The following is a 57,671-nucleotide window of genomic DNA, read 5'->3' as shown; positions in this document are numbered from 1 at the left end:
ACCGCACCGACCAGAAACAGCAGGCCGACGATGACCAGCGTCGTGACGATCTTGCGTGTCGCGTGCCAGGCAATACCGCCGACGATCATCAGCATCAGCCACCACGGCGCCATGCGCAGCAGGCCTTCGAGGTTGACGATGGCCCATAGCAGGGTGTCGGAAATGTGCCGGAACACATCGCCGTACTGCGTGACCAGTGAGTCGACGCCATCGTTGACCCAGTTGGCGATCGAGAAAGTGAAGCTTTCAGGAAACATAAGCGGCTCTCAAATGAGGTGTGTCGGGTCAACGACGGGGCTGTCGAACCGTTCAGTCCGACAGCCCGGTCGTTTACAACGAAGCGTCCACCTTCTTCGCGGCGTCTTCGCTGACCCATTTGTGCCAGACTTCGGGGTGCTCTTTCAGGAAAATCTTCGCCAGCTTCGGCGATTCGATGCGTTCCTTGGCCATGCGCCCCAGGTTCTGGTTGAGCAGGTCGATAGGCAGGTTGACCTTTTCCAGGATGGCGACCAGTTCAGGAGCCTCATCGTGGAACACTTTGGACACGCCGACCTTGATATCGATCGTCTTGTTGACCCCGGCTTTCTCTTCCAGACGCACCAGGTCTACCTGACCCATGAGCGGCGTGGGTGACCAATAGTAGGCCAGGATCGGTTCGCCACGTTTGTAGCTGGAGAGAATCGCCGCATCCAGCGCCGGGCCGGTGCCCGGGCGGAAGTTGGTGTATTTGCTTTCCAGGCCGTAGCTCTTGAGCATTTCGCTGTTTTCCAATTCACAGGTCCAACCCGCCGGGCAGTTGTAGAAACGCCCTTTGGATGGCTCTTCCTGATCCTTGAACACGGCTGAATACTGGGCCAGATCGCTGATGGATTTCAGGTTGGGTGCCTTGGCTTCCAGCTTGCGTTTGGCATCGCCTTCGATCACATAGCGCGGCACGTACCAGCCTTCCACTGCGCCGACGATCGGCGCGCCGACACCAACCACTTTCCCGGCAGCGGCGGCCTTGTTCCAGACCTCGCTGCGACCGACCCATTCTTCGGCAAAGATCTGGATATCGTTGGTGCCCAAGGCGTTTTCCATGGCGATGGAATTGCCGGGCAGGGCGTCAACCGTGCAGCCGTAACCCTTGTCCAGAACGACCTGCAGAATGTCGGTCAGCAGCATCGCGCTTTCCCAGTTAAGACCGGCGAATTTCACCGGCTTGCCTGATTCGCACCAGCCGGCAGCCTGACTTGCGCCTGCGCTGGCGAGCAGGCCAGCGGATACCAGGGTGGTCAGCAGGGCCTTTTTCATATTCATTGTCGATGCTCCTAAGCCTGAAATGGATGACGGCAGCTTCAAGTAGGCATCCGGCCCGTGGGCATGCTCATGCCCGTCCCCGACGTGTGCCGGCCTGATGGCCGGCAACGTTGTCAACGTCCGATCATTGGCAGGTTCAAGCCCTGCTCTTTGGCACAATCGATAGCGATGTCGTAACCGGCATCGGCATGACGCATCACCCCGGTGGCCGGGTCGTTGTGCAATACGCGGGCGATACGCTCGGCGGCTTCATCCGTACCGTCGCAGACGATCACCATGCCGGAATGCTGCGAGAAGCCCATGCCGACGCCGCCACCGTGGTGCAGCGAGACCCAGGTCGCACCGCTGGCGGTATTGAGCAGGGCATTGAGCAGCGGCCAGTCGGAGACGGCATCGGAGCCATCGCGCATGGATTCGGTTTCGCGGTTGGGGCTGGCGACCGAGCCGGAGTCCAGGTGGTCGCGGCCGATTACCACCGGTGCCGACAACTCGCCACTGCGGACCATTTCGTTGAAGGCCAGGCCCAGCTTGGCGCGCTGGCCCAGACCGACCCAGCAGATACGCGCTGGCAAGCCCTGAAAGCTGATGCGCTCGCGGGCCATGTCCAGCCAGTTGTGCAGGTGCTCGTCATCCGGGATCAGCTCTTTGACCTTGGCGTCGGTCTTGTAGATGTCCTGCGGATCGCCCGACAGCGCGGCCCAGCGGAACGGCCCGATGCCACGGCAGAACAGCGGACGGATGTAGGCGGGCACGAAACCCGGGAAATCGAAGGCATTGGTGACGCCGACTTCCTTGGCCATCTGGCGAATGTTGTTGCCATAGTCGAAGGTCGGAATGCCGGCTTGCTGGAAGGCGAGCATGGCTTCGACGTGTTCGGCCATCGATTGCTTGGCCGCCTTGACCACACTGGCCGGCTCGCTGACCGAGCGGGCACGGTACTCGTCCCAGGTCCAGCCTTTGGGCAGGTAGCCATTGAGCGGGTCGTGGGCGCTGGTCTGGTCGGTGACCATGTCCGGGCGCACACCGCGACGGACCATTTCCGGCAGGACGTCCGCCGCGTTGCCACACAGGGCGATGGAGATGGCTTTGCCTTCGGCCGTGTATTTCGCGATACGCGCCAGTGCGTCATCGAGATCAGCGGCCTGTTCGTCGACGTAGCGGGTCTTGATACGGAAATCGATGCGGCTCTGCTGGCATTCGATGTTCAGCGAGCAGGCCCCGGCCAATGTCGCGGCCAGCGGCTGCGCGCCACCCATGCCGCCCAAACCTGCGGTCAACACCCAGCGGCCCTTGAGGTTGCCGTCATAGTGCTGGCGACCGGCTTCGACGAAGGTTTCGTAAGTGCCTTGCACGATGCCTTGGCTGCCGATGTAGATCCAACTGCCGGCGGTCATCTGGCCATACATGGCCAGGCCCTTGGCATCCAGTTCGTTGAAGTGCTCCCAGCTGGCCCAGTGCGGCACCAGGTTGGAGTTGGCGATCAGTACGCGCGGGGCGTTGCTGTGGGTCTTGAACACGCCGACCGGCTTGCCGGACTGCACCAGCAGGGTTTCATCATCGTTGAGCTGAGTGAGGCTTTCGACGATCTTGTCGTAGCACTCCCAGTTGCGTGCGGCACGACCGATGCCACCGTAAACCACCAGTTCATTGGGGTTTTCGGCGACTTCCGGGTCGAGGTTGTTCATCAACATGCGCAGCGGTGCTTCGGTCAGCCAGCTCTTGGCGGTCAGTTGAGTACCGCGTGCAGCCCGTACGACGCCTTCGCGATGGCGGGTCCAGTCCTGCTTAAGGTCTTGATTATTCTCGGTCACAAAAAAATCCTCGGCGATCAATTCGAACCAGCCCGATGAAGGGCGAGCAGCGCCTGGCGAAGCAGGCCTATTCAGTTGGGTAGAAGACAGAGTGTTCAGCCTGTCTCTACTTGTACATACAAGCATATGCAATCAAAAGACCAACTTTGTGCTGTCGCTGTTTTTTGCCCATCGAATCTATCTGCAGGGCTTTATTTATGAGGGCCTGGTGCTTTTGATCAGCAAAGGGGCGTTTCTCCGAAAAGGGCTGGACGTTGTTACCTGAATGACTTTTTGCGCAGTTTTGGGGCGGCAGGTAACAGATTGGTGCGGGGGATGTGTGCGCCGCGTTCGGGCCGGGAATGAACTGCCGCTGGGTGTTTGCAAGCAGCGCATTTGGCGGGCTGCAAATGGCCTCTTCAGCATGGGAACGAACCCGATCAAGCATGCGTCATACCCAGGCCTGAGCCAGCATTCACCGGCCTGCGATTAGGTCTCGCGGGTGTTTTCGTGTTTAAATTGAACGCTCGTTCAAGTTAAACCGGTGGTTCGCTGCCCGCTCACAACAGGAGGCTTACCCTTGCCGTATCCGCTTTTTGCAGTTGGTTTTATCAGTCCGGAGGCACTCAACCGATGAGTTCTGCGAGTTCCTCTTCAAGCGGCATGGTTCGCATGAATGCTCCAGTGTTCTATTTCGCTGCGAGTTTTATTCTGATTTTCGGCATCGTCGTGATCGCGTTCCCGCAAGCCAGCGGCGAATGGCTGCTGGCGGCGCAAAACTGGGCGGCCAACACGGTCGGCTGGTACTACATGATGGTCATGACCCTGTACCTGGTCTTCGTGGTGGTCACCGCCTTGTCGGGCTTCGGCAAGATCAAGCTCGGTGCCGACCACGACGAACCCGAGTTCAGTTACCTGTCATGGGCCGGGATGCTGTTTGCCGCCGGCATCAGCATCACGCTGTTCTTTTTCTGCGTTTCAGAACCCCTGACGCACCTGCTGCAACCGCCGCAGGGCGAGGGTGGTAGCGCAGAAGCAGCACGCCAGGGCATGCAGTTGCTGTTTCTGCACTGGGGGCTGCATGGCTGGGGCGTGTTTGCCTTCGTCGGGATGGCGCTGGCCTATTTCGCCTATCGGCACAACCTGCCGCTGGCCCTGCGTTCGGCGCTGTATCCGCTGATCGGCAAACGCATCAACGGCCCTATCGGCTATGCGGTCGATGGTTTCGGCATCATTGCGACGATCTTCGGCCTCGGCGCAGACATGGGCTTCGGGGTGCTGCACCTCAACTCCGGTCTGGATTACCTGTTTGGCGTGGCGCACACCCACTGGATTCAGGTCGGACTGATCACCCTGATGATGGGCGCGGCGATTCTGGTGGCGATCGCAGGTGTCGACAAAGGCGTGCGCGTCATGTCCGACATCAACATGCTGCTGGCCTGTGCGTTGCTGTTGTTCGTGCTGTTCGCCGGCCCGACTCAGCACTTGCTCAACACGCTGGTGCAGAACATCGGTGACTATCTGGGTGCACTGCCGAGCAAGAGTTTCGACGTGTATGCCTACAACGAGCCGAGTGACTGGCTGGGCGGCTGGACGGTGTTCTATTGGGCGTGGTGGATTGCCTGGGCGCCGTTCGTGGGCCTGTTCATTGCGCGCATCTCGCGTGGCCGGACCATCCGTGAGTTCGTCTTCGGTGTGTTGCTGATCCCGCTGGGCTTCACCCTGGCGTGGATGTCGATCTTCGGTAACAGCGCCATCGATCAAGTGCTCAACCATGGCATGACTGCGCTGGGTCAATCGGCTATCGACGATCCGTCGATGACCCTGTACCTGCTGCTGGAAACCTATCCGTGGAGCAAGACGGTCATTGCGGTCACGGTGTTCATCAGCTTTGTGTTCTTCGTGACGTCGGCCGATTCGGGCACTGTGGTGCTGTCGACGCTGTCAGCCAAAGGCGGCAACCCTGACGAAGACGGTCCGAAATGGCTGCGGGTGTTCTGGGGTGTGGCCACGGCGCTGATCACCAGTGGCCTGTTGTTCTCGGGCAGTATCGATGCGCTGAAGTCGGCTGTGGTACTGACCTCGCTGCCGTTCTCGCTGATTCTGCTGCTGATGATGTGGGGCCTGCACAAAGCGTTCGTCATGGAATCCCAGCGCCAGATTGCGCAACTGTATTCGTTGGCGCCAGTGTCCGGTTCAAGGCGCGGCGGGTGGCGTCAGCGCCTGAGCCAAGCTGTGCATTACCCGTCGCGAGACGAGGTGTACCGTTTCCTCGATCAGACCGTGCGTCCGGCGATTGAAGAAGTGACGGCGGTGTTCGTCGAAAAGGGTTTGAACGTGGTCAACGTGCCCGACCCGTCCAACGACTCGGTGACCCTGGAAATCGGTCACGGCGAAGAACGTCCGTTCATCTACCAAGTGCAGATGAAAGGCTTCTTCACCCCTTCGTTCGCCCGTGGCGGCATGGGTTCCAAACAGCTGAACAACCGTCGCTACTACCGCGCCGAAGTTCACTTGAGCGAGGGCAGTCAGGACTACGACCTGGTGGGCTACACCAAGGAACAGGTCATCAACGACGTGCTCGACCAGTACGAACGGCATATGCAGTTTCTGCATCTGGTGCGGTGATCGGGGCGTGGGGGGCGGTTATAACTATCGTCCCTCACGCTCTGCGCCGCGCCACATAATCAGGAGAGGACGCGGAGCGTCGCACGATGGTTACAGGGTCATCGTTCCTCACGCTCCCGCTTAGGCTCGAGAGTGCGGCAGGCTCACGTACTCTCCCGCTCTACCAATCTGCATTCCAGCAGATTCAGGCGTTGTATCTCTCCCTCTACCGGTAACACTCCGAGGCTTTCAAGCACCCGCGTGGCGGCCATTACGCCGATCTGCAGTGCGGGCGGTTTGATGGTGGTCAGGCTGGGCAGCATCATTTCTGCGAAGGCGTAGTCGCCAAAACCCATCACGGCGCAATCCTGCGGAATGCTCAGGCCTGCGCGCTGGCTGGCGAGCAGGGCGCCGGCTGCCAGGTTGTCGTTGGCGAAGAAGATCGCGTCAGGGCGGGGCTCTTGGTTCATCAGGGTGTCCATCGCCTGTTTGCCTGCCTCGAATGGCGCTCGGTCCGCGTCCGGGACGAAGACCCACGGCGTGATACCGAGCCCTTCCAGAGTCGCAGCGTAGCCGTCGCGGCGCTCCAGTGCGCTGAAGTCGCCCGCGATGCTGTTCTGTACGAACGCGATTCGCCGGTAGCCCTTGTCATGCAGATAACGGGCTGCCATGACGCCGACGTCGTAGTGCGAAAAGCCGATCTGGATCGGACTGCGGTCGGGTTGATGGTCCCAGGTTTCGATCACCGGGACATCGGTCTGCTCGATCATTTTCTCGGTAGCAGGGCTGTGAAAGCGACTGGTCAGCACCAGTGCCGCCGGTGACCAGCCCAGAAATGCCCGTACCGCGCTTTCTTCCTGCTCGGCGGAAAAGTAGCTGGAGGCCAGCAGCAACTGAAAACCGTGCCGGCTCAGGGTGTCACTGAAGCCCTGAATGGTATTGGCAAAGATCGGCCCGGAAATGTTGGGAATCACCATCGCCACCACCCGGCTGCGTGCTGACGCCAGGCCGCCAGCAACCAGATTGGGCACGTAACCCAGTGCATTGACCGTGCTCGCAATCCGCTCGCGCAGTTCGGGCGATACCTGTTCCGGCTGATTGAAATAGCGCGATACGGTAATGGCCGACACCCCCGCCTGACGCGCCACGGCAGTGATCGTCACCCGGCCTGCGCCTCGGCGTTTACGTGTCAGGGGTTTCTCGTCGGCCATGCTCGATCACTTCGCATAAAAGTAAAAAGAATATAAAACTAATTTTTCAGTATTGGACGGTCTATCTAGCATTTCCCGATACTGGCGATGTTAGCGCTAACAAAGATGGTTGTCTGCTACTCGCCACCGCGAATGCCCGGACCCGGTTTAGTCAGCACGTATAGGCGCCAGTGCGCATCGCACTGTCGGATCAGGGCATATTTCAGGTAGGCACGCAGATGCACACAACAGCTGGGGATGGCGTCAGACACACGCTTCTGGCGCAGGCGATCGATCAGGCTCATGCGGCGCGGGGGCGTCGTTGTGGGTGGTTACTGATGGGGCTGACGGCATTGCCGTGTGTTCCGGCCATGGCAGAGACAGCGGCAGGGCAGAATACAGAAACGGTAGCGCTGGAATCGGTGACCGTGACCGCCACACGCCGTGAAGAATCGCTGCAAAAAGTACCGGTTGCCGTGTCCGTGATCGAGGGCGAACAACTGGAGCGCGATAACCGTAATGGCGTGGCCAGTATTGTGCAGCAGGTGCCGTCGTTGAATTTCCGCACCGGGGCTTCCAACAAGGACACTTCGCTGTTCGTTCGCGGTGTCGGCACCATTTCCACCTCGCCAGGCGTCGAACCGACCGTGGCAACCGTGATCGACGGCGTGGTGTATGCCCGTCCGGGTCAGGCCACGCTGGACTTGCTCGACCTGGAACGCATCGAAGTGCTGCGCGGCCCGCAAGGTACGCTGTTCGGCAAGAACGCTTCGGCGGGCGTGCTGAACGTCACCACCAAGGCACCGACCGAAGAGACTCACGGTTACATCGATCAGTCGTATTACAGCGGCAACGAAAGCCGCACCCGTTTCGGTATTGGCGGCAGCCTGATTCCGCAGACCCTCAAAGGCTCGATCACGACGTTGTTCGGCAGCTATGACGGCAATGTCGATAACAAGCTCAATGGTCAGGAAGTCAACGGTTACAACCGCAAGGGTGCACGCGGCAAACTGGAATTCACGCCCAATGACGACATCACCTTCACCCTCGCAGCGGACTACATGCAGTCCCATGACGACGCGCCCAACGGCGTGGTAACCAAGGCGCTGACCCCGTCCTTCGCCAGTGCCCTGGCGCCGGTACGTGCCGACAGCGATAACCGCAATGTCGTCAGCGATTACCGCAGCCATGTCGAGGACGTCAACAAAGGCCTGTCCGGTCAGCTCGACTGGCAACTGGGTGACTACACCGTGACCTCCATCACCGCCTGGCGCGGTTGGGACAACACGCAGTATCAGGACGGCGATCGGCTTGGCACCATCACCGCCGCGTTCCCCGGCACTGAAGACAAGGGCGATCTTGAGTTCAACCAGTATTCACAGGAGCTGCGTCTGGCGTCGCCGAAAGGCCAGTTCGTCGAATACGTGGGCGGGCTGTTTTACATGCACGGCAAGAGCGACGAGACCTATCAGCGCACGCTGATCACACCGACGACTCAGGATCGCGGCATCGCCGACTACAGCACCACCACCGACAGTTATTCGGTGTTCGGCGAAACCACGTTCAATTTCACGCCGGACTTCCGTGCGATTGCCGGGGCACGCTGGACCCACGACGATCTGGAATACGATCATCGCCGCGTCTCGACATCGGCTACGACCGTCAGCGGCATTCAGCCAGCGACCAGCAGTTCCGGGTCGGTGGACGAAGACGGCAAGTCCGGGCGTCTCGGTTTGCAATACGACCTGAGCGACAGTGTGATGACCTACATCACCTATTCGCGCGGCTACAAAGGCCCGGCCTACAACGTGTTCTTCAACATGCAGCCGCGTGACACCGAGGCCCTCAAGCCGGAAACCTCGAACACCTGGGAGGTCGGCCTCAAGGCCACCACCTGGAATAATCGCCTGACCACCAACCTGGCGGTGTTCCACAGCGAATACGACAACTATCAGGCGAACTTCTTCGACAGTGTTGCCGGACAGGTCGTGACGCGCCTGATCAACGCCGGCAGTGTCAGCACCGAAGGCGTCGAGCTGGATTACGCCCTGCAAGCCACGCGAAACCTGAAACTCTCCGGCGCGCTGTCCTACACCAGAGCACGCATCGACAGCTTTGCCTGCCCGGCCGGTGCGGCGGCGTCCTGCAACGTCGACGGCAAAACCCTGCCGTACAGCCCGGACTGGAAAAGCTACGTGCGCGCCGACTACACCCTCCCGCTGGACAACGGCCTGGATATCGAACTGGGCACCGATTACAGCTGGCAGAGCGAAGTGCAGTACGACATCAGCCAGAACCCGGACACCAAACAGGGCGCTTACGGCATCTGGAACGCCAGCGTGGCACTGGCTGATTACAACAGTGGCTGGCGTGTGGCATTGCTGGGCAAGAACCTGGCTGACAAGTCCTATTCGCCAATGCTGGCGACCGGGGGCAACTACGTTTACCGATCCGTGCCGCGTGATGATGAACGTTATTTCGGTGTGCAGTTACGCAAGGATTTTTGAGCCGAGACCCCAGGCAAAACGTAAGGAGTGAGGTATGAGCACGACTGCTCGACAGATGAAGCTGGGCGCTTTCCTGATGGCCACCGGGCATCATGTCGCTGCCTGGCGGCACCCGGATGTGCCTGCGGATGCAGGGCTGGATTTCAAGCATTACCGGCACGTGGCCAGGGTTGCGGAGGCGGCAAAATTCGATGCACTGTTCGTCGCCGACAGCGTGGCTGCCGCGACCGGTGATATCGCCAGCCGCATGGCACGCTCCGATCATTTCGAACCGCTGACCCTGCTCTCGGCACTCAGTGCGGTGACTGAGCATATCGGTCTGATCGCGACGGCAACCACCACCTACAACGAGCCGTATCACGTAGCCCGCAAGTTCGCCTCGCTGGATCATCTCTCCGGTGGGCGAGCGGGCTGGAATCTGGTGACCTCGGATGCCGCCGCCGAAGCGCAGAACTTCGGTCGCGCCGAGCATGTGGGGCATGCCGAGCGCTATAGCCGCGCACGAGAGTTTCACCAGGTGGTGACCGGCCTTTGGGACAGCTGGGCAGACGATGCCTTCACCCGCGACAAGGCCAGCGGCGAGTATTACAACCCGGCCAGGCTGCATGTGCTCGATCACCAGGGCGAGCACTTCAGCGTCAAAGGCCCGCTGAACGTGGCACGTTCGCCGCAAGGACAACCGGTGGTGGTGCAGGCTGGTTCCTCGGAAGTCGGGCGTGAACTGGCGGCGCAGACGGCGGAAGTGGTGTTCACCGCGCAGACCTCGCTGGCCAGCGCCCAGGCGTTTTATGCGGACATCAAAGGCCGTCTGAGTGCTTACGGGCGTGACGTCGATTCGCTGAAAATCATGCCCGGTGTGTTCATCGTCGTGGCCGAAACCGAAGCCTTGGCGAAAGCTAAATTCGAGTCGTTTCAGGCACTGGTCGAGCCTCAGGTCGGGGTCGCTCTGCTGGGCCGCATGCTGGGCAATTTCGACCTGTCGGGTTACCCGCTGGATGGCCCGTTGCCAGAGCTGCCACTGACCGACAGCGGCCAGCGCAGCCGGCAGAAACTGCTCACCGAACTGGCCGATCAGGAAAACCTGACCCTGGCGCAACTGGGGCGGCGGATTGCCGGCGGGCGAGGGCACTACAGCCTGATCGGTACGCCTGAGCAGATTGCCGATGAGCTGCAACGCTGGTTCGAGCAAGGCGCGGCGGATGGCTTCAATGTGCTGGTGCCGCATCTGCCGGGTGGTCTGGAAGATGTCGCGCAGTTGCTGGTGCCCGAGTTGCAGCGGCGCGGGATGTTTCGTACCGAGTATGAGGGCACGACCTTGCGTGAAAACCTGGGCTTGCAACGGCCTGCTTACAGATTTTGATCGTTGCCGCATGCAAGGCCTGATGAGCGCAGAAAGCGGGCTTCGGCCAGAATCAGAGACAGATTTTTATACAGAATTAAGGGATCACCCATGAAACCATTCACGTTTATCGCCGCCATTCTGGCTTTCAGTGGCCTGTTCGGGACAGCTGCTGCCGTCGAGCCCGACACCCTCCGCATCGGCTACCAGAAGGGCTCTGTCACGCTGGTGCTGGCCAAGGAACACGGCTTGCTGGAAAAGCGTTTTCCCGAGAAACAAATCAAATGGATCGAGTTTCCGGCCGGGCCGCAGATGCTGGAGGCGCTGAACATTGGCAGCCTGGACATCGCCTCCACCGGCGACATTCCGCCGATTTTCGCCCAGGTCGCAGGTGCCGACCTGGTCTACATTGGTGCCGAGCCACCCAAGCCGCAGGTGGAAACCCTGTTGGTGCGCAACGAAAGCCCGGTGCACAGCGTCGCAGAATTGAAAGGCCGCAAGGTCGCGCTGCAGAAAGGCTCCAGCTCGCATAACGTGGTGCTGCGTTTGCTCAACAAAGCAGGCCTGACCTTCAAGGATATTCAGCCAATCTATCTGACCCCTGCCGATGCCCGTGCAGCCTTTGAAAACGGCAGTGTCGATGCCTGGGCGATCTGGGACCCTTACTACTCCATCGCTATGAGCGAAGGCCACACTCGCCTGCTGGCCAACGGCGAGGGACTTGGATTGTCCGGGCCGTTCTATACCGCACGGCGGGCGTTTGCCGAGGAAAATGCAGCGCTCGTGCAGCAGGTGCTCGACGAACTGACAGTTGCCGATGGGCTGTCGCGCTCGCAGCGTGCCGAGAGTATTCAGATACTGGCGCGCAGCATGGGCTTGTCCGAAGCGGTCATGACTCAGTATCTTGACCATCGGCCTGTATCACCCAGCCTGCCGATCACGCCGGAGATCGTAAGTGCGCAGCAGGCGACCGCTGATCTGTTTTACGACAACCACTTGATACCTAAGCGGGTCGACATTCAGCAGGTTGTCTGGCAAAAGCCATGATTCCGGCGTTGCGAACAGGCGTCGCCTGTTCGCAAACGCAATCAAGACGCCTCGAATATCCCCCAGACAAGAGAGGATTCAATGACCTACATCGCTGCCGAAAATCGTTACGAAGACATGCCTTATCGCCGTACCGGCCGCAGCGGGCTGGTGCTTCCGGCACTGTCTTTGGGCTTGTGGCACAACTTCGGTGACAGCACGCCGATCGACACCCAGCGCGCCATGCTGCGCACGGCGTTCGATCTGGGCATCAACCATTTCGACCTGGCCAACAACTATGGCCCGCCGTACGGCAGCGCCGAGATCAACTTCGGCCGTCTGCTGCGCGAAGACTTCAAGCACTACCGTGATGAACTGATCATCTCCAGCAAGGCTGGTTGGGACATGTGGCCGGGCCCATACGGACAGGGCGGTGGTTCACGTAAATACGTGCTCGCCAGCCTCGACCAGAGCCTGCAGCGCATGGGGCTCGATTACGTCGACATCTTCTATTCCCACCGTTTCGACCCGGACACTCCGCTGGAAGAAACCGCCAGCGCGCTGGCCACCGCGGTTCAGCAGGGCAAGGCGCTGTATATCGGTATCTCATCCTATTCCGGGGCCAAGACCCGTGAGATCGCGGCGTTGCTCAAAGAGTGGAAAGTGCCGTTGCTGATCCACCAGCCGGCCTACAACCTGCTCAATCGCTGGGTCGAGAAAGACTTGCTCGACGCGACCGAAGAGCTGGGCGCGGGCGTGATCGCCTTTACCGCGTTGGCCCAGGGGCTGCTGTCGGACAAATACCTGAACGGCGTGCCCAAGGATGCGCGGGTCAATCGTCCGGGTGGCGGCTCGCTGCAGGCTTCGCACCTGTCCGAGCAGAACATCGCCCACGTGCGTGCGCTCAACGAAATCGCCCAGCGTCGCGGTCAGAGCCTGGCACAAATGGCCCTGGCCTGGACGCTGCGCGATCCGCGCGTGACCTCCGCGTTGATCGGTGCGAGCCGTCCGGAGCAGATTGTCGAGAACGTCGGCGCGCTGAAGAACCTCGCGTTCAGTCCCGAAGAACTGACCGAGATCGACAGCTTTGCGGTGGAAGGCGGAATCAACCTGTGGGAAAAACCATCACTGGCTGAGTGATGCGGTGCTGAGCTGAGCTGCGCGTTACACGCAATTCCTGAGATGACTATCGTTCCCACGCTCCGCGTGGGAATGCAGTTCTGGACGCTCTGCGTCCTGCCTTGAATAGTAGGCGCGGCACAGAGTGTTTCGAAATGCATGCCAATGCGGAGCATTGGCACTAATGACCATCATATAACCACTCAGCCCTCATCGGCCTCGTCGTCATCCCCGCCATCGATCTTCATGCCCAGTTCCTTGATCTTGCGGGTCAGGGTGTTGCGGCCCCAGCCCAGCAGTACGGCGGCGTCGCGGCGGCGACCGGCGGTGTGCTTGAGGGCGGTTTCGATCATGATCCGCTCGAAGGTCGGCACGGCGCTGTCCAGCAGGCTGGACTGACCACGAGACAAGGCCTGATCGGCCCACTGGCGCAGCGCCTGTTCCCAGTTGGTGACCGGCGCAGCGTCCTGCGGCAGGCTCAGCAGTTCCGGTGGCAGGTCGCTGATGTGCACTTCACGACCCGACGCCATGACCGTGATCCAGCGGCAGGTGTTTTCCAGCTGACGCACGTTGCCAGGCCACGGCAGATGCTTGAGGTATTCCTCGGTCTCGGCCTTGAGCAGCTTGGGTTCGACCGCCAGTTCCTGAGCCGCGCGGCTGAGGAAGTGCTTGGCCAGGGTCGGGATGTCTTCACGACGGTCCGACATGCGCGGAATGTGGATACGGATCACGTTCAGGCGGTGGAACAAGTCCTCGCGGAACTTGCCGGCCTGTACCAGGGTTTCCAGGTTCTGGTGTGTCGCGGCAATGATGCGCACGTCGACCTTGACCGGCGTGTGCCCGCCTACCCGGTAGAACTCGCCATCGGCCAGTACACGCAACAGACGGGTCTGGGTGTCGGCCGGCATGTCACCGATTTCATCGAGAAACAGCGTGCCGCCGTCGGCCTGTTCGAAGCGTCCACGACGTAGGTTGGCCGCGCCGGTGAACGCGCCTTTTTCATGCCCGAACAGTTCGGACTCCATCAGGTCCTTGGGGATCGCCGCCATGTTCAGCGCAATGAACGGCGAGGCCGAACGCGGGCTGTGGCGATGCAATGCATGAGCGACCAATTCCTTGCCGGTTCCCGACTCACCGTTGATCAACACCGTGATGTTGGAGTGACTCAGACGGCCGATGGCGCGAAACACTTCCTGCATCGCTGGCGCTTCGCCAATGATTTCAGGGGTGCGGGTCAGTGTCGGTGCAACGTCCAGGCCCTGTTGTTCCTGAGCGTGCTGATTGGCGCGCTTGACCAGCGAGACGGCTTCATCGACGTCGAATGGCTTGGGCAGGTACTCGAACGCACCACCCTGATAAGACGCCACGGCACTGTCCAGGTCCGAATGGGCGGTCATGATGATCACCGGCAGACGCGGATGCTGCTCGCGAATCCGCGCCAGCAGGTCCAGGCCACTGGCACCCGGCATGCGGATGTCGGAAATGATCACGTCGGGTTGCTGACGGGCCAGACGGCTCATCACCCCGTCGGCGCTGTCGAAGCTTTGCGTGGTCATGCCTTCCTGTTGCAAGGCCTTTTCCAGTACCCAGCGGATAGAACGATCGTCGTCTACGATCCAGACAGTTTCACTACGGCTCATGTCGAAGCTGCTCCTTGTTCCAGCGGCAGGAAGATCGAGAATGTGGTGTGGCCGGGATGGCTGTCACACTCGATCAGACCCTGGTGCTGGCTGATGATGTTCTGGGTAATGGCAAGACCTAATCCCGTACCGTCCGGGCGGCCACTGACCATGGGGTAGAAAATGGTTTCCTGAAGTTCGGCCGGAATACCGGGGCCGTTGTCGATGATTTCGATCTTGCTGACCAGTCGATGGCGAACGTGGCCGATGGTGAACTGGCGCATGGCGCGGGTGCGCAGGGTGATCCGGCCAAGGCGCAATTCGTTCTGGCCGCTGATGGCCTGCATGGCATTGCGCACGATATTGAGCACGGCCTGGATCATTTGCTCGCGGTCGATCAACACGTCGGGAATGCTCGGGTCATAGTCGCGCACCAAGGTGATGCAGCCCTGGCTTTCGGCCTCGACCAGGCTGCACACACGCTCCAGCACTTCATGCACATTGGTCATGGCCAGCGATGGCAGCTTGTTGGAGCCGAGCATGCGGTCGACCAGATTACGCAGGCGGTCGGCCTCTTCGATAATGACGTTGGTGTAGTCCTTGAGGCTTTCTTCAGGCAGCTCGCGAGCCAGCAATTGTGCGGCCCCGCGAATGCCGCCCAGCGGATTCTTGATCTCGTGAGCCAGGCCACGCACCAGCATCTTGGTGGTTTCCTGCTTGGACAGCTGGGCCTCTTCCTTGGTAATGCGCAACAACCGGTCACGCGGGTGTACTTCAAGCAACAGCAGGGTATCGCCCTTGCTGAGGATAGGCGTCACCGCATAGTCGACAGTCAGGGTCTGACCGGTCAGTGCAGTGAGCATCGCTTCGCGCTTGGTGAAAGGATGAGCCTGTTCGACTGCCTGACGCAGGGAACTCAATGCTTCGGCCGACTCGGTGAACAGCTCGCTGATGAATTGCCCATGGCTACGCTGCCCGCTGATGGCCAGCAGCATTTCCGCTGCCGGGTTCATGTACTCAAGTCGCAGGTCGGCGTTGAGCAGAATGGTGGCAGTGGTCAGGTTATCCAGTAACAGTCTGTGCAGCGCATCGCTGATAGTCATGAATCGTGTTGACCTCTTTTGGCACATTGCAGTCGCGCCATGCTGGTGCTGGCTGGTCTGCGCCAGCAGGAGCAAAGCCACCAATACGGTGCTGTGTCAGTGAAGTTGCAAAAAACAAACCAAGGCTCCGAAAAGAAGCGTTTTATCTGCAAAGTCGGGCCGTTTTTGCAAAGCGTGCCCGCATACGGCGCTACCCGGCCGGGCTTCTTGAACCAGATTGGGCTGTATTGTTGCGCAGGCAGTCATTGAGCGCACCAAAAAGGTGCTGGCGTTTTGGCGAGATCAGAAGAAGGGCAGGATGCTGCTTTTGGGCTCGGGCTTGTCCTTGAGCGGACACTCCGGCCGCACACCGTAGTCATCCTCCTTGCAGGGGTGAGTCGCGCGCTTTTGCGCCAGGGAAATGCGCTGCACGTGAAAGGGCTGGTTCGGTGTTTTTTCCAGCACACGGCCAAGTTCGTCGAAAATCTCTACCGACAGTTGATGCGTGCCACGATCGACATTGCTCAACGGGAACACCGGGCTGCGGCCGGTCTGGCCGACGGCAACACCATCCAGTAGCAATCGATAGCTGTGCCCCTCCTGTAACACCGGTTCGCTGGTGACGGTAACGATCAGGTCGCCACTGGGATTGACCAGGGTGGCGTCCGGTTCGGGCACCAGAATTCTCAGCAATTGGTAATGAAACATCGGCTTTATTGCAGGTTTGGCAGGGTGGGCCTTCAAGGTCCGGGTCGGCGGCGTGCCGGTCATGTTGTTGCTGGGCGCGATGTCGACGCGGGTGGCGTTCTTGCGCGGCTGGTCGGTAAACACCCGATTACCCTGCGCGTCGATATAGGTATAGACGTCGGCCGCTGCGGGCAGCGTCAACAGCAGCAACAGGCAGGTCAGCAGACGGCGCATCGTGTGTCTGCTCATGGCTTGCCGAGGTGTACGCGCTGTACGGTCAGGGTGATGGTTTCACTCTGCTGAATGATCCGATCGCCGTCTTTCACGACCACCGCGAAGCTGTGTTCGCCGCGATCTACGTTGACCACTTGAAAGCGCGGCAGGTTGGAGGGCTGCCCGTACAGGTTGCCGTCCAGCAGCAGTTGCAGGCTGTGAGTCGGTTGCAGACGCGGCTGGATCTTCACGCCGATGATGAACGTGCCATTGTTGGCGCGTAACGCTTCGTCGGTGGGCAGGTCGGTGAGTTCCAGTACGTCATAGGCCGTTTGCGGCTGCGAGGGTGGTGCGACAGGGGCTGGTTGCGGCGCACTGTTGACGACCGGTCTGGAAGGCGTCTGCGTTTCTATGCTGTTGAGTGGCGGCAACTCGACCACTTCGGTCTTGGCCCCGTTGGGCGGCTGGTTGCTGAACGCGTTGTTACCGTTCGCATCGGTGTACTTATAGATCTGCGCCAGCGCGGGCAGGCTGATCAACAGCAGCAGGCAAATCAGACTTTGACGCATGAGACTCTCGACAGCAGGGCAAGATTGGCCGTCAGCATAGAACACATCGCCCTATGCTGCGCTATCTGCCTGATGTGTCAGAGTTTCGCAGGGCAAAGGTCGGCAGTGGCCAGTACCAGCGCCTGATCGTGAATCGGGTTGGTCTGATAACGCTTCAGCGCCGCATCCAGTTGCATCTGGCAGGTTTCCGCCTTGCGCAGTGGCTGGAAGTCCGCGTAGGCCTGGAGCAGTTGGGTCTGCAGGCGATCCAGCTTAGGGCGGATGTCATCGACCAGGCTGAGTCTGACCGTGTCGGGCGCTTTGCCTGCCGCGTGCCACTGGGCGAGCAGGGCGTTCTGCACCTGTTTATTGGCTTCGATCTGGGCGCGGAACAGACGTTGAACATCATCGGGGTTGAGCTTGAACTCGGCAGCGCGGGCCTGGGCGGCGCTGATCACTTGCTGTTCGCGTGGCGGGTCCTCGACCGCCTTGCCGCTGTCCCATTTGCTCAGGGCAACCTGATCCGCGATGGTCAGGCGCTCGCTGATCGCTTGCAGCAGGGGTTCAAGTGCAGAAGGCTTCTGCTCGGCAGTGAAGGCGAAGCAGGAAGACATGAACGTCATTGTCAGCAGGGAAGTGGCCAGGATAAGGCGCATGGCAGTTCCATCTCGGTTCGGTGGGGAGATGCAGATTTAACTCCAGGCGACCGGGCAGAGCCAGCGTTGCGGGGTGAACAAAAGTTCACGCGGTAAACTCCGGGCAAAAAAAGACCTCCCGAAGGAGGTCTCCTGTTACGCCATCAACGCTGGCGTGGCTGGATCAGCAGCTGTAGTACAGCTCGTATTCCAGTGGGTGTACGAAGGTGCGAACCTTGATTTCTTCTTCGCTTTTCAGCTCGATGTAGGCATCGATGAAGTCGTCGCTGAAAACGCCGCCCTTGGTCAGGAACGCGCGGCCCTTGTCCAGTTCTTCCAGGGCTTCTTTCAGGCTGCCGCAAACTTGTGGGATCTCTTTGGCCTCTTCAGGCGGCAGGTCATACAGGTTTTTGTCAGCTGCGTCGCCAGGGTGGATCTTGTTCTGGATGCCGTCCAGGCCAGCCATCAACAGAGCCGCGAATGCCAGGTACGGGTTGGCCGCTGGATCCGGGAAGCGTGCTTCGATACGACGGCCGCGCGGGCTGGAGACGTAAGGAATACGGATCGACGCGGAACGGTTACGGGCCGAGTAGGCCAGCATGACCGGTGCTTCGAAGCCCGGGACCAGACGCTTGTAGGAGTTGGTCGACGGGTTGGTGAAGCCGTTCAGAGCCTTACCGTGCTTGATGATGCCGCCGATGAAGTACAGGGCGGTATCGGACAGACCGGCATAGCCTTCGCCTGCGAAGGTGTTCTTGCCATCCTTGGATATGGACATGTGTACGTGCATACCCGAACCGTTGTCACCGTACAGTGGCTTGGGCATGAAAGTAGCGGTACGGCCGTAAGCGTCGGCAACGTTGTGTACGCAGTACTTGAGGGTCTGAACTTCGTCAGCCTTCTTGACCAGCGTGTTGAATTTCACGCCGATTTCGTTCTGGCCGGCAGTTGCCACTTCGTGGTGGTGAACTTCCACGACCTGGCCCATTTCTTCCAGAGCGTTGCACATTGCGGTGCGGATTTCGTGGTCGTGGTCGACCGGTGGCAGCGGGAAGTAACCACCTTTGACGCCCGGACGGTGGCCCTTGTTGCCGCCATCGACGTCGCCGTCGGTCATCCAGGAAGCCTGTTCGGAGAAGATCTTGAACATGGAACCGGAGATGTCGGACTTGAACTTCACTTCGTCGAAGATGAAGAACTCTGGCTCCGGACCTACGAATACGGTGTCGCCGATACCGGTGGACTTCAGGTATTCCTCGGCACGGTGGGCAATGGCGCGCGGGTCGCGGTCGTAGCCTTGCATGGTCGAAGGTTCGATGACGTCGCACACCAGAACCAGGGTTGGCTCTTCGGTGAACGGGTCGAGCAGGGCGGTTTCGTCATCCGGCAGGAGAATCATGTCGGACGCTTCGATGCCTTTCCAGCCAGCGATGGAGGAACCGTCGAACATTTTGCCGACTTCGAAGAAATCGTCTTCCAGTGCATCGCGCGCAGGCATGGTGACGTGCTGCTGCTTGCCCTTGGTGTCTGTGAAGCGCAGATCAATCCATTTAACGTCATGATCTTTGATGAGTTGAACCGACTTCGACATGGTGTCCTCCGGGTGGCTAGAGACCGACTTGATAGAGTTGTGGTCCCTTGAATTTGGGTGATGCCGGCGCAAATACTCTGCCAAGGCAACCTGCCTCACAAGGGAGCAATTTGCATGCCAGTGCCCCGTGTTGGGTTTTTTGCCTCAAACGCTGGTTTTCAGGGGGCGAAAACGCACCGCGCAGGAAAAACACGCACCTTTATGGCGCTGCAATTTGGTGCGTCGACTCTTTTTGGTGCATCAGTGATTGCGTGTACGATAACTGGTTAAACCTTGAGCAATTTCCGCTATAATCCGCGCCCCCCTTTTTTGGTCGGCACCTCACGCTCCGTTTCCATGAAACTAATCGTTAAAGTTTTCCCAGAAATCACCATCAAAAGCCCGCCGGTGCGCAAGAAGTTCATCCGGCAACTGGGCAAGAACATTCGTACCGTGCTCCGTGAACTGGACGCGGACATTGTCGTGGGTGGCGTATGGGACAACCTTGAGGTCGAAACCCGGCTGACCGACCCCAAAGTGCTGCAGGGCATCAGGGAGCGGCTGAGCTGCATGCCAGGCATCGCCAACTTTCTGCAGGTCGCCGAGTACCCGCTGGGCGATCTGGATGACGTGGTTGCGAAGTGCAAACTGCACTACGCCGACCTGTTGCCTGGCAAGATGTTTTCAGTGCGCTGCAAGCGCGCCGGCCGACACGACTTCAGCTCCATGGACGTCGAGAAATACGTCGGCAGCAAGTTGCGCATGCAGTGCGGCGCGGCCGGAATCGAGCTGAAAAAGCCCGATCTGGTGGTGCGCATGGAAATTCGCGACCAACGGTTGTTTGTCGTTCATGACCAACATCAGGGCATGGGCGGTTACCCGCTGGGCGCGCTGGAGCAGACCCTGGTATTGATGTCCGGCGGGTTCGATTCGACCGTTGCGGCCTACCAGATCATGCGCCGCGGGCTGATGGCGCACTTCTGCTTCTTCAATCTGGGCGGAAGAGCCCATGAACTGGGCGTGATGGAAGTCGCGCACTTCATCTGGAAGAAGTACGGCAGTTCTCAGCGCGTGCTGTTCGTCAGCGTACCGTTCGAGGAAGTTCTCGGAGAAATTCTGCAGAAAGTCGATAACAGTCATATGGGTGTAGTTTTGAAGCGTATGATGTTACGCGCTGCATCCGCCGTGGCCGATCGTCTTGAAATCGATGTGCTGGTCACTGGCGAAGCGATTTCCCAGGTTGCCAGCCAGACGCTGCCCAACCTGTCGCTGATTGACGCGGCGACCGACAAGCTGGTCCTGCGGCCGCTGGTTGCCACCCACAAGCAGGACATCGTGGACCTGGCGACTGAAATCGGTACTGCTGATTTCGCCCGGCACATGCCTGAATATTGCGGGGTGATTTCGGTCAACCCCAAGACCAACGCCAAGCGAAATCGCGTTGAGTACGAAGAAAAACAGTTCGACATGGCGATTCTCGAGCAGGCGCTCGAACGCGCGAAGCTGGTTTCGATCGATCGGGTCATCGACGATCTGAGCCGCAATGTCGATATAGAAGAAGTCAGCCAGGCGCTGGCCGGTCAGGTGATCCTCGACATCCGTCACCCGGATGCCCAGGAAGACCAGCCGTTGCAGGTGCCTGGCGTGGAGATACAGACGTTGCCGTTCTACGCATTGAACAGCCGTTTCAAGGCACTGGATGACACGCGCCAGTACCTGCTGTATTGCGACAAAGGCGTCATGAGTCGCCTGCATGCCCACCATTTGCTCAGTGAGGGACATGCCAATGTGCGCGTATATCGACCGAGCTAAGTGCCCGGGGCTGTTTGCCTGTGGCTTGCGTCACCGGCCCCCCGACACCAGTCGTCATGCCGTAACGGCTTTTGCCGACTCGAAATAGTTAATCGCTGCCTTTAAACAGTCAGCAGACCGAATCCTCTGATCGAGATACACAAGTGATCGAAAATCTACGCAACATCGCCATCATCGCCCACGTTGACCATGGTAAGACCACCCTGGTAGACAAACTCCTGCGCCAGTCCGGCACCCTTGAGCGCAACGAGCTCAACGACGAGCGCGTGATGGACTCCAACGACCAGGAAAAAGAGCGCGGTATTACCATTCTCGCGAAGAACACCGCGATCAACTGGAATGGCTACCACATCAACATCGTGGACACCCCGGGCCACGCCGACTTCGGTGGTGAAGTAGAGCGCGTGATGTCGATGGTCGACTCCGTACTGCTGCTGGTCGACGCCCAGGACGGCCCTATGCCGCAAACCCGTTTCGTGACCAAGAAGGCATTCGAAGCCGGCCTGCGTCCAATCGTGGTCATCAACAAGGTTGACCGTCCAGGCGCGCGCCCGGACTGGGTTCTGGACCAGATCTTCGACCTGTTCGACAACCTGGGTGCCACCGAAGAACAGCTGGACTTCAAAGTCGTCTACGCCTCGGCCCTGAACGGCATTGCCGGTCTGGAACACACCGATATGGCTGAAGACATGACTCCGCTGTACCAGTCGATCGTCGATCACGTTCCTGCGCCAAAAGTTGACCGTGACGGTCCTTTCCAGATGCAGATTTCGGCTCTGGACTACAACAGCTTCCTGGGCGTCATCGGTGTTGGCCGTATCGCTCGCGGTCGCGTCAAGCCAAACACTCCGGTTGTTGCCATCGATGCCGAAGGCAAGAAGCGTAACGGCCGTATCCTGAAGCTGATGGGTCACCACGGTCTGCACCGTGTGGACGTTGAAGAAGCAGCTGCCGGCGACATCGTCTGCATCAGCGGCTTCGACCAGCTGTTCATCTCCGACACCCTGTGCGACCCACTGAATGTCGAAGCGATGAAGCCGCTGACCGTTGACGAACCTACCGTTTCGATGACCTTCCAGGTTAACGATTCGCCGTTCTGCGGTAAGGAAGGCAAGTTCGTCACCAGCCGTAACATCAAGGAACGTCTGGACAAGGAACTGCTGTACAACGTTGCTCTGCGCGTTGAAGAAGGCGACACCGCCGACAAGTTCAAGGTCTCCGGCCGTGGTGAGCTGCACCTCTCGGTACTGATCGAAACCATGCGTCGCGAAGGCTTCGAAATGGGTGTTGGTCGTCCGGAAGTGATCATCCGTCGCGTAGGCGACGTGAAGCACGAACCGTACGAAAACGTGACCATCGACCTGCCGGAAGAATCCCAGGGCGCGATCATGGAGCAAATGGGTCTGCGTAAAGGCGACCTGACCAACATGGTTCCGGATGGCAAGGGCCGTGTTCGCCTCGAGTACAACATCCCGGCCCGTGGCCTGATCGGTTTCCGTAACGAGTTCCTGACCCTCACTTCCGGTGCAGGCATCCTGACCTCGATCTTCGACCGTTACGACGTGATGAAGTCCGGCGACATGTCCGGCCGTCAGAACGGCGTTCTGGTTTCGGTTGAAACCGGCAAGGCACTGACCTACTCCCTGGAAACCCTGCAGGCGCGCGGCAAGCTGTTCGTCGAGCACGGTCAGGAAATCTACGGTGGTCAGATCGTTGGTCTGAACAGCCGCGACAACGACCTGGGTGTGAACCCTACCAAAGGCAAGAAGCTCGACAACATGCGTGCTTCGGGCAAAGACGAAACCATCGCCCTGGTTCCACCTGTCAAGTTCACCCTTGAGCAGGCTCTGGAATTCATCCAGGACGACGAGCTGTGCGAAGTAACGCCGAAGTCCATCCGTCTTCGCAAGAAGATCCTGGACGAAAGCGAGCGTACCCGCGCTGCCAAGAAAGCCAAGGCTTGATACTTAGCCCGCGCTGAATAAAAAACCCCGGTCGAGAGACCGGGGTTTTTTTTGACCTGCTGATCATCGCAATGAGGTTCAGGACTTGATATCGAGGGCCTGACGTTTGCCCGCCACGGGTGCCAGCAACAGTTCGATACGCTGCTTGCGAATCCCGTCGGCAGCCGCTTCGGCCAGGGCTGCGTCGGTGATGATGGTGTCGAACTGCTCGAGCCCGGCCACCTTGTACATGCCGAAGGTGCCGTATTTGGAGCTGGTGGCGATCAGCACGGTTTGCGAGGCGGACTGCATGGCGGCCTGCTTGACCTCGACCTTCAGCGCCGACGGTGTGGTGGTGCCGCGTTGCAGGTCCCACGAGCTGGTGGACATGAAGGCCACATCGGTCGCCAGCTGGCGCAAGGTCGCCGCTGCCAGGCCGCCGACGCTGGAGCGGTTCGGATGATCGAGCAGCCCGCCGGTATGAATCACATCCACATGCGCAGCATCGGCCAGCGCGTTGACCACGCCGAAATCATTGGTGACCACAGTCATGCCCGACAGCGCGATGATATGCGGGACGATTTCGAGTGTGCTGGTGCCTGCGTCCAGATAGATCGTCATGTCCGGGTGCAACAAGCCCGCTGCGAGCCGCGCCATACCCTGCTTGTGCGGCAACTCCACCACGGCCTTGGACTGGTGGCTGGGCTCGCTGTGGACCTGGCTGGCGATACGCACGCCCCCGGTAACCGAGTAGGCGCGACCTTCCTGCTCCAGCTGGGCGATGTCGCGGCGGATGGTCATGTGCGAGCAATCGAACATCTCCATCAACTGATGCACGCTGAGCACTTGATGCTTGCGCAACTGACGCAGCATCAGCTCCCGGCGCTGGTCAGGGATCATAGGTGTACCGCCGGAAATGGCGATCTCCTCTTCAGTGGACATTCGTACTCCTGTACATCAATGAGCCGCCTCAGGCAGCAGGCGGTCCGCGCATCTTAGCCAATCGCTTCGGCAATGGAAGCAGTTGCAGGCTTTTTTGCGCGGTTCGGCTCATCTTTACTCCCGTCGCACTTCAACTCATCCAGTTGCCACCGTCGACGTTATAGGTCTGGGCTACGACGTATTCGCTGTCCGCTGAAGCCAGGAAAATGGCCATGCCGGTCAAATCGTCCGCTGTGCCCATGCGCCCGAAAGGCACTTGTTCGCCCACCAGCCTTTTCTTCTCGCCCAACGGCCGGTTTTCATAGCGGGCGAACATCGCATCCACGCCGTCCCAGTGTTCGCCATCGACCACACCCGGCGCGATGGCATTGACATTGATGCCGTGCCTGATGAGGTCCAGCCCGGCCGATTGGGTCAGGCTGATCACCGCAGCCTTGGTCGCGCAATACACCGCCACCAGCGCCTCGCCCCGCCGACCGGCCTGGCTGGCCATGTTGATGATCTTGCCGCCGTGCCCCTGGGCAATCATTTGCCTGGCTGCTGCCTGCAAAGTGAACAGGGTGCCCGCGACGTTGATCGAAAACAGCCGTTCGTAACTGTCGCGGGTGATATCGACAATTGGTGCCAGATCAAACAGCGCGGCGTTGTTGATCAGGATATCCAGCTTGCCGGTCTGTGCGACCACAGCGGCGATGGCCTGATCGATGGACGACTGATCCGTGACGTCCATCCGCACCGCATAAGCGTTGGGGCCCAGCTCGGTCGCTGTCGCCTGTGCGCGCTGCAGATCGATATCGGCAATCGCCACGCGCGCACCTTCGTGAATGTACGCCTGCGCAAACGCCCGCCCGATGCCTCGCGCCGATCCGGTGATCAGCGCGCTTTTACCTTCAAGTCGTTTCATGGGTTCATCGTCCGTTCAATACAGTTGAGGGCTGGCGCTCTACTTCGGGTAGCCGGCACGTTTCATCTCGCGCTCGGTCACCGCCTGCGCGGCTGTGAGCGCCTGTTCAGTGGTGGTTTGCCCGGTCACGGCGGCAGAGAACAGCTTGCCGACCGAGGTGCCGATGGCCTGAAACTCGGGAATGGTCACGTACTGGATACCAACGTAGGGCACAGGCTTGGCCGAGGGGTGCGCCGGGTCGGCGTGTTGCATCATTTGCAGCGTGACCTTGGCGAACGGTGCAGCTTTCAGGTAAGCCTCGCTGTAGGTGGAGGCGCGGGTGCCAGGCGGCACGTTACTGATGCCGTCCGTCTCGGCGACCAGCTGGATATACGCCTTGGACGTCGCCCAGGTGATGAACGCCTTGGCCGCATCCTTGTGCTTGGAGGTGGTCGGTATCGCCAGCGACCAGGCGTAAAGCCATGATGAGCCCTTGTCAGTCACTTCAACCGGCGCAGGTGCAAAGCCGACGCTGTCGACCACCTTGCTCTGTTCCTTGTCCGTCGTGAAGGAGCCGGCCACGCTGGCGTCGACCCACAAGGCGCATTTGCCGCTGTTGAACAGCGCGAGGGTTTCGTTGAAGCCGTTGCTCGACACGCCCGGCGGGCCATAGTTTTTCAGGGTGTTGACGTAGAAATTCGCAGCCTTGCTCCATTCCGGGCTGGTCAATTGCGGTTTCCATTGCTCATCGAACCAGCGCGCGCCGAATGCATTGGCCATGGTACTGAGCAAAGCGATGTTCTCGCCCCAACCGGCCTTGCCGCGCAGGCACATGCCGTAAACGCCCTTGTCGGGCTGATACAGCTTCGCGGCGAAGTCGCCCAGCTGCGTCCAGGTCGGGTGTTCGGGCATGCTCAAGCCTGCCTGCTTGAACAAATCGGTGCGGTAATAAGTGATGGTGCTTTCGCCATAAAAGGGCAGGGCATAGAGCGTGTCCTTGACTGACAAGCCTTGGCGCACGGAGGGAAAGATATCCTCCAGATCGTAGTCCGGCGCAAGATCGGTGATTGGCTCCAGCCACTGTTTGGCGCCCCATAACGGAGTCTCGTAGGTGCCGATGGTCAAAACGTCGAACTGGCCGCCCTGCGTGGCGATGTCGGTGGTCAGGCGTTGGCGCAAAACATTTTCTTCGAGCACTACCCAGTTGAGCTTGATGTCGGGATGCTGCTGCTCAAAGGTTTTCGACAGGCGCTGCATGCGGATCATGTCGCCGTTGTTCACCGTGGCGATGGTCACGGTTTCGGCAGCCTGGACGGTCAGGTTGAAAAGGGCGGCGGACACGCCTGCGGACAGGAAAAGCGTTTTCCGAATGTTCATCGTAGTGCTCTCCACCCCGCGCCTTGTCTGGCGGGAGTCATTGTTTTTGTTGTTGGCCACGGTTGAGTCACCCTGGTGGACGGCTTGATTACAGCAGCCCTCAGGGGGCTGAACAAACGCAGCGCGGATGATCGACTGATACTTTTTTAACCGGCCGCGCTCCGGCTGTCCGAAAGCAAAAAAGTATCAGTGCCGGTTTGAACGCGAGCTAGCGCTGGCTGGACGCGAGGGGGTATGTTCAAGCGTCAACAGCGCATTCATAACGATAAAAAGGGGCATCCCGTGCCTGACAGCCGAGCCGCCTTGCTCGAGCAGCGCCCTGCCGAGCTTGAGGTTATTCTCCCGCAGCCCGACCACTGCTTTCGCTGGTACGAGCATGACTATCCCTACGCACTGGCGCGCTGGAACCATCATCCGGAATTCGAAATTCATCTGATCCGCCAGGGCAGCGGCAAGCTGGTGGCCGGGGATTACATCGGTGAGTTCGCGGCAGGGCATGTGGCCCTGATCGGCCCGGATCTGCCGCATGACTGGATCGGCGATCTGGCCCCCGGTGAGCATCTGCCCGGGCGGGACGTGGTGCTGCAGTTTGATGGTGCCGCGTTGCTGGCCTTGCGCGGCACGCTGCCGGAGATAGGCGATTTGCAGCGTCTGTTCGAGCAGGCGCGACGTGGCCTCGAGTTCACCGGTGCAACAGCGGTGCAGGCCGCGCGCCTGCTTGAACAGATCGGCCCGGCTCAGGGGCTGGAGCGGCTGATTCTGTTCCTGCAACTGGTCAACACGCTGATGAAAGCGCCTGCGCAGGAGGTTCGTCTGCTGGCCAGCACCTGGTATGCACCGACCCTGGATGCGCGCAGCTCCGAACGGATCAACAAGGCGTTCGACTATCTGCTGACCGAATTGACCAGCGATATTCGCCTGTCCGTCATCGCGCAGCGGCTGGACATGAGCGATCCGGGTTTTTCACGCTTCTTCAAGCGCACCACGGGCCATTGTTTTATCGACCTGATGCGCAAACTGCGGGTCCAGCGGGCTTGCCGGTTGCTGCTGCACAGCGAGATGTCGGTGTCGGACATCTGCTTTGAAGTCGGCTATGCCAATCTGTCCAACTTCAACCGGCACTTCCGCGTGGAGATGCAGCAGACGCCCAGTGAATACCGGCGCGCCGCTGCATCGGCCTGATCAATGCTCTGCCGGTTCTTTCGCCTGCGGGGCACGGGTAACGGCATTCACCAGCTTGCCGATGGTCAGGCCCTGCAGAAGGATCGACAGCAACACCACGATGTAGGTAATGCTCAGCAGCAGATCGCGTTCCGGCCCGGTCGGCAGGGCCAGCGCCAGCGCAACCGAGACACCGCCGCGCAGGCCGCCCCAGGTGAGGATGCGGATCGTACCGTGCGGCACCTTGCGCCAGCGACGCAGGAGCAGGATGGCCGGGGCCACGGTGACGAAGCGCGACAGCAGAATCGCCGCCGCCAGCAGGCTGGCCGCAATCAGGTGCTGCCACGAGAACGGCAACAGCAACAACTCCATGCCGATCAGCGCGAACAGCAGTGCGTTGAGCATGTCATCCAGCAGCTCCCAGAAACCGTCCATGTAACGACGGGTCATGTCGTTCATCGCCAGATTACGTCCCAGGTTGCCGATGATCAGGCCGGCCACGACCATCGCGATAGGACCGGACACATGCAGTTCAGACGCCATCGCCGAGCCGCCGATCACCAGCGCCAGCGTGAGCATGACCTCGATCTGATACTGCTCGATGCTCTTGATCATCAGGTACACGGCGTAACCGATCAGGCCGCCGAACAGCACACCGCCCACCGCTTCGTGGACGAACAGCAGGGCGGTTTCGCCAACCGTCGGCGTCTCGCCCAACTGGGCGATACCCAGCAGCACGGTGAACACCACCACCGCGGTGCCGTCGTTGAACAGGCTTTCACCAACGATGGTGGTTTTCAGCGGTTTGGAGGCGTTGGCGGTACGCAACACACCGAGCACCGCAATCGGATCGGTAGGCGAGATCAGTGCACCAAACAGCAGGCAGTACAACGGGCTGACGTGCCAGCCGAACAGGGCAAAGATCCAGTAGGCCAGTGCGCCGATCACAGTGGTGGCAATCAGCACCCCGAAAGTCGCCAACAGGCCGATGGGCCAACGGTAGCTCCTCAAATCGCCAAGGTTGACGTGCAGCGCCCCGGCGAACAGCAGGAAGGACAGCATCCAGTTCATCAGCAGGTCGCCGAAGTCGATCTGACCGATCAATTGTTGAACGCGATCTTCCAGGCCGGGATAGCCCAGAAAGCTCAGACCCTGCAACAGCAACGAGAACATCAGCGCAGTGACCATCACGCCAATGGTGGGGGGCAGACCGATGAAACGGTAGTTCACGTAGGTCAGCAGCGCAGTGAGGCAGATAAAACCAGCAGCGAGTTCAAGCATCCGTCATTCCAGAGTCCGTAAGTGCAGTGTCTCGATCACCGTAACCGAGCCTGTGTTTGATGGACTGGATCTACGTCCAGACACATCTCGACACGCCACAGTGGGGTTTGCGTTGACCACGCAGAGGCGGTGATGTTGCAAAAAATGCTGGAATCACCCAGCGAAGCTGGATTTGAGACGGGAGAGGCAGGGCATTGCAGACACAAAAAAGTCAGCCCGAATGACGGTCCGGGCTGACGGGGGATGTAGCGCTGAGTGGCCTTCCTGGCAGGATCAGAATCATTGGCTGTTTCTGCATCCGCCGAGGACCTGGTACTGAACCGTGTTCAGCTTGCCTTTGGAGTCTTCGTAAGTCATCAGCTTTGGCATCACGCTACAGGTTTGCAGATCCGGGGATTTGCGGACCAGCTTGGCAATGTCCAGCTTCATTCCGTACGTGTACTCCTTGATCTCCGGCATTGGCTTGTTATGGATGGCGGCATACTTCTGCACGCTGGCTTGGTGCTCCTTGATCACCGTAGTGGCTTTGACTTCATCAGAGGTGTAGGCGAAAGCACTGATGGGCGAAAGGATGACCAGAGCAAGTAACAACGATTTGGCTGTGCGCATTTTCTTTTGTCTCCGTTTGAATGTGGCTTAACCCTAACCAATGCGCACTAACCGGAAGGTTGCTGAAACATTACAAATCGGTCATCTCGAAGATGTCAGCTTCCTAACAGTATTGTCATTGTTCGCTCACCTTCCTGTTAGCTCCCCCTCCGTAAGCTTGTTTCATCCCTGACGAGCGCCGAGCGCTGCGCAGGTCCGACATTCAACCGATAAAGGTAACGATGATGAAACTGGTCAAATCGATGGTCTTCGCAGTAGCTGCCTTGTCCGCCAGCGCAGCCTTTGCCGACGACGGTAACGAGTACGCAAGCACAGCGGCTGACAAGATGCGTCTTGCACAGGAACTGCGCTTCAAGGAACAGAACAGCAGCAATAAAGCCGAGCGCTACGTCAATACAGACGACAACGCCAAGGCCGAGCGGTCGACCAAGTCCGAAGGCTGATGCCTTTGATGCCCGACCCGCTGCACCCCCATTCGCCCTTTGTAGCAGCTCCCTGCTCCTTTGGTCGGGGCGAATCTTTAAGCGTCCTTCGGGGCGCTTTTTTTATTCCCGTATCTACACAAATCGTTATCACGCCCGTGCTCCAGCGCCCGTGGGAGCGAGCTTGCTCGCGAAAAGGCCGGTACAGCCGCCAGAAGGAGTGCACTTGAACCAGGGAATGCCGTTCTGGACGCTCTGCGTCCGATCTTGAATGTCTGATTACACCGGTCAAAGCGTATTTTATTTTATTGAGCAACGGCGTGCTGTAATGCACGTCCTTTCATATTTGTAATCTTCCCGTCACCTCGGCGTTATCTTCGCCACTTCAAGATTGTGCCCCACTGGCAGCGTTCGGGTTAATAAAAACAGCCAGATCGACATGTTTATAACAATCTGCCGATTAGACGGAGCGCACATGACTCAACTTAAAACACTATCACTGGCCCTGTGCTCGACCCTTGCCGGTGTCGCACCGGCTGCGGTATTCGCCGAAGAACAGAAAGAAGGCTTCATCGAAGGCAGCACGCTGACGGTACTCAACCGCAACTTCTACATGAACCGCGACCACCGCAACGGCGAATCCAGCCCTACCGGCAATGGTTACTCCGAAGCGTGGGCGCAAGGCATCATCGGGCGATTCCAGTCAGGTTTCACTCAAGGCACCTTCGGCGTCGGGGTCGATGCATTTGCCATGATCGGCATCAAGCTCGACACCGGTGACGGCCGCAACGGCGGCCGCAGCGCATTCGACGTGCTGCCGGTCGATGGGGAAGGCCGCGCCCGTGACGAATACACCAAGGTAGGTGGCTCGCTGAAGGCCAGAGCCTTCGACACCGTCGTCAACGTGGGCGATGTGTTTCCCTCCACCCCCGTGGTTGCCTTCGGCGACTCCCGTCTGCTGCCGGAAAGCTTTCGCGGCGTTACCGCCGTCAACAACAGCATCAGCGGCCTGACCCTGCAAGGCGGTCGCCTGCACGCCATGAGCCAGCCCGTTTCCAGCAACATGCGCGACGGTTTCGTCACCTTCTACGGCGGTGCCGTGGACTCTCCATGGGTTGCCTACTTCGGCGGTGACTATCAGGCCACCGACAGGCTGAGCCTTGGCCTCTACACCAGCCGACTCAAAGACGCCTGGGATCAGAAATACGCTTCAGCGTCCTACGTGCTGCCGCTCTCTGACGACCTGTCGCTGACCAGCAGCCTGAACTACTACAACGCCACCGACGAAGGCAAAAAGCTGCTCGGCGAATTCGACAACGACATCTGGAGTGCAAAAGTCGCACTGCAATACGGCGCACACACACTGTCGCTTTCGCACCAGCGCAACGAAGGTGATGATGACTTCGACTACCTCCGGCAGTCCGACTCCATCTACCTGGCCAACTCCATCCAGTACAGCGACTTCAACTCACCCAAGGAGCGCTCGTGGATGGTCACCTACAACCTCGACATGTCCACCTTCGGCGTACCCGGCCTGTCGTTCATGACCCGCTACGGCAAAGGCACCGACGCCGACTACTCCAACGCCAACAGCACCTACATGCGCCGCGACGCACAAGGCAACCCGCTGACCGATCAAAAACGCTGGGAGCGCGATATCGAAGCGAAATACATCGTGCAGACCGGATCACTGAAAGACCTGTCGCTGCGCGTACGCCAGGCAACGACTCGTGCCACGGCGTTCGAATCGGATCTGGATGAGGTGAGGGTGATTGTGGAGTATCCGTTGAGTGTGCTTTGAGGGGGGTGATTGAGTGAGGCGTCCTTTGGGGCGCTTTTTTTGATGAGGCGTGAATATTTTCACAGTCCCGATCTTATACGCTATATAGGAAGGGCATGCGCTGCGGAATTATGTCGCCCATCCTTGCTAATGTTTTTGCAAATAATGAAGCCCGCATTTGAAAAGTTTGATGTTTTGGTTGTTGTGAATATCCTGATGTTTAAGTTTCGTTATAAGTTTTAGTTGTTGAGGCCGGTTTCTATCTTAATGACATGCAGCCGTCAATTTCAAAGCTTTCAGAGTTTATTATAAAAATTACGAAATGATTTTCTACTTTCAAGGGGACCCAGCTTCGCAACGCCTCATCCTTTGAACCTTCAAGCGATGCTGCACATAGGTCTGCGCCATTAAGCTGGCGCCCTTGGGCTGCCAGGTTGTTGGCTCTGAATTCTATAATTGATTTTAGCGTGTTTTTGTTTTGATCATCATAGACAGATACTTCTGGAGCTAGCAGAAAGGAATATCAGATATCTTTGATTTGCTGATTAATTCGCGTGTGATGGGATCGCATAGATTCGAAGAAACGTATGATTTGAAGTCGACTTTTTCTATGATGTCTTTAGCGTTCATTTGGATTGAATGCCTTAATTTCACGATTGATTTGCTTTAAGTAGTAATCTACTTGCTCTCTAATCCTAGCCGCAAAAAGCTCCTGTGGCCAATTTCTTCAAAGCTTGGGTGCACATTTACATGCGTTAGAAAACATACCGAATGGGCTACTCTTATGTAACCAACATTTCTATATACTGCCCCTGAAACCTCAGGTTCTGCTCGACCTCGTTCACCAGTATATTTCCTTACCTGCCTCAGGCAGTATCGCATTGATAAGTTAGTGGTCAGCATTTCTCTTGTAGGTGATTACAGGTAACAGAGTTATTCAAGCTGGAAAAATTAAATGTGATGGTTGATATATTTTTGTAGTTGTTTTTGAGCAAAGTCCATTTGCTCAACTAGAGGGTTTTCATAATCGCTGTAGATTTCTAGGTATTCTCTTGGTGAGCTTTTAATTAGGTTCTCTGTTAAGCAATCTTTTAATAGATCTCTTAGAGTGTTCTCATAGCTTCTTATTATTGCGTGCAGATAAGATTCTCCGCGCATCAGTTCGACATTTCTCAAGTCGACCAATATGCTTTTTATTAATGGCTCTAGCTCGTTCTTGCTCATTTCTTCCCTCCTAGGGAGTTCTAATTGTTTTAATACCCACGATCCAAGATTCTGGCCAGTTTTGTGGCATCAGGATTTGATCAGCCCCACCTTTAAATATCGTGCCTGACTTCGTTACTTGCGGCGCTACTGAGCCGATATTTAAAATTGTGCCTTTAGGTATCAGTATTTTTGCCTCGAACTGTCGCGTATTTTTCCATTCTGGTAATAACGCAGCGTCCAGCTTTGCCTGTATTCGGCTTGATGCCGGAGATGTGGAAACAAAGCCTCCGCTTGCTTTTGCATTTCCACCAAATACACGGTACACATAGATATCTTGTGTAGTGACTACAGTCTTATATTTACCATTTGTAAACGATTCTGCAACCCAGCTAGGCAAATTTGCCTTTTCGACTGAAGAGTATTTTCCTTTGAGACTTTCACAGCTCAAACCAAAGGGATCGACCCAGCTGGTAGAGCTTGGGGCATAGCTATAAAGATTCAGACCCCCACTCAACCCAATCGGATCCTGCGTAATAAACCGCCCAGTCCCCGGATCGTAATACCGAAACGTGTTGTAGTGAAGCCCCGTCTCGACATCGAAATACTGCCCCTGAAACCTCAGGTTCTGCTCGACCTCGTTCACCACCAGCTTCTCAATCGCCCCCCACGGCCGATATTTGGCCTGCCAGACGATCTGCCCTTCGGCGTCGGTCATCTCCAGTGGCGTACCGATCTGATCGGTGTGGAAGTAGTAGACCTTGTTCTCTGCCTCGCCCTCTTTCTCATCAACACGGGCCAAAGGCGCATAGCTGCCGGGCTCGTACAGATACAGGCTGCTCTGCCCAGGACTTTCTTCACGCAACATCCGCAATCCCTGCCAGAGAAAGCGTTTCTGGCCGGTCTGCCCCTTGATCTCCCACTGTTTGCCAACGCGCCTGCCCAGGCTGTCGTACTGGTAGCTGCTGGTGCTTTCCACCTGACTGTTGGCCATGGTCTCGGTTTTGACCAGGCGGTTTTCGCAGTCGTAGGTGAAGGTCTGCCAACGCACGATGCCGACGATTTTCTCGACCAGGTTGCCCCACGCGTCGTACTTGTATTCGTGGTTGCTCCACTTTTTGAGGCGGTTGTCTTTGACGCGGTCGAAGCGGCTGGTGTTGAAGTTGAGGCGGTTGCCAGCGGCGTCGTAGCGGAATTCTTCGCCGTCGAAGCGTTTTTCGGGGTTGTGTTCAAGCAGGCGACCGTTGGCTTCGTACTCGTACGTGACTTCGCCACGCAGTTTGTCGAGGGTGCGGCTCAGTTCGCCGGCCGGGTCGTATTCGTAGCGGCGGTGGAGCGGGTTGTAGGCGTGCTCGATGTAGCGTTCTGGCTTAATGAGCGGGTTCTGGATCTGTGACAGTTTTTCCGCGGGTAGGGTGGTTGCGTACTGCCAGGCCTTGCGGCCAAGGGCGTCGTAGCCGAAGCAACTGGTGAGTTTGCCCTGCGTGCGATAGATCTCGCGGTGCAGGTCGTCGCGCTCCATGTCGCTGATCAACTGGCCATCGAGGTTCAGTTGATGCAGGTGACCGCTGCCGTAATACAGGTGATTCAGGTGCTGGCCGGTAGGAAGGGTCAACGTGGTCAGGTTGCTGAGTGGATCGTAGTCGTAGGCCAGCGCGCCCTGGGGCGACGATTCCTGTGTCAGGCGGCCCAGAATGTCGTAAGCGAATTCCAGTTTTTCAGCCGTGACACCGATCTTTCTGCCGCCGTCAGTGGGTGTGCGCTGAATGGACAGCAGGCGGTCGCTGTCGTCGTAGGTGAAATCCTGACGGGCGTCGTCGTTGAGTCTGGCCAGCAAGCGGCCAATCGGGTCGCGCTCGAAATGCGTGCTGCGCTGTGGTCGCTCACCTTTCTCGCTGTAGCCGATTTCCTCGACCTGAGTCAGGTGTCCGCCGAGGTTGTAGCTGAAACGGCGGGTCAGTTGGTCGATGCGCTTTTCTTCGATCAGCCGGTCGGAGTCGTCGTAGGCGAATGTGTAGGTGGCGTCGTTTTCATTGATCAGCGCGGCAAGGCGCAGGGCCTTGTCGTACTGGTAGCCTACGATAAAACCCTTGGGGTCCTGGCGTCTGATCGGCAGGCCACGGGCGTTGCGTGCCAGATGCGTGGTCTGGTCCTTGCCGTTGGTGTGCGTGAGCACCTGGCCGTGGGCGTTGTAGGTGAAGCTCTCGCGGGTGCCGTCCGGATGGTTGATGCTCAGCACTTCGCCGCCGGGTTTGCGTTCCAGTGTGGTGGTGTTGTTCAGGGCATCAGTGACGGCGACCAGTTGATCGCGCTCGTCGTAACGGTACCAGGTGCTCTTGCCCGAGCAGTCCTGGAAGCGCTCGACCTGCGCCAGGTTGTTCCACCACAGGTATTTGGATTTGTAGGTCGCATCGATGATGGTGTGTGGCAGGCCATCTTCGCTGTTGAGGTATTCGGTCTTTTGACCCAGCGCGTCGATCTCGGCAACCAGATTGCCTTTCGAATCGTAGCGGGCCGTCCAGATGGCGCCGTCAGGGTAAGCGATCTGTTTGACCAGTGTGGTCTTGTAGTGATGCTGATAACGCGTGGTTCGGCCCAGCGGGTCGGTTTCTGCGGTCAGGCGTGACAGATCGTCGTATTCGAAGCTCAGTTGATTGCCGTCAGGCAGCGTCAGACCGGTGATATTGCCGGTGTCGTCCAGCGCGATACGGTACTGCTCACCGCCGAAATCAGTGCTGGCGATGACGCGACGGTCCTTGTTGTAGGTCACCTCGGCGCGACGCCCCAGCACATCGGTTACGCGCGTCTGGCGCGCCTCGAAATCATAATCGAAATGAAAGTGCTCGCCGTCGCTGGTCCAGTGCTCGACCACGCGCGGCTTGCCGTCGAGAACTTCCCAGCGGTATTCGCAACTGAGCCCCAGCGCATTGGCGTGGCGGGTCATCAGGCCATCGGTGTAGCTGAAGTTGCGCACCGAGTCGCCATTGCGGTTGTACACACTGTTCAACTGGCCATTGTTGTCGTAGCCATAGCGCACCAGTGTCTCGACGGCCTGGTCGCCGACGATTCGCTTGACGGTGCTCAGACGGTTGGTCACCTCGTCGTAGTGCAGGTGCACGCGATGCCCGCCGGTGGAGCAAATGTCGGTCAGAACGCCGTCTTCGCTGCGTACGAAATGCAGAAAATGACCGAGGGCGTTTTCGACGCGTTGCAGGGGAACTGGCTGGTTGTCGTCGGGCACTTCACCGAAGTAGTAAAAGACGTTATCCAGTGTTTGCAGCAGGTAATGACCACCCTCGGTACGCACCAGGTACAGCTGTTCCTGTGCGTTGTAGATGCGCTGGTTGTAGTCCAGTGTCACGAAGGGCACGCTGCGGCCCTGATTGTCGCTGAGGTACAGAAAGCTGCCCTTGCGCCGCAGGCTTTGTTCCCAGGGCAACACCCAGCCCTTGCCCAGCGCGCTGTCGACATCGAGGTCGCTGGCGTAGAAGCGTGTCCACTCGATCGGCATCAGGCCGGGCAGGCTGAAATCGGACTCGTCGATCAGCAGTTTGCGTCCGGTGGTGGTGTCGACCGGGTTGCCGTGCAGGCCGCCCAGCACTTTTTCGGCCACGGGGGCGACGCCGAAGCGAAAAATGGCGTCCCCGAGAAAGACACCGCCCATAAACTGCAGCGCGCAAGGGCCTGCCGCTTTCAGACCGGCCTGCATGCCCAGCTTGGCAATGCTGAGCACGGCCTTGGCGCCGCCGGCTACGACCAACAGAATGTCCACGGTGTAGCGGGCCATCGCCGAGACTTCGTCGTCCACCGGCAGGTAGCGTTGGGTACCGCCGCCGATGAAGACGTTGGGCGAGCCGGTGCCGATCTTCGCGCCGCAGGTCAGCTTGTCGCCCTTGCGCGCAGCGGGCTGGCCGTTGATGAAGACGTTGCTGGAGCCTTCGGCCACCTTGACGATCGGCGAGTGCTTGTCACACACGGCAGTGCTTTCGATGGCAAAGGCAGCGGGGCGGCCATTGATGAACACGTTGGGCGAGGCAGATTCGATCTGCCCCGCGGGAGAGCTGAAGGCGCTGCCGATACTCTCCCCGATACTGGCGATGGCATTACCGGCCAGGCCGACTGCCATGGCCAGTAAAAAACCGCCGAACCCGCACGTGGCGAAGGTGAGCGAGACATACGCCACTGCCGCGATGCCCACGATCGCTCCGAGCACAAAGCCCGCCATCGCACCGGTGTGTTCGATCTCATCCAGTAACCGCGCTGCCTCGAACATCGCCGTTACTCCTGCGGGCTGCGAGTAGTTGAGGTGCGATCACCTGGCGTGACGCTGATGTTCTGCAACGGATAGTCCATTAAAGCGTGTCCTGTCAGCGATGAAATAGAGTTCAGGGGGCGGTCAGGCCTTCAAGCATGCTGTCAAAATCCAGCAACCAGGTTTTCAGCGCGGGCTTTTCGGAGTCAATCACGCAGCCCACGCTCAGCCATTGGCGTTCGTTGTGATCGGCACACGGCACGATGGCACCGATCAGGCGTCCATGCCGCTCTTCAAGGCCTGCGCGAAAATGAAAATCCAGCGCCAGCGCGGCATTACCCGCCAACAGCGTTTCATAGTGGCGAATGACCTGGACTTCGCCATGCAGTGGCTGCAGCGCCTTGACGGCTTCGGCGAACGCTTCGGCAAGCGTTGCCTCTTCAGGTACATCGCGACGCTGAATGGAGACGACGACAGGCTCTCCGCCCACTTGAACGGTGGCTTCAATCGCGTTGCACTGGAAACCTTCCGGAAAGCCGAAGTGGAACCCGCCGAAATTGAAACTGCAGGGCGCGTCGAGCAACGGCTTTGGAACAGGGATGAGCGCTTCGACACGTTCAAGTGCCTGCTGCGCGGCAGCATGTTCGGCTGCCTCACGCGCCAGGGCTTCGTCAGCCAGTCGGCGCTCGGAGATGCGGTCGTAGAGACTGGTGCGCGTCATATGGCAGGAACCTTGTTCGTCAACATCTACATGTCCTTATGCAGGGCGGCCCCAGTGGCTGCCATTTGCAAGTTGACGATAAGTACTTGCACGGGTGGTTTGTATCTCCAGCGGTTACCCGCTTGCCTGGAAGTGTCTGAAAGTCCCGTGTGAAGAAGACTACGGACACAGTCTACTGTCGAAGGCTGAATCGTTTGACCTTTTCCCAAATGAAAGTTCAGTGTGGGCCGGGCAAAGCTCCAGAAGGCTCTGCCCTGAGCCTTCCGGGGTTTAAATAGTTGTTTGAAACCCTATTTAAGCGACTTGAGTTCCACCTCATCCTCCCGCCGATGCGCCCACTGATACAACGCTGGCAACACCAGCAACGTCAGCGCTGTCGACGACAGAATCCCGCCAATCACCACCGTCGCCAGTGGTCGCTGCACTTCGGCGCCAGTCCCGGTGGCGAGGGCCATGGGGATGAAGCCAAGGGAGGCGACCAGTGCGGTCATCAACACCGGGCGCAGGCGGGTGAGGGCGCCTTCGTTGATGGCGTTGTGCAGCGAGTGGCCTTGTTCGCGCAGGCTGCGGATGAAGGCGATCATCACCAGGCCGTTCAGCACCGCCACACCCGACAGGGCGATGAAGCCCACGCCTGCGGAGATCGACAGCGGAATGTCGCGCAGCCACAGGGCCATGACGCCGCCGGTCAGGGCGAACGGGATGCCGGTGAAGACCAGCAGGCCGTCCTTGAGGTTGTTGAACATCATGAACAGCAGCGCCAGTACCAGCAGCAGCGCCACCGGCACGACGATCTGCAGGCGTTTGGCGGCCGATTGCAGTTGCTCGAACTGCCCGCCCCAACTGGTCCAGTAGCCGGCCGGGATCTGCACGCCGTTGTCGATGGTGGTGCCCGCTTCTTCGACAAACGAGCCAAGGTCGCGACCGCGCACGTTGGCGCTGACGATGACCACACGCTTGCCGTTCTCGCGGCTGATCTGGTTCGGCCCGAGCACCAGGTCGAGGCTGGCGACCTGGGACAGCGAGATGAAGCTGATCTGCTGGCTGCTGTTGGCACTCGCAGGCACCGGAATGAGCAGGCTGGAAAGCCCGTCCACATCGGTTCGCAGTTGCTCGGAGAGGCGCACCACCATGTCGAAACGGCGGTCGCCCTCATACAGCGTGCCCGCCTGACGACCGCCCAGCGCAATGGCGATGGCGTCCTGCACATCGGCCACGTTGAGGCCGTAACGCGCGGCCTTGTCGCGGTCGATGTTGATGGTCAACACCGGCAGCCCGGTGGTCTGCTCGACTTTGACTTCCGAAGCACCCGGCACTTTTTGCAGGGTGGCGGCGATTTTTGCGGCGGTCTGGTTCAGCACGTTCATGTCGTCGCCGAAGACCTTTACCGCGACATCGCTACGCACCCCCGAAACCAGTTCGTTGAAGCGCAACTGAATAGGCTGGGACAGTTCGTAGTTGCTGCCCGGCACACTGGCGGCGGCCTTTTGCAGGTCGGCTATCAGTGCCTCGCGGGATTTGTCCGGGTCCGGCCATTCGCTTTGTGGTTTGAGCATCACGTAGCTGTCGGAGATGTTGGGCGGCATCGGGTCGGCGGCGATCTCGGCGGTGCCGGTGCGGGCGAATACGCGCTGCACTTCCGGGACCTTTTCGACGATGGCTTTTTCCAGACGCTGCTGCATGTCCACCGACTGGGTCAGGCTGGTGCCGGGCACACGCAGCGCCTGCAAGGCGAAGTCGCCTTCGCTCAGGCTGGGGATGAACTCGCTGCCCATGCGGCTGGCGGTGAAGCCGGACAACACGATCAGCACCAAGGCCATGCCGAACGCTATTGAGCGATGCCCCAGTACCCAGCTCAGTATCGGCGCGTAGCGCTGGCGAGCGGTGCGCATCACAAAGCCTTCTTCTTCCTTGACCTTGCCGGTGACGAACATGGCGATGGCGGCAGGCACGAAGGTCACCGAGAGGATCATGGCACCGAGCAGGGCGATGACCACGGTGAAGGCCATCGGGTGGAACATTTTGCCTTCCACTCCGGTGAGGGCGAAGATCGGCAGGTACACGACCATGATGATCAACTGACCGAAAATCAGCGGCCGACGCGCTTCTCTTGCGGCGGCGAAGACCTCATGGAAACGCTCGCTGCGGGTCAGCATGCGGCCGTGCTTTTGCTGGGCATGCGCCAGCCTGCGGATGGCGTTTTCGACGATCACCACCGCGCCATCGACAATGATGCCGAAGTCCAGCGCGCCCAGGCTCATCAGGTTGGCGCTGACCTTGTTGGTGAACATGCCGGTGAAGGTGAACAGCATGGCCAGCGGAATCACCATGGCGGTGATCAGCGCAGCACGGATGTTGCCGAGGAACAGAAACAGAATCACGATGACCAGAATCGCGCCTTCGATCAGGTTCTTTTTCACTGTTGCGATGGCTTTTTCGACCAGGTTGGTGCGGTCGTAAACCGTTACCGCTTCGACGCCTTCGGGCAGTGTGCGATTGATGTCGGCGAGTTTGGCGGCCACGGCCTGTGACACCGTCCGGCTGTTTTCACCGATCAGCATGAACACGGTGCCGAGCACCACTTCGCGGCCATTTTCGGTGGCTGCGCCGGAGCGCATTTCCTTGCCGATGCCGACCTCGGCCACGCTGCTGATTCTGATCGGCGTGCCCTGCACGTTGGCAATGACGATGTTGGCGATGTCGTCCACGGTGCCCAGCTGACCCGGTGCGCGAATCAGTAACTGCTCGCCGCCACGTTCTATATAGCCTGCGCCAACGTTGGCGTTGTTGCGCTCCAGCGCTGCCACCAGATCGTTCAGCGTCAGCTTGTAGGCGGCCAGTTTTTTCGGATCAGGCGCGATCTGGTACTGCCTGGCAAAACCGCCGATGGTGTTGATCTCGGCCACGCCCGGTACGTTGCGTAATTGCGGCTTAATGATCCAGTCCTGAATCACCCGCAGGTCGGTTGGCGTGTACGGCGTGCCGTCCTCCTTCAGCGCGCCCTCGCGCGCTTCGACTGTCCACAGGAAGATCTCGCCGAGGCCGGTGGAGATCGGCCCCATCATCGCATCGACGCCTTCCGGCAACTGGTCCTTGGCGATCTGCAGGCGCTCGTTCACCAGTTGGCGGGCGAAGAACAGGTCGGTGCCGTCCTCGAAAATCACCGTGACCTGCGACAGGCCCGAGCGCGACAGCGAGCGCGTCTGTTGCAGGCCGGGCAGGCCCGCCATGTTGGTTTCGATGGCGAAGGTAATGCGCTGCTCGGTTTCCAGCGGCGAGAAGCCGGGCGCAGAGGTGTTGATCTGCACCTGTACGTTGGTGATGTCGGGGACCGCATCGATGGGCAGTTTCTGGTAACTGGCGATGCCCAGCCCAGCCATGAGCAGCACAGCAAGCATCACGACGATGCGCTGTTCAATCGCGAATTGAATCAACCGTTCAAACATGTGGGTGTACTCGTGGGACGCAGATCAATGGGCGTGCTCGGCGGAGCCTTTGCCCAGCTCCGACTTGAGGATGAAACTGCCAGCGGTGGCCACTTGTGTGCCGGCCGCCAGGCCCTTGACGATTTCCACGTGGCCACCATCGCGGCGGCCCAGTGTCACCGGCGTCAGTTGAAACCCTTCAGCGTTGCGCACGAAGACCGAGGGTTTGTCCTCGACCGACTGGATCGCCGTTTCGGGAAGACTGACCGCCACACTGGCCTGCTCGGCGGCGACTTCCACCGAAACGAACAGGCCGGGACGCCATGCGCCCTGCGGGTTGGCAAGGGTCACGCGCACGGCGGCAGCGCGGGTCTGCTCGCCCAGCAGGCTGCCGACGTAGCCGACTCGTCCTTCGACCCGGGCATTCAGGTCGGGCGCACTGACGATGACCGGACGACCGACCACCACCTTGTCCAGATCCCTGGGCGCTACGCCGAAGGTGGCCCAGACACGCGACAGGTCGGACAGCGTGAAGGCATTGCTGGCCTCGCTGACCATCTCGCCGATGCCCAGATGCTTTTCCACGACCACGGCATCAAACGGTGCGATCAGCTCGTAGCGGCTTCCCGCCGAAGGATGGGTGCTGGCACCGATGGCGCTGATCTTCTGCCGCGCGTTGGCCAGGTTGATGTCGGCTTCCTGAAAGTCCTGACGGGCCTGCAAGTAATCCTGCTCGGCCGAGATTCTGTCTTCCCAGAGCTTCTTTTCGCGTTGCAAGGTCAGGCGCGCCAGTTCCTGACGTCGTTGTGCAGCGTTCAATTCGCTGCGTTGATCGGAAATCTGCTGGCTGGCAATCACCGCCAGCACCTGGCCCTTCTTCACCGATTGACCCAGATCGACCTTCACCGCTTCGACCACGCCGCTGACCCGCGGCACGACATGCGCAGTGCGGTCTTCATCGAAGCGGATTTCACCGGGGAAGGTCACGGTCGTGCTCATCTGCCGGGGTTCTGCGGTGGCCAGCTCGATGCCTGCCGCCTTGATCTGCTCGGCAGTCAGCTCGATGTGTCCCTCATCCTCTTCGTGAGAAGCTTCCGAGGCTGCGGCGTCCGATTTTTTCGCCTCGTCGGCGTGGCCTGGCTCTTCAGCATGGCCCTGCCCGGATTCATGCGCGTGCTCATCGGCTGACGGTTCTGGTCCGGCTGCGAACGGCAGCCTCTGCGGGTTCAGGGTCAGACTGCCCAGACCAATGATGACCACCACCGCCAGCGCGATGGCAATGCTTCGTTTGTTGTTCATGAAGGCTCCCGGCGATCAGGTGCGTGCAGCACTTTTGGATACGCTCGATACAGGCGGAAAAGGAAAGTCAGGGGTTGAGGCTGAAACGGTTGAGATCACCGTGGATTCGCTCGATGGCGACTCTGGCGTCGGTGGCGGTGGCCAGCGATTCGAGGTACTGGCTGCGCGCCGAGATCAGCGTTCGTTGCGCGTCCAGCACTTCGAGAAAGCCGAACTTGCCCATCTCGAAACCGCGCGTTGCCGTGTCGACGGCACGTTGCGCGGCGGGCAGGATCACGCGGTCGAAGGACTCGACTTCCTGCGCGGCGGTGTTCCATTGATCGAGGGCTGACTGCGTCTGGGTGCGCAGCTTCAGTTCGACGGCGTTACGCAGGTCGCGCGACTGATCGGCACGGCGTGATGCCGCGAGCACGTTGCCCTGGTTCCGGTCGAATAGCGGGAGCGGCATCGACAGGCCCACGACGTTGACCCGCTCGCGCTCTTCGCGGCTGTACTGGCTGCCGACGCTGACGGTCAGGTCAGGGATGCGCTTGGCGCGCTCCGAACCCAGCGCGGCTTCGCGCTGCTCGATCTGGGTCTGCGCCAGGCGCAGCTCGGCGGACTGATTGAGGGCGGTCAGTAGCTTTGCGCTCGGTGGCAGCTTGCCTGGCGACAGGTCGCTGTAGTCCAGGTGCTCGAAAGAGGCGAGCGGCGAACCGGTGGTGCGCGCCAGTTCCCGGTTACTGCTGACTTTCAAGGTCTCGGCGCGGCGTACCAGCAGGTCGGTTTCGGCCAGTTGTACCTGGGCGCGTGTGGCTTCCACCGGTGACACCTTGCCTGCCCGAACACGCCCCTCGGCAACCTGCAGGCCGCGTTCGGCCAGTGCTCTGGACTGGCGCGCCAGGTCCAGACCTGCCTGCGCCCGCGCCGCTGCGTAGAACGCCTGAACCACTTCGGCCCGCAGTTCGTTGCCGCGACGCTCCAGCTCCAGCCGGGCGGCGTCTTGGCCCTTGCTGGCGGCCTCGATGCGCGCCCCGCGCTTGCCGCCCAGTTCCAGTGCCTGGCTGAGCATCACGGTGGTGGTGCTGGTCTCGCGGCGGGTGTCTTCCACTTCCCATGACACGGTCGGGTTGGGGATCAGCCCGGCCTGTTGCCGATCACCCTCGGCAACGCCGATCTCCCACTGGGCTGCGGCAAGTTCCGGGTTACGGGCGAAGGCTGCCTCCAGTGCCTGAGCCAGGCTGATGCCTTGGGCTGCGGCGATGCCAGGGGCAACAAGCGGTAACAACACCAGGCACAGTGCGGCGACTCTCATAGCGCACTCCCTGCCAATCGATCTATACGCTGAGCGCGCACGTTATTCTCCAGTCGCATGACTCACCCCATCGAAAGCAAAAAACAAACAGGCACCAGGGCGCTGAAGTTGGCTGAGGGGACTTTATGCAGCCGGAGTTATCAGAGGGATTGCTGCAAAATTACGATTTTGTTATCCAGCGGGATGGGCGTTTCTTTTCAGTACACTGCACGGCATCGTCATTCATCGTTCATCAAACAGGAAGCCTGGTTATGCGAATCCTTGTCGTCGAGGACGAGCCAAAAACTGCCGAATACATGCATCAGGGGCTGACCGAAAGCGGCTATATCGTCGATATCGCTGCAACCGGCCTCGATGGTCTCTATCTCGCGCAGCATCAGGCTTACGATGTGGTGATACTGGACGTGAACCTGCCGGAGATGGACGGCTGGGAGGTGTTGAGCCGCCTGAGGAAGACCGTCAGTACGCGCATCATGATGGTCACTGCACGAGGCCGTCTCGAAGAGAAGGTCAAGGGCCTGGAAATGGGCGCCGATGATTACCTGGTCAAGCCATTCGAGTTTCCCGAGTTACTGGCACGGGTCCGCACGCTGATGCGCCGCAGCGAGCAGACCACCACGTCCAAGGTGTTGCAGGTCGGCGATCTGGAGCTGGATCAGGGGCGCCACAGGGCCTTCCGTGGCAGCCAGCGCATCGACCTGACGACCAAGGAGTTCGCGCTGCTGCACCTGTTGATGCGGCACAGCGGCGAAGTCATGTCGCGCACCCAGATCATTTCTCTGGTCTGGGACATGAACTTCGATTGCGACACCAATGTGGTGGAGGTGTCGATCCGCCGTCTGCGGGCGAAGATCGATGATCCTTTCGAGACCAAGCTGATTCACACGCTGCGTGGCGTCGGTTACGTACTGGAAGTGCGTGAATGAAGCTGACCCGTCTTTCGACACGCCTCGGATTGACGGTCGCGGCGCTCATCGGGTGTCTGGTTCTGGTCATGGAAATGCTTGCGTACACAGCCATTTCCCGTCAGCTCGATATACGTGCCGAAGACAGTTTGAGCGAGAAGTTCAGGCAGATCGAACACAGCATGAGCGAGGGGTTTCTGGGCATTGAGGACATCGTCCAGTACCCGCACACGCTGCGTGACCAGATCGTCGGGCATGACAGCTTCTCGCTGACCATTCTCGACGCGGGCAACCCTCGGCAAGAGCTGATGAGCGTTGGTAACGTAGAGGGGCGAAATCTGCCGGTTCCCGATACCGATGCGCTGCCGCCAGGCTTTCAGGAACTGAAATCCGCCCAGGGCCACAAGATTCTGCTGGGTTACAGGGCCGTACGCCTCAAGACCGGTCAGGACGTGCTGGTCAGGCTGTCCATGGACAGGGAAAGCGACACCGCGCTGTTGCACGCTTACGTCAGATCGACCTGCATGGCCTTGCCGGTAATTCTGTTGCTGGTCGGCTTTGGCGTCTGGTGGGTGGTGCGTCGCGGGCTCAGGCCGCTGCGGGCATTCAGGAAAGTCACCGCGCTGATCTCGGCCCGCGACCTGTCTCATCGCATGAAAGTGAAGGGCCTGCCTGACGAGTTGCGCGACCTGGCACATGCCGTCAACTTCATGCTGCACAGGCTGGACGGCGATGTGCAGCAATTGGCGCAGTTCTCGGACGACCTCGCGCATGAGCTGCGCTCGCCGATGAACAACCTGATGGGTCGGGCGCAGGTCACGCTGTCCAGACCGCGCCCGTCGGAGGAATACAAACAGGCGCTGGAATCCTGCAGCGAAGAGCTGGAGCGCATGTCGCGCATGATCAGTCAGATGCTGTTTCTGGCCAGCGTCAGCCAGCCCTCAGCGCCATTGCCGGTCGAGGTCATCGACCTTCGCGAGGAGGCAGACAAGGTCGCCGAACTGTTCTCCTCCTCGGCGGAGGATCGCGACATCACCCTGCAGGTTCATGGGCACGCCAGGGCGACCGGGGACAGGCTGATGATTCAGCGAGCGATTTCCAATCTGCTGTCCAACGCCATTCGCCATGGTCTGTCCGGCAGCGTCATTACCCTTACGCTTGCCACGCACGAAGATGAAGTGTCACTGGCGGTGCGCAATGCGGGGGATGGCATTGATGCCGAACACCTGCCGCGCCTGTTCGATCGTTTCTATCGGGTGCATGTCAGCCGCGCGCGACAGCAGGGCGGGACCGGGCTTGGGCTGGCGATTGTGCGCTCCATCATGAGCCTGCATGAAGGGCAGGTGACGGTGCAGAGCGAGCCGGGCCAATTCACCACGTTCAGCCTGATCTTTCCTAAACTGGTGTAATGCGTCAGGTTGGTGGTCGTTCTTCAAGAACCTTTCGCTGACCCCCTGCTCATAGTGTGTGAGCGGGTATTGCCCGGATGCTTCAGATGAAGCTGAACCTATAAGGATGGACGTATGACAGTTGCTTTCTGGTGCGTGCTGGTCGCGATCCTGCTGCCGATTATGTGTGCCGGTATCGCCAAGTTCGGCAGCGGCAAATTCGGCAGTGGGCATAACCATGATCCGCGTGCCTTTCTCGACAAGCTGGAAGGGTTCCCGCGCCGCGCGCATGCTGCCCAGTTGAACAGCTTTGAAGTGACCCCGGCGTTTGCCGCAGCGGTGATCATTGCGCACATTGCCGGTAACGCGCAGTTGGTGACCATTGATGTGCTGGCGGTACTGTTTATCACCAGTCGCCTGCTGTACATCATTTTCTACCTGGCCGATCTGGCCGCACTGCGCTCGCTTGTCTGGCTGGTGGGCATGGGCCTGATCATCGCGTTGTTCGGGGTATCGGCTTTCCCGGCCGCTTCCTGACAGGCTGTTCGCGACGCTGCCGATCATGCGCAGCGTCGCGACCTGATCAATCGTCTGGCTGGACTTTCTCGAGTTCGGTCTGCGCTTCCTGCAATTCCTTGCGCGAATCGGCGAGCTTGTCCTTGCGCTTGTTGATCTTCTCCGGATCGCCCTTTTCCATGGCCTTGTTCAGGTCGGTCTGACGGCGGCTGACTTCCTGCTTGGCGTCGAGCACCTTTTGCTTGCGCTGTTTGATCAATGACGTTTCGGTGCAGTTGGCGTTGACCTCGGCGAGTGCCTTTTCAAGGCCGGCCTGTTCTGCTTTGTTGCCCTCGGTCTTGGCATCCTGAATCTTGCTGCTGATCTCCTGGCTTTTGATCTGGCATTCGGACGGCACCGGGGCCTGAGCGTCTGCAAACACGGTTGTGGCGAGCAGCGTGCAACTGGTGAAAAGAATCAGTGGTGATAAAAACTGCATATGAACTCCGTTTGAATACGGACAGAAAAATGAACGTCCGCTACTTAAAACCTGAAATGCTCTGTGCCTGCAATTGCTGGCTCAGTGCCTGTACCTGCGGGTCCTGAAAAAAAGCCCTGAGCCTGGCTGCGCGACCAGGACCGATGCCTGGCTCTGCTTGCCATTGCTCCACACTGCGTTCAGCCAGATCGTGCCAGTTGTCGGGCAGTCTGGCGCCTCCGGTGGGCGGCAGTCCGATGGCCTTGAGCCATGTCTGAAACGGCCGTTCGCGTGCGGTCTGCAGGCTGTTGAGCAGTTTAGCGCTACTGCGTTCAGCGAAGCCGGGAATGTTAGCAAGCTCAGCATGATTCAGGGTCATCCAATCGAGTAAGCCCATGATTTGGCCGTTCTCGATAAGCGTGTTCCAGGTCCCTGGACCCACGCCGGGCAACGCCAGGCCTTTCTTGCCGCTGAGCCATGCCAGTCTGGCGCGGAACTGGCTTTCACAGCCCGGTGTGGCTTGCCAGCAGCTCAGTTCATGAAAGTCTTCGGCTCGCGGAATGATTATGTCGGCTCGTTCGGCAGCTCGGGTCACCACCCCGTCGAGTCGTGGGATCGTCAACCCGGCCAGGCTCACGGCGATCTGATCGCCAGGCCTGATATCCAGTGTTTGCCAGCGCTGCAGCGAGCCCGTGCTGATGCGGCTGACAGTACGGTCGTCGAGGCGTACCGGGGTCAGCTCCAGCACCGGCGTAATTCTGCCGCTGCGGCCGATCTTGAAGTTGACCTTGCGCACCTCGGCCAGCGCCTGGGCGTAGGGATGTTTCCAGGCGGCGATCCAGTAAGGCGCACTGGCTTGCCAGCGTTGCGCGGGTGGACGTTGGCCTTGACGCATGATCACGCCATCGGTGGCGAACGGCAGGGGATTGCGATACCAATGCTCGCGCCAGCGTGCGGCCTTGGCGTAGTTTTCCAGTGGGTGCGAATAGGCCGCGCTGTCCTCAAAACCCATGGCTTGCAGGCCTGCGAGACGTTGCGCCATATCGCCAGGCCCGTTCGGCCAGTCCCAGACGAACAGCCCGATGGCGTCGGCCTGCTGCGGGCTGATTGTCTGCCGCGCCAGCAATCCCGCGACCTTGCTGCGCGCGTTGACGCTGCCGGATGCTGACTGAATATGGTCGTCCAGACGCCAGTACAGCTCGCCTTGCAATATTGCGGAGTCAGCCTGGGGCAGTTGTTGAGGAATGGCCTTGATCAGTCGCGCCTGCGAGGTCCAGTCCTGCCCCTTGCGCCCGTCACCACGACTGATCGCCTGCACAAGCTGGCCGTTTTCGTAGACCAGGGTGACGGCTACGCCATCGACCTTGGGTTGAATCCACAGATCGTTGCGGCCCTTGAGCCAGTCCTTGACGCTGCTTTCGTCGGCCAGCTTGTTGACGCCCGTGTGCGCAACGGGATGAGGCAACGGGCCGGCTGCTGTCTTTAGCGGATCGGCCTCGGGGGTGGAAACGGCAAAGCACGAGCGCCACAGGTTCAGCTTCTGCCGCGCCTGATCGTAGAGCTCGTCCGGAATGGGCGAAATGCCCTGGCGGTGGTAGCTGTCGTCCCACGCAGCCATCTGCTGTTGCAAGTTTGTGACCTCGCTGCGCGCCTTGGCTGCAGACCAGTCAGGGCATTGACTGGCATGGCCGAGGCCGGGCAGAAGAAACACAAGAGCGAACGTCATCAGGCGACTGGTGGGCAGCATCGAAGCATCCTTGCTTTAGGAATGGGCTCGATGAGGCTAGTCGTTGTCGTGTGGTGAAGGGGCAGGGCTTGGTTACCGGGTTTTGCGATGGAGCAGGCGGCATGTCCACGCAGAGTGCTCAGTGACTGCACCGGCGTCTTCGTGAGCAAGCTCACACGCCCTTCGGGCAGAAGCGCAGATCATCGGGCACGATAGTTGAGGTTATCGTTCCTCACGCTCCAGCGTGGGAACGCAGTTCTCGACGCTCTGCGTCGTCAAGAGGACGCGGAGCGTCCAGAAAGGCATACGACGCAGAGCGCCGCACGATAGTCGCGACTGTACCGGCGTCTTCGTGAACAAGCTCACACGCCCTTCAGGCAGAAGCGCAGAGCATCGGGCACGATAGTTGAGGTTATCGTTCCTCACGCTCCAGCGTGAGAACGCAGTTCTCGACGCTCTGCGTCGTCAAGAGGACGCGGAGCGTCCAGAAAGGCATACGACGCAGAGCGCCGCACGATAGTCGCGCCGGCACCGGCGTCTTCGTGAGCAAGCTCACTCCCACGCCCTTCGGGCAGAAGCGCGGAGCATCGGGCACGATAGTTGAGGTTATCGTTCCTCACGCTCCAGCGTGGGAATGCCTTGGGTGACGCTCTGCGTCAAAAATCTGCGGCGCGCCGCATTTTCTTGATCGGACTCGGACCGTCCATATCTCCAGACGAAAAAAAGCCCCGAAACGACCAGGTCGTCCGGGGCTTTTTTCTGGGTTTTTACAGGCCGGCAGCTGCGCGCAGGGCGTCGGCGCGGTCGGTTTTTTCCCAGGTGAAGGCGGTGAAGGTGTCATCGCCAACGGTCATTTCGACCGGGATACGACCGAAGTGGCCGTAGGCTGCAGTGGCCTGGTACATCGGGTGCAGCAGGTCGAGCATGGTGGTGATTGCGTAAGGACGCAGGTCGAAGTTGTCGCGGACCAGTTTGATGATCTTGTCATCGGACAGCTTGCCGGTGCCGAACGTGTTCAGCGAGATCGAAGTCGGTTGAGCGACGCCGATGGCGTAGGACACCTGGATCTCGCAACGCTCGGCCAGGCCGGCAGCGACGATGTTCTTGGCCACGTAACGACCGGCGTAGGCGGCCGAGCGGTCAACCTTCGATGGGTCCTTGCCGGAGAAAGCGCCGCCGCCGTGACGGGCCATGCCGCCGTAGGTGTCGACGATGATCTTGCGGCCGGTCAGGCCACAGTCGCCTACCGGGCCGCCGATGATGAAGTTGCCGGTCGGGTTGATGTGGAACTGGGTGTCCTTGTGCAGCAGGTGCGCAGGGATGACGTGTTTGACGATCAGTTCCATCACGCCTTCGCGCAGGTCCTTGTACGACACATCCGGGTTGTGCTGGGTCGACAACACGATAGCGTCAACGCCGACCACCTTGCCGTTTTCGTAACGGCAGGTAACCTGGGATTTGGCATCCGGGCGCAGCCACGGCAGCAGGCCGGATTTACGCGCTTCGGCCTGACGCTGCACCAGCTGGTGGGAGAAGGTGATCGGCGCTGGCATCAGCACGTCGGTCTCGTTGCTGGCGTAGCCGAACATCAGGCCCTGGTCGCCAGCGCCCTGATCTTCAGGTTTGCTGCGGTCAACGCCCTGGGCGATGTCTACCGACTGCTTGCCGATGATGTTCATCACGCCGCAGGTCGCACCGTCGAAACCGACGTCGGAGCTGTTGTAGCCGATGTCGAGGATGACGTTACGCACGATGTCTTCCAGATCGACCCAGGCCGAAGTCGACACTTCGCCAGCGATGATCGCCACACCGGTCTTGACCAGTGTTTCGCACGCTACACGGGCGTATTTGTCTTCAGCGATGATGGCGTCCAGAACCGCGTCGGAAATCTGGTCGGCGATCTTGTCCGGATGCCCTTCGGACACGGACTCGGAGGTGAAAAGTGAGTATTCGCTCATCTCTACGGGTTTCCTTCATTTTACCGATGGTGAGTGTCGCCAGCCGGTCGCTGAAAATGGCGAACCTGGATCTGGAAACCATTACGTAAGCCTACATAGAGGCTTTCCCCGGGAACTAGCCCCGCAGCGATGGCCCAACGGGCCAGGTCTTCCTGCTCGAAACCTAACCAGAGATCGCCACAGGCCTCCCTGGCCCAACTCTGGTCATGACTACACAATTCTGTTACCAGCAGGCTACCGCCGGGTTTTACATGTTCGGCCAGTTGCCTCAAGGCTTCGGCCGGTACCGCGAAATGATGCAGCACCATGTTGAGGACGACGCAATCGGCACTGACTTTAGCGTCGGTCAGTGCATCGGCCAGCCTCAGCTCAACGTTAGCCAGCGCCTTGCGCTCGCAGACGCCACGCGCCAGGTCCAGCATCACCGGGCTGTTGTCCATCGCGATGACCTGACCGAAGCGCCGCGCCAGCTCAGGGAGGAAGCCGCCGTCACCGGGGCCTACTTCCAGAGCGGTTGCCTGCGCACCAAAGCTCAGTTTGTCGAGCAGGGTAAGCAGGCTTTCGCTGTACTGCGCCAAACCGGCGATCAGGTCCTGCTGGGCGCGAAACTTTTCTGCGGTACGGGCGAAAAAATCCTGACTGGCCAGTGCCCGTTGCCGATGCACCAGGCCGATACGGCTCTGTACGTCGTCCGGCAAGTCCAGCGTATCCACTTCGTCGAGCAACGCCGCATGCAGCCTGCCACCCGGCAATTCGGTGTGGGGCAGGGCGCGCCGGTAGAAAATCGCGTTGCCTTCACGCCGTGTCGCGACCAGGTCAGCCTGCGCCAGCACCTTGAGGTGATGGCTCATGCCGGACTGGCCGATAGCGAAAATCTGCGCCAGTTCCAGCACGCCGAACGAGTCGTTGGTCAGCACACGCAGCACGTTCAGCCGCAAGGGATCGCCGCCGGCCTTGCACAATGCAGAGAGGTCGTCGCATGCATCGTGGCGAATGGCAGGTACACGCAGGTTCATAGCTGCGCAGTCTAGAGAGCGATCCGGAGTGTCGCAAGGGCAATATCAAAAAGTTTTGATATTGCTGGATGGATGGCGCCGGTCAGGCGTTGTGAACTTGTCGTGCGGGCGGGTGATCCAGTCTTTGCGTGGCAAATAATGTCCGCAACCCCGGAAAAAAGCCTATGGTCGTCTATCTGTGATTGCCCCCGGCCTGTCCGTGAGGGAAAATGACCTTCTTTTTCTCAATCCTATTTCTTAATTCCCAGGAGATCAGCGATGCCAAGCCGTCGTGAGCGTGCCAACGCTATTCGTGCCCTCAGCATGGATGCCGTGCAAAAAGCCAACAGCGGCCATCCGGGTGCCCCCATGGGCATGGCGGATATCGCCGAGGTTCTTTGGCGCGATTATCTGAAGCACAACCCGGCAAACCCTGCGTTTGCCGACCGTGACCGTTTCATCATGTCCAACGGCCACGGCTCGATGCTGGTCTACTCGTTGCTGCACCTGACCGGCTACGACCTGTCCATCGACGACCTGAAAAACTTCCGTCAATTGCACAGCCGCACTCCGGGTCACCCGGAGTACGGTTACACGCCTGGCGTCGAGACCACCACCGGTCCGCTGGGTCAGGGCTTTGCCAACGCCGTCGGTTTCGCTGCTGCCGAGAAGACCCTCGCCGCACAGTTCAACCGTCCAGGCCACTCCATCGTCGATCACCATACCTACGTGTTCATGGGCGATGGCTGCATGATGGAAGGTATTTCCCACGAAGCGGCGTCGCTGGCCGGCACGTTGCAGTTGAACAAGCTGATCGCGTTCTACGACGACAACGGCATCTCCATCGATGGTGAAGTGGAAGGCTGGTTCACCGACGATACGCCTAAGCGTTTCGAGTCGTACGGCTGGTTGGTGATCCGCAATGTCGACGGTCATGACCCTGAAGAAATCAAGACAGCCATCGAAACCGCTCGCAAGAGCGACCAGCCAACGCTGATCTGCTGCAAGACCACCATCGGTTTCGGTTCGCCGAACAAGCAGGGCAAGGAAGAGTCCCACGGTGCGCCACTGGGTGCTGACGAAATCGCCCTGACCCGTGCCGCGCTGAAGTGGAATCACGGTCCTTTCGAAATCCCGGCTGATATCTATGCCGAGTGGAACGCGAAGGAAAAAGGTCTGGCGGCCGAAGCCGAGTGGGACCAGCGCTTTGCTGCCTATTCCGCCGCGTTCCCGGAGCTGGCCAACGACTTCATTCGTCGCATGAGTGGGCAATTGCCTGCAGATTTCGCTGAAAAATCAGCGGCTTATGTCGCTGAAGTCAACGCCAAGGGCGAAACCATCGCCAGCCGCAAGGCCAGCCAGAACGCACTGGGGGCACTCGGCCCGTTGCTGCCTGAAATTCTGGGTGGTTCGGCTGACCTTGCCGGATCCAACCTGACCATCTGGAAAGGCTGCAAGAGCATCACCGGCGAAGACCCTAACGGCAACTACCTGCATTACGGTGTTCGCGAGTTCGGTATGGGCGCCATGATGAACGGCATCGCCCTGCACGGCGGCTTCGTGCCTTACGGCGCAACCTTCCTGATCTTCATGGAATATGCTCGCAACGCGGTGCGTATGGCCTCGTTGATGAAGAAGCGCGTGATCTACGTATTCACTCACGACTCCATCGGTCTGGGCGAAGACGGCCCGACTCACCAGCCGATCGAGCAATTGACCAGCCTGCGTACCACGCCGAACCTGGACACCTGGCGTCCTGCGGATGCCGTGGAGTCGGCCGTGGCATGGAAACACGCTATCGAGCGTGACGATGGCCCGTCGGCACTGATCTTCTCCCGTCAGAACCTGACTCATCAGGCGCGTGACGAGAAGCAACTGTCCTACATCGCGCGTGGCGGTTACGTACTGCGTGATTGCGCTGCCGAGCCTGAGCTGATCCTGATCGCGACCGGTTCGGAAGTCGGTCTGGCTGTCCAGGCTTACGACAAGCTGACCGAGCAGGGCCGCAACGTGCGCGTGGTGTCCATGCCATGCACCAGCATTTTCGAAGCTCAGGATGCTGCTTACAAGCAGGCGGTGCTGCCGTTGCAGGTCAGCGCGCGTATTGCCATCGAAGCGGCTCACGCCGACTACTGGTACAAATACGTAGGTCTGGAAGGGCGCGTGATCGGCATGACCACCTTCGGCGAGTCGGCCCCTGCGCCGGCGCTGTTCGAAGAGTTCGGGTTCACGCTGGAAAACGTCCTGAGCACTGCTGAAGAGCTGCTCGAAGACTGATCAGCCATGTGATGTTGATGTTGTGGGAGCGACCGGGGCGGCGATCCGCCTTGCTCGCGAAGGAAGCGCCTAGGTGAGTCAGGCAAACCGGGTGCTCCCATTCGCGAGCAAAGCGGATCGCCGCCTCTGTTGCTCCCACAGGTTTTATCGTTTACGCAATCAGATCCAGCCCCTGGCGAAAATTTCATGCCCCAGCCCCGCCCTTACAAAGTTGCTCTGAACGGTTACGGCCGTATTGGTCGTTGCGTTGTTCGCGCGCTGTGCGAGCGAGGGGCCAAGGCCGGGTTTGAAGTGGTTGCCATCAACGATCTGGCCGACATGGCCAGTCTTGAATACCTCACGCGCTTTGACTCCACACACGGCCGGTTTCCCGGCGAAGTGCGGATCGAAGGGCAATACCTGCACATCAATGACCACCGGATCAAGGTCCTGCGCAGTGCGACGCCCGAAGGCATCGACTGGGCCGGTCTGGAAGTCGATCTGGTGCTTGAGTGTTCCGGTGTCTACAACACTCGCGAAGATGGCCAGCGCTTTCTGGAGGCCGGTGCGCCGCGGGTGCTGTTTTCCCAGCCGATGGCCAGCGAACGGGATGTCGATGCCACCGTGGTGTTCGGCATCAATCAGCACAAGCTGACTGGCCGCGAGCTGCTGGTCTCGGCCGCGTCGTGCACCACCAACTGCAGCGTGCCGCTGCTGCGCTTGCTGGATCAGGCCATCGGCCTGGAATACATGACCATTACCACCATCCACTCGGCGATGAACGATCAACCGGTGATCGACGCTTATCATCACGAGGATCTGCGCCGTACGCGCTCGGCCTTCCAGTCGATCATTCCGGTGTCCACCGGTCTGGCGCGAGGAATCGAACGGCTGCTTCCGGAACTTGCCGGCCGAATTCAGGCCAAAGCTGTTCGCGTGCCGACGGTGAATGTGTCCTGTCTGGACATTACGTTGCAGATGTCGCGAGACACCGATGCCGTGGAGATCAACCGTATCCTGCGTGAGGCCGCCACCAGCGGTCCGCTCAAGGGACTGCTGGCCTACACGGAATTGCCGCACGCCAGTTGCGATTTCAACCATGACCCGCATTCGGCCATTGTCGATGCGAGTCAGACCCGCGTTTCCGGACCCCGGCTGGTCAATCTGCTGGCCTGGTTCGACAACGAATGGGGCTTTGCCAATCGAATGCTCGACGTCGCCGATCACTTTCTGCGCGTCGCTGACCAATAACAGTAAAAAAACAGGAATGCTCATGACCGTCTTGAAGATGACCGACCTCGATCTGCAAGGTAAACGTGTACTGATTCGCGAAGACCTCAACGTCCCGGTAAAGGACGGCGTAGTCAGCAGTGATGCACGTATCCTCGCTTCGCTGCCGACCATCAGGCTGGCGTTGGAGAAGGGCGCGGCCGTCATGGTCTGCTCACACCTTGGCCGCCCGACAGAGGGTGAGTTTTCTGCCGAGAACAGCCTCAAGCCGGTTGCCGACTACCTGAGCAAGGCGCTGGGTCGTGACGTTCCGCTGGTTGCCGATTACCTGGAAGGGGTCGACGTGAAAGCGGGTGATGTCGTCCTGTTCGAGAACGTTCGCTTCAACAAGGGCGAGAAAAAGAACGCCGACGAGCTGGCGCAGCAATACGCAGCACTGTGCGACGTGTTCGTGATGGATGCCTTTGGCACCGCCCACCGTGCCGAGGGTTCTACTCACGGCGTGGCAAAATTCGCCAAGGTGGCAGCGGCAGGTCCGTTGCTGGCCGCCGAGCTTGAAGCACTGGGCAAGGCCCTGGGCGCTCCGGCCCAGCCGATGACCGCCATCGTGGCGGGCTCCAAGGTCTCCACCAAGCTGGACGTACTCAACAGCCTGAGCGGCATCTGCAATCAGTTGATCGTCGGCGGCGGCATTGCCAACACCTTCCTCGCTGCGGCCGGTCACAAGGTCGGTAAATCGCTGTACGAACCTGACCTGCTCGACACCGCTCGCGCCATCGCCGCCAAGGTCAGCGTGCCATTGCCGACGGACGTGGTGGTTGCCAAGGAGTTCGCCGAGAGCGCTGCCGCTACTGTCAAACTGATCGCTGACGTCGCCGATGACGATATGATTCTCGATATTGGCCCGCAAACTGCTGCGCATTTCGCCGAATTACTGAAATCTTCCGGGACTATCCTGTGGAACGGTCCGGTCGGCGTTTTTGAGTTCGATCAGTTCGGTGAAGGCACTAAAACGCTGGCCAAGGCCATCGCTGAAAGCCAGGCGTTCTCCATCGCGGGCGGTGGCGACACGCTGGCGGCCATCGACAAGTATGGTGTGGCAGAACAGATTTCCTACATTTCGACCGGTGGCGGTGCGTTCCTCGAGTTCGTGGAAGGCAAGGTTCTGCCTGCGGTGGAAATGCTCGAACAACGCGCCAAGGCTTGAGTGAAAGCCTTGGACAAGGAGTGGTCAATGGTCAGGGCGTTACCGTGGTTTCTCATCGCAGGTTTACTGGCAGGTTGCGCGGGCAAGCCTGCGGCTGAAGAGGTGGAGAGCGACTCCCCGACCCAACCGCTCCAGTTAAGCTGCTATCAGGCGGGCTGGCAGGCAGAAACGGTGCCGGTGGTCTACAAGCGCGGCGGCCCCGAGGTGTGGGATCGTTACGAATTCATGCCGCGGACAGGCAATGTAGGGTGTCTGTGAGCCAGGTCTGAAACCCGTTGGCAACATTGACGGGCTTCAGCGGTCTTTAAAGGGTGGATATTTTTCCGGGAAAGGAGTTTCGCCATGAAGATCGCTGCCCTGGCTCTGATGAGCTGCATTGTACTGGCTGGTTGTACCGGTTCTGGCTCGCGTGCCAAGACCTGTCAGATATTCAGCCCGGCCGCCGTGAATGTGCCAACGACTGAAAACAGTCAACGGGTTGAGGCACATGTCACCGGTGAGCCGGCCGATGACCGAAAACAGGAACAGAACTGCCCCTGACAGTTGAAACGAACGGCACACGCCGCGTTTCGCAGGGCAGCCAGGAGACGTAATGAAAGGCGTGATTGCCCTCGGGGTGTTGGCAGTGCTTGGCGGTTGTTCGAGCATGAGTTCACCGCAGCAGAATGACCCTTGGAATCGCTGGGTATGTGACAGCAATGCAGAGGTCAACTGGCGCTACATCGACTCGGCCAAAAAGGAAGTCGATGTTCGTCTGAATCAAAGCGATCAGGTGTTCAGGCTCAAGGCTGAACCCGGCGCTGCCAGCGGTACGCTGTACAGCAACAATGTGTTGGCATTCGTCAACAAGGGTAGCGAGGGCCTGATCTATTGGGACGCTACCAACGATCTGATCGGTCGCGGCTGCAAGGCCAGATAAGTCGGATCTCGGGCACACACGCGCAGCCTTGTGGCTGAGCTTATAACTTGAATGGCAGCCGCCACTACGGCAGGCTTGCTCGACTAACGACCCTACCGGGAGAGACACAGACAATGGCACTTATCAGCATGCGCCAGATGTTGGACCACGCAGCCGAATTCGGCTACGGCGTTCCAGCTTTCAACGTAAACAACCTGGAACAGATGCGCGCCATTATGGAAGCGGCCGACAAGACCGACTCCCCGGTGATCGTCCAGGCTTCTGCCGGTGCCCGCAAATACGCCGGTGCGCCGTTCCTGCGTCACCTGATCCTCGCCGCGATCGAAGAATTCCCGCACATCCCGGTGGTCATGCATCAGGACCACGGTACCAGCCCTGACATCTGCCAGCGCTCGATCCAGCTGGGCTTCAGCTCGGTGATGATGGACGGCTCGCTGCGTGAAGACGGCAAGTCCCCGGCCGATTACGACTATAACGTT

47 protein-coding genes (2 of these 47 running past the window's edge) are annotated in these 57,671 nt (G+C 59.5%); 21 read left to right on the top strand and 26 right to left on the bottom strand.

What is annotated here, in order from left to right; all coding sequences use genetic code 11:
- The 4 genes from LCH65_RS23020 to LCH65_RS23005 form a co-directional block, all read right to left on the bottom strand.
- A protein-coding gene (locus LCH65_RS23020) for a proline/glycine betaine ABC transporter permease (protein ID WP_003343849.1) crosses the window boundary here: on the bottom strand, positions 1 to 257 show its 5' end (the start). Its footprint begins 595 nt before the window's first position; only the first 257 of its 852 coding nucleotides appear in the window; the start codon lies at positions 255 to 257; the stop codon falls past the left edge of the window.
- Between the two features lie 73 nt (positions 258 to 330).
- Positions 331 to 1,299, bottom strand: a complete 969-nt coding sequence (locus tag LCH65_RS23015) for an ABC transporter substrate-binding protein (protein ID WP_003432399.1) — start codon at positions 1,297 to 1,299, stop codon at positions 331 to 333.
- Between the two features lie 113 nt (positions 1,300 to 1,412).
- Complete coding sequence (hutU, locus tag LCH65_RS23010; protein ID WP_042931093.1) at positions 1,413 to 3,110, bottom strand: urocanate hydratase; 1,698 nt, start codon at positions 3,108 to 3,110, stop codon at positions 1,413 to 1,415.
- A 106-nt stretch (positions 3,111 to 3,216) separates the two neighbouring features.
- Positions 3,217 to 3,537, bottom strand: coding sequence for a hypothetical protein (locus LCH65_RS23005; RefSeq protein WP_141249893.1), 321 nt, complete (start codon positions 3,535 to 3,537; stop codon positions 3,217 to 3,219).
- 224 nt (positions 3,538 to 3,761) lie between these two features.
- Here LCH65_RS23005 and betT point away from each other — a divergent pair, with 224 nt between their 5' ends.
- A complete protein-coding gene (gene betT / locus LCH65_RS23000) occupies positions 3,762 to 5,717 on the top strand; it encodes a choline transporter BetT (RefSeq protein ID WP_201023372.1) in 1,956 nt (651 codons plus the stop codon).
- A 143-nt stretch (positions 5,718 to 5,860) separates the two neighbouring features.
- Here the strand turns inward: betT and LCH65_RS22995 are convergent, their stop codons facing one another.
- Complete coding sequence (locus LCH65_RS22995; protein ID WP_058397119.1) at positions 5,861 to 6,907, bottom strand: LacI family DNA-binding transcriptional regulator; 1,047 nt, start codon at positions 6,905 to 6,907, stop codon at positions 5,861 to 5,863.
- A 170-nt stretch (positions 6,908 to 7,077) separates the two neighbouring features.
- Here LCH65_RS22995 and LCH65_RS22990 point away from each other — a divergent pair, with 170 nt between their 5' ends.
- From LCH65_RS22990 to mgrA, 4 genes are all read left to right on the top strand, one after another.
- Complete coding sequence (locus LCH65_RS22990; protein WP_183131679.1) at positions 7,078 to 9,393, top strand: TonB-dependent receptor; 2,316 nt, start codon at positions 7,078 to 7,080, stop codon at positions 9,391 to 9,393.
- A gap of 34 nt (positions 9,394 to 9,427) precedes the next feature.
- Positions 9,428 to 10,753: an LLM class flavin-dependent oxidoreductase gene (locus LCH65_RS22985; RefSeq protein WP_072367115.1), complete on the top strand. Its 1,326-nt coding sequence runs from the start codon at positions 9,428 to 9,430 to the stop codon at positions 10,751 to 10,753.
- 90 nt (positions 10,754 to 10,843) lie between these two features.
- Positions 10,844 to 11,779: a sulfonate ABC transporter substrate-binding protein gene (locus LCH65_RS22980; protein WP_226439824.1), complete on the top strand. Its 936-nt coding sequence runs from the start codon at positions 10,844 to 10,846 to the stop codon at positions 11,777 to 11,779.
- An 81-nt stretch (positions 11,780 to 11,860) separates the two neighbouring features.
- Entirely contained in the window at positions 11,861 to 12,898 is a 1,038-nt protein-coding gene (gene mgrA, locus LCH65_RS22975; RefSeq protein ID WP_003372090.1) for an L-glyceraldehyde 3-phosphate reductase, read from the top strand.
- 182 nt (positions 12,899 to 13,080) lie between these two features.
- Here the strand turns inward: mgrA and ntrC are convergent, their stop codons facing one another.
- Positions 13,081 to 14,517, bottom strand: a complete 1,437-nt coding sequence (gene ntrC, locus LCH65_RS22970; protein WP_003413458.1) for a nitrogen regulation protein NR(I) — start codon at positions 14,515 to 14,517, stop codon at positions 13,081 to 13,083.
- Positions 14,514 to 15,599 (bottom strand): nitrogen regulation protein NR(II), encoded by a 1,086-nt coding sequence (gene glnL, locus LCH65_RS22965; RefSeq protein WP_002555720.1) that lies wholly within the window; start codon positions 15,597 to 15,599, stop codon positions 14,514 to 14,516. The genes ntrC and glnL overlap by 4 nt, the downstream gene beginning before the upstream one ends.
- A gap of 39 nt (positions 15,600 to 15,638) precedes the next feature.
- On the opposite strand from glnL, the gene LCH65_RS22960 reads away from it, so the two are divergent.
- Positions 15,639 to 15,848, top strand: coding sequence for a hypothetical protein (locus LCH65_RS22960; protein WP_003432407.1), 210 nt, complete (start codon positions 15,639 to 15,641; stop codon positions 15,846 to 15,848).
- 33 nt (positions 15,849 to 15,881) lie between these two features.
- Here LCH65_RS22960 and LCH65_RS22955 read toward each other — a convergent pair whose 3' ends face one another.
- The 4 genes from LCH65_RS22955 to glnA all read right to left on the bottom strand — a co-directional run bounded on the left by LCH65_RS22955 (position 15,882) and on the right by glnA (position 19,252).
- Entirely contained in the window at positions 15,882 to 16,514 is a 633-nt protein-coding gene (locus tag LCH65_RS22955; protein ID WP_226439823.1) for a DUF4124 domain-containing protein, read from the bottom strand.
- Positions 16,511 to 17,047, bottom strand: coding sequence for a DUF4124 domain-containing protein (locus LCH65_RS22950; RefSeq protein ID WP_226439822.1), 537 nt, complete (start codon positions 17,045 to 17,047; stop codon positions 16,511 to 16,513). Before LCH65_RS22950 ends, LCH65_RS22955 begins: the two co-directional genes overlap by 4 nt.
- 77 nt (positions 17,048 to 17,124) lie before the next feature.
- Entirely contained in the window at positions 17,125 to 17,682 is a 558-nt protein-coding gene (locus LCH65_RS22945; RefSeq protein ID WP_044310465.1) for a chorismate mutase, read from the bottom strand.
- 163 nt (positions 17,683 to 17,845) lie between these two features.
- Positions 17,846 to 19,252 (bottom strand): glutamate--ammonia ligase, encoded by a 1,407-nt coding sequence (gene glnA / locus LCH65_RS22940; protein WP_003372080.1) that lies wholly within the window; start codon positions 19,250 to 19,252, stop codon positions 17,846 to 17,848.
- Positions 19,253 to 19,588: 336 nt separating this feature from the next.
- On the opposite strand from glnA, the gene thiI reads away from it, so the two are divergent.
- On the top strand, positions 19,589 to 21,043 hold the full coding sequence (gene thiI, locus LCH65_RS22935; RefSeq protein WP_003426934.1) for a tRNA uracil 4-sulfurtransferase ThiI: 1,455 nt from the start codon (positions 19,589 to 19,591) through the stop codon (positions 21,041 to 21,043).
- 143 nt (positions 21,044 to 21,186) lie between these two features.
- Positions 21,187 to 23,007 carry a translational GTPase TypA gene (gene typA, locus LCH65_RS22930; protein ID WP_002555714.1) on the top strand — a complete coding sequence of 607 codons (1,821 nt, stop codon included), beginning with the start codon at positions 21,187 to 21,189 and terminating at the stop codon, positions 23,005 to 23,007.
- A 78-nt stretch (positions 23,008 to 23,085) separates the two neighbouring features.
- Here the strand turns inward: typA and LCH65_RS22925 are convergent, their stop codons facing one another.
- The 3 genes from LCH65_RS22925 to LCH65_RS22915 all read right to left on the bottom strand — a co-directional run bounded on the left by LCH65_RS22925 (position 23,086) and on the right by LCH65_RS22915 (position 26,188).
- Positions 23,086 to 23,928, bottom strand: coding sequence for a DeoR/GlpR family DNA-binding transcription regulator (locus LCH65_RS22925; RefSeq protein ID WP_003372074.1), 843 nt, complete (start codon positions 23,926 to 23,928; stop codon positions 23,086 to 23,088).
- A gap of 130 nt (positions 23,929 to 24,058) precedes the next feature.
- The gene (locus tag LCH65_RS22920) at positions 24,059 to 24,832 is read right to left on the bottom strand and encodes an L-iditol 2-dehydrogenase (protein ID WP_003432418.1); all 774 of its coding nucleotides are present in this window, start codon (positions 24,830 to 24,832) and stop codon (positions 24,059 to 24,061) included.
- A gap of 39 nt (positions 24,833 to 24,871) precedes the next feature.
- On the bottom strand, positions 24,872 to 26,188 hold the full coding sequence (locus LCH65_RS22915; RefSeq protein WP_054081750.1) for a sugar ABC transporter substrate-binding protein: 1,317 nt from the start codon (positions 26,186 to 26,188) through the stop codon (positions 24,872 to 24,874).
- A 282-nt stretch (positions 26,189 to 26,470) separates the two neighbouring features.
- Between LCH65_RS22915 and LCH65_RS22910 the strand changes: the two genes are divergently transcribed.
- Positions 26,471 to 27,370 carry an AraC family transcriptional regulator gene (locus LCH65_RS22910; protein WP_032609331.1) on the top strand — a complete coding sequence of 300 codons (900 nt, stop codon included), beginning with the start codon at positions 26,471 to 26,473 and terminating at the stop codon, positions 27,368 to 27,370.
- Here the strand turns inward: LCH65_RS22910 and LCH65_RS22905 are convergent, their stop codons facing one another.
- Positions 27,371 to 28,630 (bottom strand): sodium:proton antiporter, encoded by a 1,260-nt coding sequence (locus LCH65_RS22905; RefSeq protein WP_003343805.1) that lies wholly within the window; start codon positions 28,628 to 28,630, stop codon positions 27,371 to 27,373. It abuts the gene before it with no gap.
- Positions 28,631 to 28,909: 279 nt separating this feature from the next.
- The gene (locus LCH65_RS22900) at positions 28,910 to 29,239 is read right to left on the bottom strand and encodes a DUF2790 domain-containing protein (protein ID WP_003372061.1); all 330 of its coding nucleotides are present in this window, start codon (positions 29,237 to 29,239) and stop codon (positions 28,910 to 28,912) included.
- Between the two features lie 221 nt (positions 29,240 to 29,460).
- Here LCH65_RS22900 and LCH65_RS22895 point away from each other — a divergent pair, with 221 nt between their 5' ends.
- Positions 29,461 to 29,682, top strand: a complete 222-nt coding sequence (locus tag LCH65_RS22895) for a hypothetical protein (protein WP_054081749.1) — start codon at positions 29,461 to 29,463, stop codon at positions 29,680 to 29,682.
- A gap of 454 nt (positions 29,683 to 30,136) precedes the next feature.
- Positions 30,137 to 31,462, top strand: coding sequence for an OprD family porin (locus LCH65_RS22890; RefSeq protein WP_096105764.1), 1,326 nt, complete (start codon positions 30,137 to 30,139; stop codon positions 31,460 to 31,462).
- Positions 31,463 to 32,392: 930 nt separating this feature from the next.
- On the opposite strand, the gene LCH65_RS22885 is transcribed toward LCH65_RS22890, so the two are convergent.
- From LCH65_RS22885 to LCH65_RS22860, 6 genes are all read right to left on the bottom strand, one after another.
- Complete coding sequence (locus LCH65_RS22885; protein WP_058409197.1) at positions 32,393 to 32,665, bottom strand: hypothetical protein; 273 nt, start codon at positions 32,663 to 32,665, stop codon at positions 32,393 to 32,395.
- A gap of 10 nt (positions 32,666 to 32,675) precedes the next feature.
- Positions 32,676 to 36,917: an RHS repeat-associated core domain-containing protein gene (locus LCH65_RS22880; RefSeq protein WP_226439821.1), complete on the bottom strand. Its 4,242-nt coding sequence runs from the start codon at positions 36,915 to 36,917 to the stop codon at positions 32,676 to 32,678.
- A gap of 112 nt (positions 36,918 to 37,029) precedes the next feature.
- Complete coding sequence (locus tag LCH65_RS22875; RefSeq protein ID WP_054081745.1) at positions 37,030 to 37,617, bottom strand: hypothetical protein; 588 nt, start codon at positions 37,615 to 37,617, stop codon at positions 37,030 to 37,032.
- 290 nt (positions 37,618 to 37,907) lie between these two features.
- A complete protein-coding gene (locus LCH65_RS22870; RefSeq protein WP_226439820.1) occupies positions 37,908 to 41,063 on the bottom strand; it encodes a CusA/CzcA family heavy metal efflux RND transporter in 3,156 nt (1,051 codons plus the stop codon).
- Between the two features lie 24 nt (positions 41,064 to 41,087).
- Entirely contained in the window at positions 41,088 to 42,341 is a 1,254-nt protein-coding gene (locus tag LCH65_RS22865; protein WP_187810108.1) for an efflux RND transporter periplasmic adaptor subunit, read from the bottom strand.
- Positions 42,342 to 42,408: 67 nt separating this feature from the next.
- On the bottom strand, positions 42,409 to 43,635 hold the full coding sequence (locus LCH65_RS22860; RefSeq protein WP_058416040.1) for a TolC family protein: 1,227 nt from the start codon (positions 43,633 to 43,635) through the stop codon (positions 42,409 to 42,411).
- Between the two features lie 251 nt (positions 43,636 to 43,886).
- Here LCH65_RS22860 and LCH65_RS22855 point away from each other — a divergent pair, with 251 nt between their 5' ends.
- From LCH65_RS22855 to LCH65_RS22845, 3 genes are all read left to right on the top strand, one after another.
- Entirely contained in the window at positions 43,887 to 44,561 is a 675-nt protein-coding gene (locus LCH65_RS22855; protein ID WP_003372647.1) for a heavy metal response regulator transcription factor, read from the top strand.
- Entirely contained in the window at positions 44,558 to 45,949 is a 1,392-nt protein-coding gene (locus LCH65_RS22850; RefSeq protein ID WP_003432467.1) for a heavy metal sensor histidine kinase, read from the top strand. Before LCH65_RS22855 ends, LCH65_RS22850 begins: the two co-directional genes overlap by 4 nt.
- Positions 45,950 to 46,063: 114 nt before the next feature.
- Positions 46,064 to 46,465, top strand: a complete 402-nt coding sequence (locus LCH65_RS22845) for an MAPEG family protein (protein ID WP_003372643.1) — start codon at positions 46,064 to 46,066, stop codon at positions 46,463 to 46,465.
- A gap of 46 nt (positions 46,466 to 46,511) precedes the next feature.
- Here LCH65_RS22845 and LCH65_RS22840 read toward each other — a convergent pair whose 3' ends face one another.
- The 4 genes from LCH65_RS22840 to LCH65_RS22825 form a co-directional block, all read right to left on the bottom strand.
- Positions 46,512 to 46,922, bottom strand: a complete 411-nt coding sequence (locus tag LCH65_RS22840) for a DUF1090 domain-containing protein (RefSeq protein ID WP_003432477.1) — start codon at positions 46,920 to 46,922, stop codon at positions 46,512 to 46,514.
- A gap of 40 nt (positions 46,923 to 46,962) precedes the next feature.
- Positions 46,963 to 48,648, bottom strand: coding sequence for an NAD-dependent DNA ligase LigB (gene ligB, locus LCH65_RS22835; protein ID WP_226439819.1), 1,686 nt, complete (start codon positions 48,646 to 48,648; stop codon positions 46,963 to 46,965).
- A 746-nt stretch (positions 48,649 to 49,394) separates the two neighbouring features.
- On the bottom strand, positions 49,395 to 50,585 hold the full coding sequence (metK, locus tag LCH65_RS22830; RefSeq protein ID WP_003372639.1) for a methionine adenosyltransferase: 1,191 nt from the start codon (positions 50,583 to 50,585) through the stop codon (positions 49,395 to 49,397).
- A gap of 20 nt (positions 50,586 to 50,605) precedes the next feature.
- Positions 50,606 to 51,601 (bottom strand): metalloregulator ArsR/SmtB family transcription factor, encoded by a 996-nt coding sequence (locus LCH65_RS22825; RefSeq protein ID WP_003316359.1) that lies wholly within the window; start codon positions 51,599 to 51,601, stop codon positions 50,606 to 50,608.
- A 258-nt stretch (positions 51,602 to 51,859) separates the two neighbouring features.
- On the opposite strand from LCH65_RS22825, the gene tkt reads away from it, so the two are divergent.
- The 7 genes from tkt to fba all read left to right on the top strand — a co-directional run.
- A complete protein-coding gene (gene tkt, locus LCH65_RS22820) occupies positions 51,860 to 53,857 on the top strand; it encodes a transketolase (protein WP_003372635.1) in 1,998 nt (665 codons plus the stop codon).
- 186 nt (positions 53,858 to 54,043) lie between these two features.
- Entirely contained in the window at positions 54,044 to 55,087 is a 1,044-nt protein-coding gene (epd, locus tag LCH65_RS22815; RefSeq protein ID WP_226439818.1) for an erythrose-4-phosphate dehydrogenase, read from the top strand.
- Positions 55,088 to 55,109: 22 nt separating this feature from the next.
- A complete protein-coding gene (locus tag LCH65_RS22810) occupies positions 55,110 to 56,273 on the top strand; it encodes a phosphoglycerate kinase (protein ID WP_003372628.1) in 1,164 nt (387 codons plus the stop codon).
- 27 nt (positions 56,274 to 56,300) lie between these two features.
- Positions 56,301 to 56,531, top strand: a complete 231-nt coding sequence (locus LCH65_RS22805; RefSeq protein ID WP_003316354.1) for a lipoprotein — start codon at positions 56,301 to 56,303, stop codon at positions 56,529 to 56,531.
- Between the two features lie 84 nt (positions 56,532 to 56,615).
- Positions 56,616 to 56,813 (top strand): hypothetical protein, encoded by a 198-nt coding sequence (locus LCH65_RS22800; protein ID WP_003372626.1) that lies wholly within the window; start codon positions 56,616 to 56,618, stop codon positions 56,811 to 56,813.
- A 52-nt stretch (positions 56,814 to 56,865) separates the two neighbouring features.
- Positions 56,866 to 57,192 (top strand): MliC family protein, encoded by a 327-nt coding sequence (locus tag LCH65_RS22795; protein ID WP_003320832.1) that lies wholly within the window; start codon positions 56,866 to 56,868, stop codon positions 57,190 to 57,192.
- Between the two features lie 113 nt (positions 57,193 to 57,305).
- Positions 57,306 to 57,671: the beginning of a class II fructose-bisphosphate aldolase gene (gene fba / locus LCH65_RS22790; protein WP_003372623.1), read on the top strand. It continues 699 nt past the right edge of the window; the window shows 366 of its 1,065 coding nt (coding positions 1–366); it begins with the start codon at positions 57,306 to 57,308; its stop codon lies off the right edge, out of view.

Origin of the sequence: Pseudomonas sp. MWU16-30316 (assembly GCF_020515645.1) — a bacterium.
GTDB lineage: Bacteria > Pseudomonadota > Gammaproteobacteria > Pseudomonadales > Pseudomonadaceae > Aquipseudomonas > Aquipseudomonas cerasi.
The sequence above is the reverse complement of the archived record's forward strand: the minus strand, read 5'-3'. Positions and strand labels throughout refer to the sequence as shown.

Excerpts from the sequence above, each read along its gene's own strand:
- LCH65_RS23015 (WP_003432399.1), bottom strand. The coding sequence starts at position 1,299 with ATGAATATGAAAAAGGCCCTGCTGACCACCCTGGTATCCGCTGGCCTG.
- LCH65_RS23005 (WP_141249893.1), bottom strand. The coding sequence starts at position 3,537 with ATGCTTGATCGGGTTCGTTCCCATGCTGAAGAGGCCATTTGCAGCCCG.
- betT (WP_201023372.1), top strand. The coding sequence starts at position 3,762 with ATGAATGCTCCAGTGTTCTATTTCGCTGCGAGTTTTATTCTGATTTTC.
- LCH65_RS22995 (WP_058397119.1), bottom strand. The coding sequence starts at position 6,907 with ATGGCCGACGAGAAACCCCTGACACGTAAACGCCGAGGCGCAGGCCGG.
- LCH65_RS22985 (WP_072367115.1), top strand. The coding sequence starts at position 9,428 with ATGAGCACGACTGCTCGACAGATGAAGCTGGGCGCTTTCCTGATGGCC.
- LCH65_RS22980 (WP_226439824.1), top strand. The coding sequence starts at position 10,844 with ATGAAACCATTCACGTTTATCGCCGCCATTCTGGCTTTCAGTGGCCTG.
- mgrA (WP_003372090.1), top strand. The coding sequence starts at position 11,861 with ATGACCTACATCGCTGCCGAAAATCGTTACGAAGACATGCCTTATCGC.
- ntrC (WP_003413458.1), bottom strand. The coding sequence starts at position 14,517 with ATGAGCCGTAGTGAAACTGTCTGGATCGTAGACGACGATCGTTCTATC.
- glnL (WP_002555720.1), bottom strand. The coding sequence starts at position 15,599 with ATGACTATCAGCGATGCGCTGCACAGACTGTTACTGGATAACCTGACC.
- LCH65_RS22960 (WP_003432407.1), top strand. The coding sequence starts at position 15,639 with ATGCTGGTGCTGGCTGGTCTGCGCCAGCAGGAGCAAAGCCACCAATAC.
- LCH65_RS22955 (WP_226439823.1), bottom strand. The coding sequence starts at position 16,514 with ATGAGCAGACACACGATGCGCCGTCTGCTGACCTGCCTGTTGCTGCTG.
- LCH65_RS22950 (WP_226439822.1), bottom strand. The coding sequence starts at position 17,047 with ATGCGTCAAAGTCTGATTTGCCTGCTGCTGTTGATCAGCCTGCCCGCG.
- LCH65_RS22945 (WP_044310465.1), bottom strand. The coding sequence starts at position 17,682 with ATGCGCCTTATCCTGGCCACTTCCCTGCTGACAATGACGTTCATGTCT.
- glnA (WP_003372080.1), bottom strand. The coding sequence starts at position 19,252 with ATGTCGAAGTCGGTTCAACTCATCAAAGATCATGACGTTAAATGGATT.
- thiI (WP_003426934.1), top strand. The coding sequence starts at position 19,589 with ATGAAACTAATCGTTAAAGTTTTCCCAGAAATCACCATCAAAAGCCCG.
- LCH65_RS22925 (WP_003372074.1), bottom strand. The coding sequence starts at position 23,928 with ATGTCCACTGAAGAGGAGATCGCCATTTCCGGCGGTACACCTATGATC.
- LCH65_RS22920 (WP_003432418.1), bottom strand. The coding sequence starts at position 24,832 with ATGAAACGACTTGAAGGTAAAAGCGCGCTGATCACCGGATCGGCGCGA.
- LCH65_RS22915 (WP_054081750.1), bottom strand. The coding sequence starts at position 26,188 with ATGAACATTCGGAAAACGCTTTTCCTGTCCGCAGGCGTGTCCGCCGCC.
- LCH65_RS22905 (WP_003343805.1), bottom strand. The coding sequence starts at position 28,630 with ATGCTTGAACTCGCTGCTGGTTTTATCTGCCTCACTGCGCTGCTGACC.
- LCH65_RS22900 (WP_003372061.1), bottom strand. The coding sequence starts at position 29,239 with ATGCGCACAGCCAAATCGTTGTTACTTGCTCTGGTCATCCTTTCGCCC.
- LCH65_RS22895 (WP_054081749.1), top strand. The coding sequence starts at position 29,461 with ATGATGAAACTGGTCAAATCGATGGTCTTCGCAGTAGCTGCCTTGTCC.
- LCH65_RS22890 (WP_096105764.1), top strand. The coding sequence starts at position 30,137 with ATGACTCAACTTAAAACACTATCACTGGCCCTGTGCTCGACCCTTGCC.
- LCH65_RS22885 (WP_058409197.1), bottom strand. The coding sequence starts at position 32,665 with ATGAGCAAGAACGAGCTAGAGCCATTAATAAAAAGCATATTGGTCGAC.
- LCH65_RS22880 (WP_226439821.1), bottom strand. The coding sequence starts at position 36,917 with ATGTTCGAGGCAGCGCGGTTACTGGATGAGATCGAACACACCGGTGCG.
- LCH65_RS22875 (WP_054081745.1), bottom strand. The coding sequence starts at position 37,617 with ATGACGCGCACCAGTCTCTACGACCGCATCTCCGAGCGCCGACTGGCT.
- LCH65_RS22870 (WP_226439820.1), bottom strand. The coding sequence starts at position 41,063 with ATGTTTGAACGGTTGATTCAATTCGCGATTGAACAGCGCATCGTCGTG.
- LCH65_RS22865 (WP_187810108.1), bottom strand. The coding sequence starts at position 42,341 with ATGAACAACAAACGAAGCATTGCCATCGCGCTGGCGGTGGTGGTCATC.
- LCH65_RS22860 (WP_058416040.1), bottom strand. The coding sequence starts at position 43,635 with ATGAGAGTCGCCGCACTGTGCCTGGTGTTGTTACCGCTTGTTGCCCCT.
- LCH65_RS22855 (WP_003372647.1), top strand. The coding sequence starts at position 43,887 with ATGCGAATCCTTGTCGTCGAGGACGAGCCAAAAACTGCCGAATACATG.
- LCH65_RS22850 (WP_003432467.1), top strand. The coding sequence starts at position 44,558 with ATGAAGCTGACCCGTCTTTCGACACGCCTCGGATTGACGGTCGCGGCG.
- LCH65_RS22845 (WP_003372643.1), top strand. The coding sequence starts at position 46,064 with ATGACAGTTGCTTTCTGGTGCGTGCTGGTCGCGATCCTGCTGCCGATT.
- LCH65_RS22840 (WP_003432477.1), bottom strand. The coding sequence starts at position 46,922 with ATGCAGTTTTTATCACCACTGATTCTTTTCACCAGTTGCACGCTGCTC.
- ligB (WP_226439819.1), bottom strand. The coding sequence starts at position 48,648 with ATGCTGCCCACCAGTCGCCTGATGACGTTCGCTCTTGTGTTTCTTCTG.
- metK (WP_003372639.1), bottom strand. The coding sequence starts at position 50,585 with ATGAGCGAATACTCACTTTTCACCTCCGAGTCCGTGTCCGAAGGGCAT.
- LCH65_RS22825 (WP_003316359.1), bottom strand. The coding sequence starts at position 51,601 with ATGAACCTGCGTGTACCTGCCATTCGCCACGATGCATGCGACGACCTC.
- tkt (WP_003372635.1), top strand. The coding sequence starts at position 51,860 with ATGCCAAGCCGTCGTGAGCGTGCCAACGCTATTCGTGCCCTCAGCATG.
- epd (WP_226439818.1), top strand. The coding sequence starts at position 54,044 with ATGCCCCAGCCCCGCCCTTACAAAGTTGCTCTGAACGGTTACGGCCGT.
- LCH65_RS22810 (WP_003372628.1), top strand. The coding sequence starts at position 55,110 with ATGACCGTCTTGAAGATGACCGACCTCGATCTGCAAGGTAAACGTGTA.
- LCH65_RS22805 (WP_003316354.1), top strand. The coding sequence starts at position 56,301 with ATGGTCAGGGCGTTACCGTGGTTTCTCATCGCAGGTTTACTGGCAGGT.
- LCH65_RS22800 (WP_003372626.1), top strand. The coding sequence starts at position 56,616 with ATGAAGATCGCTGCCCTGGCTCTGATGAGCTGCATTGTACTGGCTGGT.
- LCH65_RS22795 (WP_003320832.1), top strand. The coding sequence starts at position 56,866 with ATGAAAGGCGTGATTGCCCTCGGGGTGTTGGCAGTGCTTGGCGGTTGT.